General features: G+C 72.1%; 46 protein-coding genes, 1 rRNA gene, 1 pseudogene and 1 riboswitch. Of the genes and pseudogenes, 15 read left to right on the plus strand and 33 right to left on the minus strand.

The features are described from left to right. Window positions 1–1,810 precede the first annotated feature (1,810 nt). Complete coding sequence (locus SCWH03_RS04960; RefSeq protein ID WP_173262317.1) at window positions 1,811–3,001, plus strand: 3-deoxy-7-phosphoheptulonate synthase; 1,191 nt, start codon at window positions 1,811–1,813, stop codon at window positions 2,999–3,001. 310 nt (window positions 3,002–3,311) lie between these two features. Here the strand turns inward: SCWH03_RS04960 and SCWH03_RS04965 are convergent, their stop codons facing one another. The 3 genes from SCWH03_RS04965 to SCWH03_RS04975 all read right to left on the minus strand — a co-directional run bounded on the left by SCWH03_RS04965 (window position 3,312) and on the right by SCWH03_RS04975 (window position 6,837). Further along, complete coding sequence (locus SCWH03_RS04965; RefSeq protein ID WP_173262320.1) at window positions 3,312–4,511, minus strand: cytochrome P450 family protein; 1,200 nt, start codon at window positions 4,509–4,511, stop codon at window positions 3,312–3,314. After that, window positions 4,505–5,425 (minus strand): alpha/beta fold hydrolase, encoded by a 921-nt coding sequence (locus SCWH03_RS04970; protein ID WP_173262325.1) that lies wholly within the window; start codon window positions 5,423–5,425, stop codon window positions 4,505–4,507. The genes SCWH03_RS04965 and SCWH03_RS04970 overlap by 7 nt, the downstream gene beginning before the upstream one ends. A gap of 167 nt (window positions 5,426–5,592) precedes the next feature. After that, on the minus strand, window positions 5,593–6,837 hold the full coding sequence (locus tag SCWH03_RS04975) for an MFS transporter (protein WP_173262328.1): 1,245 nt from the start codon (window positions 6,835–6,837) through the stop codon (window positions 5,593–5,595). Between the two features lie 381 nt (window positions 6,838–7,218). On the opposite strand from SCWH03_RS04975, the gene SCWH03_RS04980 reads away from it, so the two are divergent. The 3 genes from SCWH03_RS04980 to lnt all read left to right on the plus strand — a co-directional run bounded on the left by SCWH03_RS04980 (window position 7,219) and on the right by lnt (window position 11,469). Then, a complete protein-coding gene (locus SCWH03_RS04980) occupies window positions 7,219–9,231 on the plus strand; it encodes an APC family permease (protein ID WP_173262331.1) in 2,013 nt (670 codons plus the stop codon). 75 nt (window positions 9,232–9,306) lie between these two features. Then, window positions 9,307–9,789, plus strand: coding sequence for a nuclear transport factor 2 family protein (locus tag SCWH03_RS04985; RefSeq protein WP_173262334.1), 483 nt, complete (start codon window positions 9,307–9,309; stop codon window positions 9,787–9,789). A 72-nt stretch (window positions 9,790–9,861) separates the two neighbouring features. Next, window positions 9,862–11,469: an apolipoprotein N-acyltransferase gene (gene lnt / locus SCWH03_RS04990; RefSeq protein ID WP_173262337.1), complete on the plus strand. Its 1,608-nt coding sequence runs from the start codon at window positions 9,862–9,864 to the stop codon at window positions 11,467–11,469. 77 nt (window positions 11,470–11,546) lie between these two features. On the opposite strand, the gene SCWH03_RS04995 is transcribed toward lnt, so the two are convergent. From SCWH03_RS04995 to SCWH03_RS28800, 9 genes are all read right to left on the minus strand, one after another. Further along, window positions 11,547–12,020: a hypothetical protein gene (locus SCWH03_RS04995; RefSeq protein ID WP_173262341.1), complete on the minus strand. Its 474-nt coding sequence runs from the start codon at window positions 12,018–12,020 to the stop codon at window positions 11,547–11,549. A gap of 111 nt (window positions 12,021–12,131) precedes the next feature. Further along, the gene (ung, locus tag SCWH03_RS05000; protein ID WP_173262345.1) at window positions 12,132–12,815 is read right to left on the minus strand and encodes a uracil-DNA glycosylase; all 684 of its coding nucleotides are present in this window, start codon (window positions 12,813–12,815) and stop codon (window positions 12,132–12,134) included. A gap of 102 nt (window positions 12,816–12,917) precedes the next feature. Beyond that, entirely contained in the window at window positions 12,918–14,498 is a 1,581-nt protein-coding gene (locus tag SCWH03_RS05005; RefSeq protein ID WP_173262349.1) for an ABC transporter substrate-binding protein, read from the minus strand. A gap of 118 nt (window positions 14,499–14,616) precedes the next feature. Next, window positions 14,617–15,390 carry an SDR family oxidoreductase gene (locus tag SCWH03_RS05010; RefSeq protein WP_173262351.1) on the minus strand — a complete coding sequence of 258 codons (774 nt, stop codon included), beginning with the start codon at window positions 15,388–15,390 and terminating at the stop codon, window positions 14,617–14,619. A gap of 16 nt (window positions 15,391–15,406) precedes the next feature. Beyond that, complete coding sequence (fabG, locus tag SCWH03_RS05015; RefSeq protein WP_173262356.1) at window positions 15,407–16,168, minus strand: 3-oxoacyl-ACP reductase FabG; 762 nt, start codon at window positions 16,166–16,168, stop codon at window positions 15,407–15,409. A 200-nt stretch (window positions 16,169–16,368) separates the two neighbouring features. Continuing rightward, window positions 16,369–16,764, minus strand: a complete 396-nt coding sequence (locus tag SCWH03_RS05020; RefSeq protein WP_173262359.1) for a DUF3037 domain-containing protein — start codon at window positions 16,762–16,764, stop codon at window positions 16,369–16,371. Continuing rightward, on the minus strand, window positions 16,761–17,615 hold the full coding sequence (locus tag SCWH03_RS05025; RefSeq protein ID WP_173262362.1) for a HipA family kinase: 855 nt from the start codon (window positions 17,613–17,615) through the stop codon (window positions 16,761–16,763). Before SCWH03_RS05025 ends, SCWH03_RS05020 begins: the two co-directional genes overlap by 4 nt. A 523-nt stretch (window positions 17,616–18,138) precedes the next feature. Further along, window positions 18,139–18,600: a hemerythrin domain-containing protein gene (locus tag SCWH03_RS28795; RefSeq protein ID WP_173262366.1), complete on the minus strand. Its 462-nt coding sequence runs from the start codon at window positions 18,598–18,600 to the stop codon at window positions 18,139–18,141. After that, window positions 18,590–19,330, minus strand: a complete 741-nt coding sequence (locus tag SCWH03_RS28800) for an alpha/beta hydrolase (protein ID WP_254076567.1) — start codon at window positions 19,328–19,330, stop codon at window positions 18,590–18,592. The genes SCWH03_RS28795 and SCWH03_RS28800 overlap by 11 nt, the downstream gene beginning before the upstream one ends. A 966-nt stretch (window positions 19,331–20,296) precedes the next feature. Between SCWH03_RS28800 and SCWH03_RS05040 the strand changes: the two genes are divergently transcribed. Beyond that, window positions 20,297–20,806 (plus strand): Rieske (2Fe-2S) protein, encoded by a 510-nt coding sequence (locus SCWH03_RS05040; protein WP_173262373.1) that lies wholly within the window; start codon window positions 20,297–20,299, stop codon window positions 20,804–20,806. 22 nt (window positions 20,807–20,828) lie between these two features. Here SCWH03_RS05040 and SCWH03_RS05045 read toward each other — a convergent pair whose 3' ends face one another. After that, window positions 20,829–21,479, minus strand: coding sequence for a cysteine hydrolase family protein (locus SCWH03_RS05045; RefSeq protein ID WP_173262376.1), 651 nt, complete (start codon window positions 21,477–21,479; stop codon window positions 20,829–20,831). Window positions 21,480–21,718: 239 nt separating this feature from the next. Here SCWH03_RS05045 and SCWH03_RS05050 point away from each other — a divergent pair, with 239 nt between their 5' ends. Further along, a complete protein-coding gene (locus SCWH03_RS05050) occupies window positions 21,719–22,186 on the plus strand; it encodes a pyridoxamine 5'-phosphate oxidase family protein (protein ID WP_173262380.1) in 468 nt (155 codons plus the stop codon). Between the two features lie 396 nt (window positions 22,187–22,582). On the opposite strand, the gene SCWH03_RS05055 is transcribed toward SCWH03_RS05050, so the two are convergent. After that, window positions 22,583–23,482 carry a LysR family transcriptional regulator gene (locus tag SCWH03_RS05055; RefSeq protein ID WP_173262383.1) on the minus strand — a complete coding sequence of 300 codons (900 nt, stop codon included), beginning with the start codon at window positions 23,480–23,482 and terminating at the stop codon, window positions 22,583–22,585. 74 nt (window positions 23,483–23,556) lie between these two features. Here SCWH03_RS05055 and SCWH03_RS05060 point away from each other — a divergent pair, with 74 nt between their 5' ends. Beyond that, window positions 23,557–24,588: a DMT family transporter gene (locus SCWH03_RS05060; protein WP_173262386.1), complete on the plus strand. Its 1,032-nt coding sequence runs from the start codon at window positions 23,557–23,559 to the stop codon at window positions 24,586–24,588. Between the two features lie 313 nt (window positions 24,589–24,901). Here the strand turns inward: SCWH03_RS05060 and SCWH03_RS05065 are convergent, their stop codons facing one another. After that, window positions 24,902–26,233, minus strand: coding sequence for an aminotransferase class I/II-fold pyridoxal phosphate-dependent enzyme (locus SCWH03_RS05065; protein ID WP_216854713.1), 1,332 nt, complete (start codon window positions 26,231–26,233; stop codon window positions 24,902–24,904). A 36-nt stretch (window positions 26,234–26,269) separates the two neighbouring features. Between SCWH03_RS05065 and SCWH03_RS05070 the strand changes: the two genes are divergently transcribed. Next, window positions 26,270–26,950, plus strand: a complete 681-nt coding sequence (locus SCWH03_RS05070; protein ID WP_173262392.1) for a pyridoxamine 5'-phosphate oxidase family protein — start codon at window positions 26,270–26,272, stop codon at window positions 26,948–26,950. 204 nt (window positions 26,951–27,154) lie between these two features. Here SCWH03_RS05070 and SCWH03_RS05075 read toward each other — a convergent pair whose 3' ends face one another. From SCWH03_RS05075 to SCWH03_RS05085, 3 genes are all read right to left on the minus strand, one after another. After that, on the minus strand, window positions 27,155–28,144 hold the full coding sequence (locus SCWH03_RS05075; RefSeq protein ID WP_173262395.1) for a DMT family transporter: 990 nt from the start codon (window positions 28,142–28,144) through the stop codon (window positions 27,155–27,157). A 232-nt stretch (window positions 28,145–28,376) separates the two neighbouring features. Next, on the minus strand, window positions 28,377–29,420 hold the full coding sequence (locus tag SCWH03_RS05080; protein WP_173262398.1) for an EamA family transporter: 1,044 nt from the start codon (window positions 29,418–29,420) through the stop codon (window positions 28,377–28,379). 622 nt (window positions 29,421–30,042) lie between these two features. After that, a complete protein-coding gene (locus tag SCWH03_RS05085; protein WP_173262401.1) occupies window positions 30,043–30,648 on the minus strand; it encodes a PadR family transcriptional regulator in 606 nt (201 codons plus the stop codon). A 322-nt stretch (window positions 30,649–30,970) separates the two neighbouring features. On the opposite strand from SCWH03_RS05085, the gene SCWH03_RS05090 reads away from it, so the two are divergent. Both SCWH03_RS05090 and SCWH03_RS29815 read left to right on the plus strand, forming a co-directional pair. Continuing rightward, window positions 30,971–31,573 carry a DinB family protein gene (locus SCWH03_RS05090; RefSeq protein ID WP_173262404.1) on the plus strand — a complete coding sequence of 201 codons (603 nt, stop codon included), beginning with the start codon at window positions 30,971–30,973 and terminating at the stop codon, window positions 31,571–31,573. Window positions 31,574–31,582: 9 nt separating this feature from the next. After that, window positions 31,583–31,691 (plus strand): annotated as a pseudogene (locus tag SCWH03_RS29815) (ATP-binding protein); the annotation flags it as partial. Between the two features lie 170 nt (window positions 31,692–31,861). Here the strand turns inward: SCWH03_RS29815 and SCWH03_RS05095 are convergent. Beyond that, a complete protein-coding gene (locus tag SCWH03_RS05095) occupies window positions 31,862–32,737 on the minus strand; it encodes a LysR family transcriptional regulator (protein ID WP_173262407.1) in 876 nt (291 codons plus the stop codon). Window positions 32,738–32,807: 70 nt separating this feature from the next. Between SCWH03_RS05095 and SCWH03_RS05100 the strand changes: the two genes are divergently transcribed. After that, entirely contained in the window at window positions 32,808–33,173 is a 366-nt protein-coding gene (locus SCWH03_RS05100) for a nuclear transport factor 2 family protein (RefSeq protein ID WP_173262409.1), read from the plus strand. Between the two features lie 180 nt (window positions 33,174–33,353). Next, window positions 33,354–34,172, plus strand: a complete 819-nt coding sequence (locus SCWH03_RS05105; RefSeq protein ID WP_173262412.1) for a PhzF family phenazine biosynthesis protein — start codon at window positions 33,354–33,356, stop codon at window positions 34,170–34,172. Window positions 34,173–34,325: 153 nt separating this feature from the next. Here SCWH03_RS05105 and SCWH03_RS05110 read toward each other — a convergent pair whose 3' ends face one another. Both SCWH03_RS05110 and SCWH03_RS05115 read right to left on the minus strand, forming a co-directional pair. Further along, window positions 34,326–35,129, minus strand: a complete 804-nt coding sequence (locus SCWH03_RS05110; RefSeq protein WP_173262415.1) for a CPBP family intramembrane glutamic endopeptidase — start codon at window positions 35,127–35,129, stop codon at window positions 34,326–34,328. A gap of 85 nt (window positions 35,130–35,214) precedes the next feature. Continuing rightward, the gene (locus SCWH03_RS05115; RefSeq protein ID WP_173262418.1) at window positions 35,215–36,717 is read right to left on the minus strand and encodes a glutamate-cysteine ligase family protein; all 1,503 of its coding nucleotides are present in this window, start codon (window positions 36,715–36,717) and stop codon (window positions 35,215–35,217) included. Between the two features lie 487 nt (window positions 36,718–37,204). Here SCWH03_RS05115 and SCWH03_RS05120 point away from each other — a divergent pair, with 487 nt between their 5' ends. Both SCWH03_RS05120 and SCWH03_RS05125 read left to right on the plus strand, forming a co-directional pair. Next, a complete protein-coding gene (locus tag SCWH03_RS05120; protein ID WP_173262421.1) occupies window positions 37,205–37,795 on the plus strand; it encodes a hypothetical protein in 591 nt (196 codons plus the stop codon). A gap of 295 nt (window positions 37,796–38,090) precedes the next feature. After that, the gene (locus SCWH03_RS05125; protein WP_173262424.1) at window positions 38,091–38,288 is read left to right on the plus strand and encodes a DUF5999 family protein; all 198 of its coding nucleotides are present in this window, start codon (window positions 38,091–38,093) and stop codon (window positions 38,286–38,288) included. A 268-nt stretch (window positions 38,289–38,556) separates the two neighbouring features. Here the strand turns inward: SCWH03_RS05125 and gcvP are convergent, their stop codons facing one another. After that, complete coding sequence (gene gcvP / locus SCWH03_RS05130) at window positions 38,557–41,442, minus strand: aminomethyl-transferring glycine dehydrogenase (RefSeq protein ID WP_173262427.1); 2,886 nt, start codon at window positions 41,440–41,442, stop codon at window positions 38,557–38,559. Between the two features lie 178 nt (window positions 41,443–41,620). Next, window positions 41,621–41,716: riboswitch (glycine riboswitch) on the minus strand. Between the two features lie 131 nt (window positions 41,717–41,847). On the opposite strand from gcvP, the gene SCWH03_RS05135 reads away from it, so the two are divergent. After that, window positions 41,848–42,279: a PRC-barrel domain-containing protein gene (locus SCWH03_RS05135; RefSeq protein ID WP_173262430.1), complete on the plus strand. Its 432-nt coding sequence runs from the start codon at window positions 41,848–41,850 to the stop codon at window positions 42,277–42,279. On the opposite strand, the gene SCWH03_RS05140 is transcribed toward SCWH03_RS05135, so the two are convergent. The 11 genes from SCWH03_RS05140 to rrf all read right to left on the minus strand — a co-directional run. Then, a complete protein-coding gene (locus SCWH03_RS05140) occupies window positions 42,267–43,649 on the minus strand; it encodes a DNA polymerase IV (RefSeq protein WP_173262433.1) in 1,383 nt (460 codons plus the stop codon). The two genes, SCWH03_RS05135 and SCWH03_RS05140, sit on opposite strands and share 13 nt — an antisense overlap. Window positions 43,650–43,713: 64 nt before the next feature. Continuing rightward, window positions 43,714–44,313: a MerR family transcriptional regulator gene (locus SCWH03_RS05145; RefSeq protein WP_173262436.1), complete on the minus strand. Its 600-nt coding sequence runs from the start codon at window positions 44,311–44,313 to the stop codon at window positions 43,714–43,716. A 244-nt stretch (window positions 44,314–44,557) separates the two neighbouring features. Continuing rightward, window positions 44,558–45,031 (minus strand): bifunctional nuclease family protein, encoded by a 474-nt coding sequence (locus SCWH03_RS05150; protein WP_026281837.1) that lies wholly within the window; start codon window positions 45,029–45,031, stop codon window positions 44,558–44,560. Between the two features lie 74 nt (window positions 45,032–45,105). Then, on the minus strand, window positions 45,106–45,867 hold the full coding sequence (gene ftsR / locus SCWH03_RS05155) for a transcriptional regulator FtsR (RefSeq protein WP_173262439.1): 762 nt from the start codon (window positions 45,865–45,867) through the stop codon (window positions 45,106–45,108). A gap of 13 nt (window positions 45,868–45,880) precedes the next feature. After that, window positions 45,881–46,813, minus strand: a complete 933-nt coding sequence (locus tag SCWH03_RS05160; protein ID WP_216854718.1) for an FHA domain-containing protein — start codon at window positions 46,811–46,813, stop codon at window positions 45,881–45,883. An 82-nt stretch (window positions 46,814–46,895) separates the two neighbouring features. After that, window positions 46,896–48,014, minus strand: coding sequence for a DUF881 domain-containing protein (locus tag SCWH03_RS05165; RefSeq protein ID WP_371872610.1), 1,119 nt, complete (start codon window positions 48,012–48,014; stop codon window positions 46,896–46,898). 5 nt (window positions 48,015–48,019) lie between these two features. After that, window positions 48,020–48,352: a small basic family protein gene (locus tag SCWH03_RS05170; RefSeq protein WP_017948521.1), complete on the minus strand. Its 333-nt coding sequence runs from the start codon at window positions 48,350–48,352 to the stop codon at window positions 48,020–48,022. Further along, window positions 48,349–49,272, minus strand: a complete 924-nt coding sequence (locus SCWH03_RS05175; protein WP_173262445.1) for a DUF881 domain-containing protein — start codon at window positions 49,270–49,272, stop codon at window positions 48,349–48,351. The genes SCWH03_RS05170 and SCWH03_RS05175 overlap by 4 nt, the downstream gene beginning before the upstream one ends. A gap of 112 nt (window positions 49,273–49,384) precedes the next feature. Further along, window positions 49,385–51,889: a mannose-1-phosphate guanyltransferase gene (locus tag SCWH03_RS05180; protein ID WP_173262448.1), complete on the minus strand. Its 2,505-nt coding sequence runs from the start codon at window positions 51,887–51,889 to the stop codon at window positions 49,385–49,387. Between the two features lie 116 nt (window positions 51,890–52,005). Then, window positions 52,006–52,614 carry a cardiolipin synthase ClsA gene (clsA, locus tag SCWH03_RS05185; RefSeq protein WP_173262589.1) on the minus strand — a complete coding sequence of 203 codons (609 nt, stop codon included), beginning with the start codon at window positions 52,612–52,614 and terminating at the stop codon, window positions 52,006–52,008. A 165-nt stretch (window positions 52,615–52,779) separates the two neighbouring features. Beyond that, a 5S ribosomal RNA gene (rrf, locus tag SCWH03_RS05190) occupies window positions 52,780–52,887 on the minus strand; the annotation flags it as partial.

Below are 52,887 nucleotides of genomic sequence, written 5' to 3' on the forward strand. Positions count from 1 at the left end.
CCGGCGGGTGCGGGGGAAACCGGTGATCCGCATGACGGCCTCCGGCCGGGCCCGGCGCGAATGGCGAGGGGGCATCGGTGGACGTACTGGACCGTGAGGACACGGTGGACGCCCTCGCCGACAGCGTGGTCCGATCATGATCCGACGCGCCCCGGGGACCGGGGCGGTCCGGGTCGGCGGCCTCACCGAGACGCGGCCCCCTCCCCCACGGGTGTGATCCACACCCTCGGGGAGCCGCTGGTACCGCCCGGGGCGTCCAGGACCCGCCTGACGGCTTCGGCCGGCTGCCCGCGCGCACCCCTCGCGGGCGGTGACGGGCCGTCCTTCCACGCGTCGCACCACGACGCGCTCACACCCGGCACGCGGCAGGACACGGCGTGCGGAACGTTCTGCCCGGCCTTGCGGTCGCTGATCACCCCGGCCGGGCGGGCCGGGTCCGCCACAGCTACTTCACCCGCAAGGCCATCCAGCGTCCGAAGACATCACGTTCGGTCTCCGGCTCGCGATGCGCTCGTCCCTCTCGGCACCTCTCCCGGCGCAGCCGTTCCACCTCGGCACGGCCACCCTCCCGCCGCCGGCCGCCTGATTCAGCGGGCGCGGACCGGCCGGACGATGCCGAACCGTTTCTCCTCCAGCAGGACACCCGACCGTGCGGCGTCCCCCGAGGCGCACCGGGGACACCGGCGACCTCCGGGGCCGGAGTGACCTTCTCGATCACGACGCATACAGCACCCTCACAGAACTCACATTCGTACTTCTGTTGCTTGAACCCCATGAACCTCAACTTCCCCTGGTGTCACGGACTCCACGCTAAGAGGGGACCCTCACCCCGGGTATGCCTCAATGAGCCATTTCCCTCCTCGTTCCGAACCGGTCAGATGAAGGTGAGGACGGCTTGGCCGGCGATCCGGGCGAGCACCGCGGTTCGCGGAGGAGCCGCCGGGACCCGAGAGTGGCGGCGGACCGCCCGACAAGGCCAGGGTCTTCGCTTGGGACCGGTTCACCGGCTTCCCGCCTGCGGAGAGAGCCTCCCACCGCCCCCCGGCGCGGGATCCGGCAGCAGCGTGCCGTCCGGGAGGAGATACGCCCTCGCCGACGCGTCCGCACCGTGCCGGTCAGACGGGGAGCGTGAGCGGCCAGGCACTCGCCCGCCTCGGTGGCACCGCGGTGGGCCGTCGTGGCGCCGGCGCCGAAGCCTGCCGCGAGCGGGGCGTGGAGGTGTGCCCGTCCGCAACCGGGCGAGGGCGGGCAGGGCCTGGCGGCCGGCGCTCAGGCACCGCCGGCAGCCGAACGCGCGGTGGCGGCGCCGCAACTGCCGCGCCGGGAAGCGGAGCGCGGGGCCCGGCCCGCCGACGCCCGACGGGGGGCCGAACAGGTGAGGCCTCCGGTGGGGCCGATTTCCCTGGCCGAAAACCCATCCACCAAGGACCTCACCACGTCCTCAGCACACCTTCCGTAAGCCTCAACCGGGTCGGAGACGGCTCACTCACCCCTCATATCGAGGATTCCCCCCTATTCCCCGTACCGCCCCCCCCTGATTTCGCCGGCCCGCGGGGGTACACCATGTGCGGGCGGCATACAGTCAAGTCGGCCCCTGCCGCTTTCCCTCTGCGGCATTCCTGGAACAGGGCTGATCCACGGCAGTTCCGGATTCCCCTCAAGGCGAGTGCCGGCGACTTGGCCGACACCGCCGCCCCCGCCCTCTTCTCTGCGTCCCCTGCCTTCTCCGCGGCCCCTGTCCCGCGCGTTCTCCGCGTTCCCCGTCCCCGCGCGTTCTCCGCGTTCCCTTCCCGACACTCTGGAGGCTGTGGTGGGTAGCCCCGTCACTCAAACACGCAATCCCGCCGGACAGCAGCCCGAATGGGCCGACGCCTCCCAGGCCGAGCGGGTACGGACGATCCTCGCCGAGCGCCCTCCTCTGGTGCGGGCGGAGGACGTCCGCGGGCTCGGTGACCAGCTGGCGGGAGTGGCGCGAGGAGAGACCCACGTCCTCCAGGCCGGTGACTGCGCGGAGCACCCCGACGAATGCACGGCGGAACACGTCGCGCGCAAGTCCGCCCTGCTTCACCTGCTCGGCGACACCCTTCAGGCGGCAACCGGCACACCGGTGGTCCGCGTGGGGCGCATCGCCGGCCAGTTCGCCAAGCCCCGCTCGCACCTGGTCGAACCGGTCGACGGTGTCGACCTGCCCGTCTATCGCGGACACATGGTCAACGCCCCCACCCGCGATCTCGCCGGCCGCCGCCACGACCCGCTGCGGATGCTGACGGCCTATCGGGCAGCCCGCGACGTCATGGAGCACCTCGGCTGGTTCGGACCGGCCGGCGAGGCACAACACCCCGGTACCGGCACCCCGGCTCCGATCTGGACCAGCCACGAAGCACTCGTCCTGGACTACGAATTCCCCCTGGCCCGTGATCTGGACGACGGGCGACGCCTCCTCGGCTCCGCCCACTGGCCCTGGATCGGCAAGCGCACCCATCAACTCCACGGTGCCCATGTCGACCTGGTCTCCGAGGTGCTCAACCCCGTCGCGGTGAAGGTCGGTCCGACGATCACCCCGGCCGATCTCACCGCGCTGTGCGCCCGCCTCGACCCGCAGCGCCGTCCTGGCCGCCTCACGCTCATCGCCCGCATGGGCGCCGATGCGGCACGCTCGCGCCTCGCGCCGCTCGTCCGCACCGTCCGCCGTGCCGGCCACCCGGTGATCTGGCTGTGCGACCCCATGCACGGCAACACCGTCACCACCCCCGACGGCCACAAGACCCGCCTGCTTCCCACCATGGCGGAGGAGGTCCGGGCCTTCTGCCGGGCCGTCGCCGGCGCCGGCGGCATCGCCGGCGGACTCCACCTGGAGACCACACCCGACGACGTCACCGAATGTGCCCCCGACTTCCGCACCCTCGACTCCCCCGGCATCCGCCGCACCACCCTGTGCGACCCCCGCCTCAACCCCGAACAGGCCGTCGCGCTCGTGGCGGCGTGGGGCCGAGACGATTGAATCCTCTGAATCCTCCCCTCGCCCTGACGGCGATCGCCCTTTCCCCGCCCTGCTCCGCAGGTATCCGGTTCCTCCCCGGCCCGAAGGCCGGGGCATCCTCGGAGGTTCCAGATGAACACGTGCACACGTGCACACGTAGGCCGGGCAGGCCTTCACCGTGCCGGGCCCCGGGGCCGACGGCCGTGCCGCACCGGGGCCCCGGCGTCGGCGGGCCGGCCGCCTCCTGCCCGAAGCGGGGATCGCGCGCCCGCCTGTGCTCCGTCCCCGCCCCCCACCCGGACGACCGTGCCGGTTCAGCCTGCGGGTACGCTCACCAGCGCACCGGCAGACTGCGTACGCCCCTGACCCTGATGCCCGGCAGCCAGTCGAGACCGGCCGGATCGGCGTCCAGCGCCAGGTCGGGGCAGCGGCGCAGCAGGGTCAGGAGCGCGACCCGGCTCTCCATCCTCGCCAGCCCGGCACCCAGGCAGAAGTGGATGCCGTGGCCGAAGGCGACGTGGCCTTGGCGGCTGCCGGCCGTACCGCGGTGGATGTCGAACGTGTCGGGGCGCTCGAACCGGGCAGGGTCGCGCCCCGCCGCCGCGATGCTGACCAGAACCGTCTCCCCGGGCGGGATTCTCGTGGCGCCGTAGCTGACGGTCTCGGTGGTGAACCGCTTGGTCGACGTCTCCACGGGGCCGTCGTAGCGCAGCGCCTCCTCGATCGTCTGGTCGATCCGGCCCTCCGGATCGGCACGCAGCGCCGCCAGTTGTGCGGGGTTCGCCAGGAGCGCGCGCACCCCGTTGGTGATCAGGTTGGCCGTGGTCTCGTGGCCCGCGACGATCAGGATGAACACCATCGAGTGCAGCTCGGCGGCCGACAGGCGGTCGTTGTCCTCCGCGGTCGTCCGCAGCAGCGAGGAGATCAGGTCGCCGGTCGGCGCGGAGCGGCGCTTGTCCTCGATCAGGTTCTTCAGGTAGTCCGTCAGGGCCATCCCGGCCTGGGCGAATCCCCGGCTCTTCCACCAGGCGATGGTGCCGGGTTCTTCCGGCACGAGAACCCGCTCCGTCCAGCCGCGGAAGTCGTCCCGGTCGGCGAGCGGGACCCCGAGCAGTTCGCAGAGAACGGTGATCGGCAGCGGGGACGCCAGCGAGGAGACCAGGTCGGCTCGCCGCCGCCCGGCCGCCATCTCATCGAGGAGGCCGTCGGTGATCTCCTGGAGGCGCGGGCGCATCGCCTCCACCCGGCGCGCGGTGAACTCCCGCGAGACGAGCCGTCTGAGCCGCGTGTGGTCCGGCGGATCGGTGATCAGGACGTGCCGCTCGTCCTCGCTCGGCGGGGCGAGGGACTTGGCCAGACGTGGATCGGACAGGGCCGCCCGGGCCTCGTCGTAGCCGACGATCAGCCAGAACCGGTCCCCATCGGCCAGGACGATCTCGTGCACCGGCCCGGCCTCGCGCAGCCGGGCGTAGTAGGGGTACGGGTCGGTGAAGAAACCGGGGCCGTACGCACCCAGGTCGGCGGTCACCATGCGGAGGGCGCAGTCTCGTCGTGCCCGGGGCGGCCGGCCGGATGTTCCAGGCCGGTCAGGTAGTCGAGGCCGGCCAGCGGCCGGTCGGTGAAGAACCGCAGCACCAGATCCGCCCAGTCGGCGTTGCGTTCCAGGAAGGACACGTGGCAGCTCTCCCGAATGGTCGTGAACACCGCGCCGCTGATTCCGGCGGCCACCCTCCGTACCAGGTCAGGGGGAGCGAGTTCGTCGTGCTCCCCGGTCACGCACAGGGCGGGCATCCCGGAGATCCGGCCCGGTAGCGTCATCGGATGGTCGACCATCCGCTGGGCGACGGCGAGGTACCGCACCATCTCGCTCTCCGACGCCGTGCTCAGATGGTCGAGCAGAGCGCGCTGGACCGCCTCCCGATTGCGTACGGTCCGGGTCGGGTCCCCGTTCACGCACAGCTCCACCATCGTGCGCCCGAATTCGTCCGCCCTGCGCAGCCTCAGCCAGCGCTCGAATGCGACGGCCGCGGGACGTACGGTGTCGCCCCACACCGCGCCGGTGAGCATCAGGCGCGCGATCCGCTCCGGGTGCATCTGGGCGAACCGGTGGGTGGGCGCGGTGCCCAGGCTGACGCCGAGCAGGTTGACGCGGGGAAGGCCGAGTTCGTCGAGCAGATAGGCCAGCGCGCCGGCGTCGAAGCCGTAGCCGACGGTCCGCGGCACGGGGTCGGGCGAGTACGAGCCCGGCGGCTCCATGCAGATGACGGTGGCCGCGTCCTGCCAGTACGCGTCGTAGCGGTGGTAGCTGCGGATGTTCTGGAACGCCGCGCACATGACGACGATCGGTTCGGTGACCGGTGACGGGCACTCGAGAATCCGGCAGGCGAACTCGTAGCCCCGGTACGAGAACTGCCTGACCTGTTCGACCGCAAGACTGTCGGCCATGGTGATTTCTCCGATCCGCCGGTGCCCCGGCACGGTGAGGGGGACTGCCGGTCCGCGGGCCGCTCCACGCCGGCCTGCCCGGCCGCCCGGCCGGCATACGCCGGCGGACCGGCGGACCGGCGGACCGGCGGATACCGGCGGAGTGCGGGGTGGGGGGTGGGACCGGATCATGCGGTGACGTCTTCGGCCGTTTCGTCCGACGGTGCACGCCGTGCGCGGCCGAGTACGGTCAGCACCAGAGCGACGACGGCGAGCGCCGCGCCGACGGCGACGGGCAGCGCGGGCCCGGCGAGGTCGAGCAGCATCCCGGTCAGTGCCGCACTCAGCGCGCCGCCGCCTGCGGTTGCCGTCGCCATCCAGCCGAACGCCTCCGCCCTGCGGTCCTCCGGGGACGCCTCGGCGATCTGCTCGTAGGTGGCCGCCAGAGTCGGCGCGATGGCCGTCCCGCCGAGGAACAGCGCCACGACGACCGGCCAGAGGGGCACCGCCGCCATGACCGGCGGGAGCAGGACGGCGAGCGCGGCCATCCCGGCGGCCATCCCGGCGACCCGCAGCGCCCGGGGCAGTCCCCGGGCAAAGGTGCTCAGCGCGAGTCCGCCGGCCAGCGAGCCCGCCGTCCAGCAGGCGGTCAGCACCCCGGCCAGGGCGGGACGGCCGATGTTCTGCGTCCAGGCCACCACCGACAGGTTGACGGCGAAGATCGCGGCCGTGACCAGCATCGAGATCGCGACCACCCGGACGAACGGGCCCTCGGTCAGGAGGGACCGCCGGACGGGACGCTCGCCGCGCTGCGGCAACGGCTCGCCGCCCACGCCGGCGCGGCCGAGCGAGGCGCCGAAGACGAGAGCCGCGACCAGGGTCAGCACCGCCGTGACACCCACCGCCCAGTACGGCCCCGCGACGGCGATGACCAGGGAGGCGAGCAGCGGCCCGGTGACGGTGACCACCTCCGACGCGGTCGCCTCGGCCGTGTAGAGCACGGCGGTCAGCTCCGAACCGACGATCTTGGGCCACACCGCCCGGCTGATCTGGGACACCGGCACGGCACTGAGCCCGGTCACCAGCGCGACGAGCACGACCACCGGCCACCAGGACGCGGGCGCCCTCGCCGCGAGCGTCACGATCACGGCCAGGCCCGCCGTGTAGCCGATGCCCGTGATGACCAGCAGCCGGACGGCCGAGCCGCGGTCCGCCGCCCGTCCGCGCAGGGGCCCGGCCGCGCCCTGGCCCAGGGTCAGCGCGCCGAAGACCAGGCCGACGACCACATACGAGTGGCTCCAGCGCACCAGCATCAGCGACAGCGCGATCGGCAGAGCCGACACGTTGAGCCGGCCCAGCATCGACCAGACGAACAGCCGGGGCAGACCCTGAACCCTCATCAGGTCCGTGACGCCATGCACCGGTGGGGACACGTGGAGTCCTTCCTTGAGGGCCACCGCGGGCCCCTGACTCAACCAGGGCCGGCGACGGGCCAGAACCCCTACGAGCCCCTAGCCCACCTCGGCCGCAGGCTCCCGGGAACCGTTCCGGCTCTTCGTGTCCAGGTCGCCGAACCGCTCGGCAGCTCACGGGAATCAGTGCGTCGCCGGGTGGGCCGGCCGCATCACCGCCACCGGCTTGCCCGGCGGCCCCAGCCGCGCGTGCCCCCCAGCCGCGCGTGCCCCGCGGGCGCCGCGGGCGCCGCGGCCCAGCGCGCCCGGCGGTCCCCCGGCCGGCCCACCGCGTCCCGCCGCGCCGGGCGCCACGGCGCGGCGGCGCGCGAGGGCACGCGGTCCCGCGCGTAATCTCACGCCGTGTTCCACGTGACGGCGTTCCTGAAGCGGCTGGTCCTGGGCCCGGCACTGCGGAGCGAGGAGCTGGGCCAGACGCTGCTGCCGAAGCGGCTGGCGCTGCCGATCTTCGCTTCCGACCCGCTCTCCTCGGTCGCCTACGCGACGCAGGAGATCCTGCTGGTCCTCACCCTGGGCGGGCTGGCCTATCTGCACTTCGCCCCGTGGATCGCCGCCGCGGTCGTGTTTCTGATGGTCGTCGTCGTGCTGTCGTACCGGCAGGTGGTGCACGCCTACCCGAGCGGCGGCGGCTCCTACGAGGTCGCCTCGGCCAACCTGGGTCCCTCGGCCGGTCTCGTGGTCGCCGCTGCGCTGCTGGTCGACTATGTGATGACGGTGGCCGTGTCGGTGGCCTCCGGAGTGGACAACGTCATCTCGGCGGTGCCCGCGCTCGCCGGGTACCGGGTGCCGATGGCCCTCGTCTTCGTCGGCCTGCTGACCGCCGCCAATCTGCGCGGGGTGCGGGAGTCCGGCCGGGCCTTCGCGGCACCGACGTACCTGTTCGTCGCCGGAGTGCTGCTGATGTGCGGGACCGGGCTGCTGCGCTGGGTCCTGGGCGATCCCCCGGTGGCGGCGACCGCGCGGTACGGGATCGAGCCGGACCCGGCGGAGGCGGACCTCGCCGGCCTCGCCCTGGTGATGCTGGTGCTGCGGGCCTTCTCCAGCGGCTGCACGGCGCTCACCGGTGTCGAGGCGATCTCGAACGGGGTGCCGGCCTTCCGCAAGCCGAAGCCGCGCAACGCGGCGGCCACCCTGGCCGTGATGGGACTCATCGCCGTCGCGATGTTCGCCGGCGTCACCGCGCTGGCGATCGTCGCCGACGTCCGCGTCGCCGACGACGCCTGCCGGCTGACGGGGCTCCCCGACTGCGGGAACCACACGCAGCGCACCGTCATCGCGCAACTGGCCGCCGCCGTGTTCGGCGGGGAGAGCAGTTTCGGCTTCTTCTACGTCCAGGCCGCCACCGCCCTCGTGCTGGTCCTCGCCGCGAACACGGCCTTCAACGGCTTCCCCCTGCTCGCCTCGATCCTCGCGCAGCACCGCTACCTCCCCCGCCAGCTGCACAACAGGGGCGACCGGCTCGCCTTCTCCAACGGCATCCTGGCGCTCGCCGTCGTCGCGGGGGCGCTGCTGTGGGCGTACGAGGCGAACGTCACGAGCCTCATCCACCTCTACATCCTCGGGGTGTTCACCTCGTTCACGCTCTGCCAGAGCGGCATGGTCCGGCACTGGACCCGCGAACTGCGCACCGAGGCCGACCCGGTGCTGCGCCGCCGGCACCGCACCTCGCGGATCGTCAACGGAACCGGCGCGGCCATCACCGCGCTCGTCCTGGTGATCGTGCTGGTCACCAAGTTCACCGAGGGCGCCTGGCTGGCGGTCCTCGCGGCCGCGGTGCTGTGGGCGGCGATGAGGGGCATCCGCAGGCACTACGACGCCACGTCTGCCGAGCTCGCCGTCGCCGACCCGCGCCGGGAGCTCGCGCCGCCCTCCCGGGTCGTCACCGTGGTCCTGGTCTCCCAGCTGCACAAGGCGACGCTCCGGGCACTGGCGTACGCCCGGGCCACCCGCCCCCACCGGCTGGAGGCGGTGACCGTGGCCGTCGACCGGGAGGCCGCCCGGGAACTCAGGCGGGAGTGGGAGGAGGCCGGGATCGATGTGCCGCTGAAGATCCTGGACTCGCCCTACCGGGAGATCACCAAGCCCGCGCTGGCGTATGTGCGCTCGATCCGTCGCGAGAGCCCGAGGGACGTCGTCGCCGTGTTCATCCCCGAGTACGTCGTGGGCCACTGGTGGGAGAACCTGCTGCACAACCAGTCCGCGCTGTGGCTGAAGAGCCGGCTGCTGTTCACACCCGGGGTGATGGTGACGAGCGTCCCCTGGCAGCTGCGGTCGGCCGCCCACGCCGACCGCCCCGCCGCCCGCGCCCCGGGCGCCGTGCGCCGCGGCGAACCGGTGCCGCCCCCCAGGCGCTGACCGGTAACGCCCCCTCCCGGCGCCGGCCGGTACCGTCGTCTTGGCGCCACGGGCCCGCTGCCCGACACTGGACCGATGACGCAGCGTGTGGATCTCGCGACCGTGATGGACCGGCTGGCCGTCGACGAGATGGTCACCCGGTACGCGCTTGCCGTAGGCGACGGCGACTGGCCCGCCTACCGGGCGCTGTTCACCCGCGACGGGCGCGCCGACTACCGCGGTGCCGGCGGAGTCGAGGGGCCCGCCGCGGAGGTGGCCGCCTGGCTCGAGGAGACGATGCTGCCGTTCCCCGTGCGCCAGCACCTCATCGTGAACCGGCGGGTGCGGCTGCGGGGCGCGGCCGGGTACATGGGAGACCGGGCGGACGCGGAGGCCGACGCGGAGGCGGACGTGGAGGCGGACTACGTCACCCCGATGCAGCCGGAGTCGGGCGACGGCTTCCTGGCCGGCGGCCGGTGCGCGTTCGGCCTGGCGCGCGGGGACGGAGGATGGCGGCTGCGCTCGGTCACCGTCCGCGAGAAGTGGCGGCGTGCGGCGCTCCTGCGCGCGGCCGAATGATCGACGCTGCCCGTCCCGGCCCGGGCCGCTCCGCCACACTGGAGGCAGACAACGCTCTCGTGGAGGCGCCGCATGCGGATTCCGGTGGGCCGGCGGGAGCAGCCGGGGCGGCTGCTGTCCTCGCCGTGGTGGCGGGGCGCGGCCGCGGTGGCGGCGGGCGCGCTGCCCGCGCTCGCGTTTCCCGAGCCCGGGCTCTGGTGGTTCGCGTTCGTGGCGCTCGTGCCGTGGCTGCTGCTGGTCCGTGCCGCGCCCTCGGCCCGCCGGGCCGCGCTGGACGGCTGGCTGGGCGGTGTCGGCTTCATGATCGCCGTGCACCACTGGCTGGTGCCGAATCTGCATGTCTTCCTCGTCGTCCTGGCGGCCCTGCTCGGGCTGCTGTGGGCCCCGTGGGGGCTGCTGGTCCACCGGGCGCTGGGCGGCCGCCCCCGCGCCGGGCGGGCGGCGGTGGCGATCGCCGTCGTCCCCTCGGGCTGGCTGGCGATCGAACTGGTCCGCTCCTGGGAGGTTCTCGGCGGCCCGTGGGGACTGCTGGGCGCGAGTCAGTGGCAGGTCCCGCCGGCCCTTCGGCTCGCCTCGCTGGGCGGGGTGTGGCTGGTGACGCTGCTGGTGGTGGCGGTGAACACCGCGGCGGCCGTGCTGATGGCCGTGCCCCCGGCGCGGCTTCCCGCAGTCGCGGCCCTGTGCGCGTGCGCCCTGGCCGTCGGCGCGGTGTGGCTCTGGGTGCCGAGGCCGGACCGGACGGGCGAAGTGGTCCGGGTCGCGGTCGTCCAGCCGGGGGTCGTCAACGGCCTGGGCGGGGCGGAGCGGCGGTTCGCCCTGAGCGAGGAGCTGACCCGGCAGCTGGCGGGGCAGCGGCCCGACCTCGTGGTGTGGGGTGAGAGCAGTGTCGGCGCGGACCTGGCGGCACGGCCCGATCTGGCGGCACGGCTCGGCGCGCTGTCTCAGAAGGTGGGGGCCGATCTGCTGGTGAACGTCGACGCACGGCGCTCCGACCGGCCGGGCATCTTCAAGAGCAGTGTGCTGGTGGGTCCCGGCGGTCCGACCGGAGACCGGTACGACAAGATGCGGCTGGTCCCCTTCGGCGAGTACGTCCCGTTCCGCACCCTGCTCGGCTGGGTCACGTCGGTGGGCGAGGCCGCGGGCGAGGACCGGATGCGCGGCGACCGCCAGGTCGTGATGACCCTGCCGGCCGAGGAGGGCCGGGCGGATCTGCGGGTGGGACCGCTGGTGTGCTTCGAGTCGGCGTTCCCCGACATGAGCCGAAGCCTGGCGAGGAGCGGCGCCGGGCTTCTCGTGGCGCAGTCCGCGACCTCCACGTTCCAGGACAGCTGGGCGCCCGCGCAGCACGCCTCGCTGGCGGCGCTGCGGGCCGCGGAGTCGGGCCGGCCGATGGTGCACGCCACGCTGACGGGGGTGAGCGCGGTGCACGGGCCGGACGGGGAGCCGCTGGGGCCGCGGCTGGGTACGGACGAGAGCACCGCGGCCGTCTACGAGATCCCGCTCGCGCAGGGCACCACGCCGTATGTCCGGTTCGGGGACTGGGCGGTGTACGGCGCGCTGGCGGTGCTGGCCGGGTTCTGCGGGGCGGAGGGCGTGCGCGCCCTCAGGAAGCCGGCCGCGGAGCCTCCCGCGCCCTCCACTCGCCCGTCCCACGGATCGGCGGCACCCCCGGGGCACTGACCGGGGCACTGAACGGGGCTACCTCGATCTGCGGCGCCGCCTCGAAACCCTGGCGGCAGCCCCGGCGGAGCGGCTCCTCAGAGGTCCGACAGGCGGCGGTCCAGCCGGTCGATGGCCGCGCGCACCCCGTTGCCGTAGCCGTCGTCCCCGAGGGCCGCCGAGGCCGCCCTGGCACGGTCGAGATGGGCCCGGGCGGCCTCGGGCCGGTGGAGCTTCAGATAGTCGGCGGCCAGATTGAGATGGAGCGACGGATAGAGCCCCCGGGCGGTCACCGCGGCACCCGGCCGCTCCGGCCGCTCCTGGCCGAGCGCATCGGCGGCCGCGAGCGCCCTGAGGTCCCAGGCGAGCTCGTCGCCGGGGTCGTCCTGGGTGTCCGCCAGATAGTGGGCGAGCGTGCAGCGGTGCAGAGGGTCGCCGTCCTGCCCCAGCTGCTCCCACAGCGCGGAGAAGCGGTTGCGTGCCTCCTCGCGGTCGCCGCCGTGCAGCAGCATGATCGCCTGCCCGATCCTGGTCGTGACCGCGTCGCCCGACGCCCCCTGCTGTTCCACCACTGCGGCCCTCCAGCGCACCTCGACCCGTTGTTCCGACGCTAGCCGCCGCCGGCGGCGATCCGGCACAGGCTCGGGCGGCGGCCCGAACCTGTCAGCCGGGTGCGCCGCCCGTCAGCCGAGGTCGGGGATGCGCCAGTCGACGGCCTCGTGGCCCTGCGCGGCCAGCGCCTCGTTGATCCTGGTGAAGGGGCGCGACCCGAAGAACCGCTTGGCGGACAGCGGGGAGGGGTGCGCGCCCTTGACCACGACATGGCGCGTCTCGTCGATCAGCGGCAGCTTCTTCTGCGCGTAGTTGCCCCAGAGCACGAAGACCGCCGGGTCCGGCCGCGAGGCGACCGCGCGGATCACCGCGTCGGTGAACTTCTCCCAGCCCTTGCCCTTGTGCGAGTTCGCCTCGCCGGCCCGGACCGTCAGCACGGCGTTGAGCAGCAGCACGCCCTGCTCGGCCCACGGCGTCAGACAGCCGTTGTCCGGCACCGGCAGACCGAGCTCCTCCCGCATCTCCTTGTAGATGTTCCGCAGCGAGGGCGGGACCCGGACGCCCGGTCGCACGGAGAAGCACAGTCCGTGGCCCTGCCCCTCCCCGTGGTACGGGTCCTGCCCGAGGACCAGCACCTTCACCCGGTCGTAGGGCGTGGCGTCCAGCGCAGCGAAGACCTCCTCGCGCGGCGGGTACACCGGCCCCCTGGCGCGCTCGTCCTCGACGAAGTCGAGGAGCTCCTTGAAGTAGGGCTGCTGGAGCTCCTCTCCGAGGACGCCGCGCCACGACGCGGGCAGCATGTCGGTGTCGGTCACGTCAACAACCTCCGGTGTGCGATCGGTTACCGTCCACCGAACCTACCCCCGGCCACTGACAGCGCTCCCGCCGGTGGCGGCGGCACGGCGGACGGCCCACCGCTACCAGCTGGTCTGCCGGTGCAGCGACCACAGCTGCATGATCATCTGGGGGTCGAGGGCGCGCTCGGTGCCCGCGATCTCCTCGCCCGACGCGATGTAGATCTTGCCCTGCCACAGCGGGAGCAGCCGCACGTCCTCCACCAGGATCGCCTGGGCCCGCTCGAACTTCTTGGACACCGCTCCCCGGTCGCTCAGCTGGCGGGTCTGCGGCAGCAGCTGCTGGGTGATCTCCGGGCTGTCGTAGGGCGTCCCGAGCACGTTCTCCTTGCCGACGAAGGGCGCGATGAAGTTGTCGGGGTCCGGGAAGTCGGGGAACCAGCCACGCCCGAAGACGGGATAGCTGCCCTTCTGGTAGCCCTCCTGGAAGTCCTTCCAGGGCTTGCCCTGGATCGTGACCTCGAACAGCTCGGACTGCTCCAGCTGCCGCTTGATCTCGGCGAACTCGGCGGCGGTGGCCGAGCCGTAGCGGTCGGTCGTGAACCAGAGGTCGAGTTCGACCGGCGTCTCGACGCCCGCCTCCTCCAGGATGTCCCGCGCCTTCGCCGCGCTGGGGTCGCCGTACCTGTCGAAGAAACTGGTGGCGTGGCCCGCGATGCCCTTGGGAACCATGGAGTACAGCGGCTCGGCCGTGCCCCGGTACACCTTGTCGACGAGTTCGCCGCGGTCGATCAGCTGGGCGATCGCCTGCCGGACCTCGACCTCGCCGGCGGCGGGGTCCTCGGGGTTGAACACCAGGTAGCGGATGTCGACTCCGGGGCTCTCCACGATCTGGAGGCCCTCGTTCGCCTCCTTCTTCTCCTGGAGATCGACGACCTCCTCCGCGGTAAGTCCCAGGTAGGTGGCGTCGATCTCCTTGTTCTTGAGCGCGGCCACCATGGCCTCGGACTGCGTGAAGTAGCGGATGGTGACGGCGTGGTTCTTGCGGTCGGCGAAGCCGTTGTAGCGGGCGTTCTTCCTGAGTTCGGCCCGCTCGCCCTCTTCGTACGACTCCAGGGTGAAGGGACCCGAGCCGGTGAGCCCGCCGTCCTCCCGCAGCTTGTCGGCGGGGTACTCGGCCGGGTCGACCAGGGCCATCGCCGGGGTGGCGAGCACGAACGGGAACGTGGCGTCCGGCTTGGAGAGCTCGAAGACGACCGTGCGCGCCCCCTCCGTGCGTATCTCCTTCAGCGAGCCCAGCAGCCCGTTGGGCCCGCCGTTGACGTCGATGGTGCGGATGCGGTCGATCGAGTGCTTGACCGCGGTCGCGTCCAGCACGTGCCCGTTGGAGAAGGTCAGCCCCTCGCGGAGGGTGCACCGCAGCTCGGTGTTGGTGGAATCGGCGAACGTGCACTGCTCCGCGGCGTCCGGCTGGGGGGAGGTGCTCGCCGTGGGGAAGCTCAGGAGCGTCTGGAAGACGTTCCGGTACAGCTCCCACGAGCTGTCCCAGGCGGCGGCGGGGTCGAGTGTGCTGGGCGCACTCGTCGTGCCGACCACGATGGGCTGCGCACCATCGGCGTCATCGTCCGAAAACAGACCGCATCCCGTCACCAGCGACAGCGACGCAAGGGCTGCAGCCGCCCGCAGCATCGTCCGGTTGAACACGTGCACGCTCCTCGTTCAGCCATGGGTCGGCGAACAATACCGCAGCGCCCCACCGGGACAACGGCACAGCCCGGTGGGGCACTTGAGTCGATTCTGAGCCATTCAGGAGAAAATCGGCTCAGTGGACTCCGGCATTGAGGAAAATGCCGCCGTCGACCACGAGCGTCTGGCCCGTGATCCAGTCCGACTGGCCGGACGTGAGGAAGGCGGCGGCCCCGCCGATGTCCTCGGGGACACCGAGCCGCGCCATCGGGTAGACGGCGGCGGCCTCGGCCTCCCGGCCCTCGTACAGCGCCTCGGCGAACTTGGTCTTGACCACGGCGGGTGCGATGGCGTTGACCCGCACCGCCGGCGCGAACTCATGCGCCAGCTGGAGGGTCAGATTGACCATGGCCGCCTTGCTCATCCCGTACGCCCCGATGAACGGGGATGCCGAGAGCCCGGCGATGGACGCGATGTTCACGATCGCACCGCCGTGCTCCTTCTGCCAGGCCTTCCAGGTCTGCTGGGCGAACCCGAGCGCCGAGATCACGTTCGTCTCGTAGACCTTGCGGGCGACGCCGAGGTCCAGCTCGGCGATGGGCCCGAAGACCGGGTTGGTGCCGGCGTTGTTCACGAGGAAGTCGACCCGCCCGAACGCCTCCATCACCCGCTCGACCGCGACCACCTGGTGCGCCTCGTCGTGGGCCTTGCCCGCGACGGCGATCGCCCGGTCCGCGCCGAGGCTCTCCACGGCCTCCTTCAGCGCGTCCTCGCCTCGGCCGGTGATGCACACCCGGTCACCGCGGGCGACGAGCGCCTCGGCGACGCCGTAGCCGATACCGCGGCTCCCGCCCGTCACCAGGGCCACCTTGCCTGAGAGCGGAGGAAGCTCTCGTTCCTGTGCGGTCATCCCAGTCGCCTCCGGTTCAGTTGAGCGGGCCGCCGGCCACGTACATGACCTGGCCGGAGACGAATCCTGCGTCGTCGCCCGCGAAGAACGCGATCGCGTGGGCGACGTCCTCCGGACGGCCGACCCGCTGGACGGGGATCTGCGTGGCGGCCGCCGCCTGGAACTCCTCGAAGCCCATGCCGACCCGGGCAGCCGTCTGGGCGGTCATCTCCGTGGCGATGAACCCGGGTGCGACGGCGTTGGCGGTGACACCGAACTTGCCGAGTTCCTTGGCGAGCGTCTTGGTGAGGCCCTGCAGACCGGCCTTGACCGCCGAGTAGTTCGCCTGGCCCCGGTTGCCCAGCGCGGAGCTGGAGGAGAGGGACACGATACGGCCGAATCCGGCGTCGACCATGTACTTCTGGCATGCCCTGGCCATCAGGAACGCGCCCTTGAGATGCACGTCCACCACGGTGTCCCAGTCGGACTCGCTCATCTTGAACAGCAGGTTGTCGCGGAGCACACCCGCGTTGTTGACGAGGACCGTCGGCGCGCCGAGCTCGGCGGCGACCCGCGCCACGGCCGCCTCGACCTGCCCGGAGTCCGAGACGTCGCAGCCGACGGCGATCGCCTTGCCGCCCATCGCGGTGATCTTCTCGACGGTGTCCTTGCACGCCGCCTCGTCGAGGTCGAGTACGGCCACGGCACGGCCCTCGGCCGCCAGGCGCACGGCGGTGGCGGCGCCGATGCCGCGCGCCGCTCCCGTCACGATCGCGATGCGCTGCTCGCTGCTGGACATGGTTGGTTCTCCTCGCCCTCGGGATCCCTTGGATGCGGCTCGCCCGGTGAACACGGCTCGCCCGGCACCGCCCGTCGACTCCCCGACATGGGTGAGCGACCGCTTAGTACCTTCAGCAGACGAGACGCTAGAAGCCCTGGCACCCGGTGTCAACGGCACACCGGGCGCCCGCGGTCCCGCGGCGCCGCCGAAAAGCCCGTTCAGCGCACCAGGGTGTCCAGCAGCCGCTCGGCCTCCGCCTCCGGATCGGCCGTCAGCCCGGTGTGGACGGGACCCGGCTGCACCACGGTGGAACGCGGTGCGATCAGCCAGCGGAAACGCCGCCCCGCGTCGTCCCGAGCCGCCTGCCCGGCCTCCTCCCCGCCGCGGCAGACCCCCTCCACAGCGCGCAGCGCCGCCCGCACACCGGTCACATCGGCCCGCGGGTCCAGCGCCCTCAGCTTGGTCTCGTCCAGATGGGTGCGGGCGGCCACGAAGGACCGGGCACGGCAGTAGACCACCACACCCGCGTTGAAGCACTCGCCGCGGTCGACCCGCGGGACGATGCGCAGCAGCGCGTACTCGAAGACGTCACGCCCTTGGCCCCGCCCGTTCACTGGCCGCCGTCCTTCGCGCTCTTCCCGGTGGGCTGCGGCCGGGAGCCGAGACGCCCGGTGAGCCAGCCCGGCGCCTGGGACGGCCGGGGCCGGGAGGGGGCGTCGAGGGTGATGCGCTCATGGATCGTGACCGCCCTCGGCAGCAGCGCCGCCACGTAGGCGCGGCGGACCGCGTCGGCGGAGTCGAACCCGGGCTCGTCCACGAGCCATTCGTCGGGCACGTCCGCGGTCACCTCGCTCAGCAGCTCCCGGGTGACCAGGGGGGCCAGCGCGGCGGCCGCACCCGCGACATCGGGCCGGAACGGCGCCAGGGCGTGGTCCGACGCGTCGTAGGGCCTTTCCGCGGAGGCCTCGGCGCCCGGCCAGTTGTGGTGCCAGATCATGGTGGCACCGTGGTCGATGAGCCACAGGCCGCCGTGCCACACCAGCATGTTGGGGTTCCGCCAGGAGCGGTCCACGTTGTTGATCAGCGCGTCGAACCAGACGACGCGCCCCGCCTCCTCGGGGTCCACCGCGTAGGCGAGCGGGTCGAAGCCGATCGAGCCGGGCAGGAAGTCCATCCCGAGGTTCAGCCCGCCGCTGGCCTTGAGCAGCTCCTGAACCTCCTGGTCGGGCTCGGAGAGGCCGATGACCGGGTCGAGCTGCATCCGGACCAGCTCGGGGACGCGCAGCCCTAGCCGGCGCCCCAGCTGCCCGCAGACCACCTCGGCCACCAGGGTCTTGCGCCCCTGTCCGGCCCCGGTGAACTTCATGACGTACGTACCGAGATCGTCGGCCTCGACGATCCCCGGGAGCGAACCCCCCTCACGCAAAGGCGTGACATAGCGGGTCGCTACGACCTCTTCCAACACTTTCCCAGGCCACCCATCTCTTCAGTCCTGCCGTCCACGGACGACTTCTCCGGGGCGCACAGGCGCAGATCGCCGGTCAACGGTACTGGGGAGAATCCGGGGAGTCCCAGCCGGCGGGCAGGCCAGCCCCGCTCCCCCGGCAGACCGTCGCTGGCGCAGCTCCCTTTGCTGCCGGCCGGAGGCCGGCAGCAAAGGGAGCATAGTGACCGACGGTGATCATCTGCGCGGGGCCCTGCGGGTGTGTCCGCTCAGCGCCTGGATGCCGCGCCGGACGCTGTCCCCGGCCATCGCAGACCGGCCCGGCGGCCTCCTTGCGGCGAGGTGGCCCCCAAGCACGTCTCCGCGGCCGCCGCGGAAGGCGGTGCCGCCCGCCCCGGCGGCTCCCGGCGACTGTTCCCTGCCGATGGCGAGCAAGCCGAGGAGGCCCCTCACGCGCAGCTGACGGCGGAGGTGTTCCGGGACGCGCAGACCCGGAATGGATCCCCGGTCGCGCCGCCGGCGGACGGCGCGACCAGGACGCGGCTCAGCTGATCGGGCCGAAGATCCCGGTGCGGTCGAAATCGGCGTCCATGCCGTCCAGCACCGCTCCCAGTTGCCTCTCCTCGTACCTGAAGTGCGTCTCCATGACCGCCTCGATCCCGTCCAGATGGCGGTGCGCCACCTCCGGGTCGGTCGAGTCGGCCACCGCCTTCTGCAATCCGCCGATGAGGTGCTCGATCATGTTGTGGTCCTGCGTCAGCTTCGCGACCACCGGTGCCAGGTCGGGTCGCGCCCGTACCAGTTCCGGGAACAGCGAACCGTCCTCGGCGCGATGGTGGCCGGACAGGGCAGCGCAGAAGCCGTGGCAGAACAGCAGCAGATCGCCTGCGGCGTCAGCGGGGTCGCCGCCGTCCAGTCCCGCCCGCGCCAGCGCCAGCGCATTGCGCAGCTTGCCGTGCACCCGCTGCAGTTCCCCGCCCCAGGCGGTGACACGGTCAGTCGGCAAGAACGTCCTCCCTTCGCAGCCGGGCCGCGCACGCGGCCGTCCAGGACGCGGTGTGCGGCTCGCGCGCCATGCACGTGTGCGGCTCGCCGCCGTACTCCACGCCGCCGGCCAGGCCGATGCCGTGGCCGCCGCCCGGGGAGACGTGCGACTCCACCGGTACCGCGGCCGCCGCCGGCGCCCGGGTCCGCTCCGGGGCCTCGGGCTGGCCCGGCGGGTCCTGAGCGGTGGCCCACGCGAAGGCCGGACACGGCGACGCGTCCACATGCATGGCCGGGGACGGCTCGTCCTCGAGGGGCAGCAGGTCGCCGTGCAGGTTCTCGACCACCGACGGCGGCAGCAGGTCGAGGCCGGCCGGCGCATAGGCCGGAATCGCGAAGTCCGGTCGGGGCGGGTCGGCGACGCCCTCCTCGACGGACAGGACCCGGCCGGTCATGAGCAGGCCGGCGAGTTGGCCGCCCGCGCCTGATCCGATGACGCCGGCCCTGCCGACATCGAGACCGTGGTCGCCGTTGCGGATGTGGTCCGACCCGGCCCGGGCGTCTTCGAGCGGGGCCGGGAACCGGTCCGGCAGCAGCCGGCAGGACGGGACGAAGGCGTGGATGCCGAGGCCGGACAGCCGGCGCGCGCAGCCTTCGCCCTCGTGCGGCGGAAGTTCCCGGACGCCGCCGCCGGGCAGGACGAGGACGGCGGGTCGGGGGCCGAAGAACCGGTCCCCGGCGGGGTCGAGCATGGCTTTCTGTGAGATGGGGGTGGGAATGGCCAGAGCCACCTTTCGATATGGCGCCTCCATGCCTGGCGATCCATCCGCCACCGGCACGCGACGCTGCACAAGACTATAACCACCAAGGAAAAACGGGCTGTTGGGTCGCGCTGCCACAAGGACGGCGGAGCTCATCGAGTTCGCCCACCTCGACCACGCGGGGGCCCCGCGGGTCGACGCCCTGGGCACCGTGCAGGAGCGCAGTCGCCTTCTCCAGCCCCGTACGGCCGGGGTCCCCGGGCTCCGGAGAAGGAGAAGACCTTCCGGGAAGGACACCCGCCCGCGTCGTCGTGGCGGCACCGCGGCATCCGCCGTACAGGTCCCGAGATCCGCGCCCACTGGATCCCACCGCCTCTCCAGGCGGACGGCCGATCCGACCCCGACCGGCGCCTCGGCCCCGGACACGCCCCCGGCCGGCGGTCCAACCGCTGCGATGGGAAGGGGCGCTGCCGGTGCGGGAACATCCTGTACCGGGTGGACGGCATCGCGGGCGGTCCGCAGCTGTGCTCGTACCGACACGAGACGCGCGTCTCCGGCGAACCCGCCGTCCCCTCCCGCGGCCGCTCGGACTCCGTGTGGCCCCGGGAGGCGGAACTCCGGACCTCGGCAGCGACGCCCGCGGACGGACCACGGGAGGGCCCCGGGCCGGCCGCGATACGGCGGTCGGACCGGTGCCGGTCGGGCGTCGACCGGCACCGGCCGCAGAGCGGATGAGAAGCCCGCAAGACGCCGGAGAAGGGTGGAGACGGGCCGGGGCGTCGCCCGCGGGCGGCCCACGCCGCAGCAGGCGCGTGAGATGGCGGACCGCTGACGCCGGGGATGGCACCCGGGGCTACTTCGCACGCAATCCGGCGTGCCCGATGAACGACGGGCGGCCCGGTCCCGTAGAACATCACGAGCGGCCCGGTAGGAGGGCCGATGGGGAAAGGGAGCGGCATGACCGGAACGCAGGGACCGTCGCGCACCACGGTGGCACGTCGCACCGTCTTCACCGCTGCCGGCGGCGTCGGGCTCGCCGCGGCGCTGACGGCGTGCGGCGGATCGGACGGGGCGGAAAGCGGGACGGTGAATCCGGCGGACGGCGGCGCGACCGCCGGCTCCACCGGAGGTGCGACCGCCGGCTCCACCGGCGGCACGACGGGCGGCACGACGGGCGGAGGCGGCGGCGAGGTCATCGCCAGTGTCGCCGACATCCCCGAGGGCGGCGGCAAGGTGATCGGCGACATCGTCGTGACACAGCCGGCGGCGGGGGAGTTCAAGGCCTTCTCCTCGAAGTGCACCCACCAGGGCTGTGCGGTCAAGAGCGTCGCCGACGGCCTGATCAACTGCCCTTGCCACAACAGCAACTTCGACGCCGGTGACGGCAGTGTGAAGAGCGGACCGGCCACCACACCGCTGCCGCCCGCGGAGATCGTCGTGGAAGGCGACTCGATCAGGCTCGCCTGACGGGCCGCGTCGGGCCGCACGCTCAGGCGCGTGCCGCCCGACGCGGCGCCCTCCAGCACGCGAGCACCTCGTCGGTGGTGGTGACGGTGGAGACCAGAGCCAGCGTGTTCCTGACCATCGCGGGGGTGTACTCGGGAGGTACCCCCGCGATCGCGTCCACGGGAACGACCGCGCAGTAGCCGAGGTTGACCGCGTCGAAGACGGCGTTCGGTATCGCGACGTTGGCCGAGACGCCCGTGACGACGAGCGTGCGGCAGCCCAGACCGCGCAGCAGCGCGTCCACCCCGGTCCCGGCGATCGGGGACAGGCCGTGCAGCCGGCGTACCACGATGTCCTCCTCCGCGACCTCGATGGGTTCGGCGACGCGGACCGCCTTGCTGCCCGAGTGCTGCTGCACCGGCAGCCGCACGGCAGCCCGGAACAGCGGGGCGTTGCTGCCGGCCCCGCGGCCGTCGGGGCGCCGCTCCGCCACCGCGTGTACCACCTGCACCCCTGCCGCGTGGGCGACCTCCACGAGCCGCGCGGTGTTCTCCAGGGCTCCCGAGGACCTCGCCTGCGCCGCCAGTTCCGGGAGAGCACTGTCCCGGCCGACGACGCCCTGCTGGCATTCGACGGTGAGCAGCACCGTACCGGGCGGATCGAGTGGTGCGATCAGCTGTTCGTGACGGGACATTCGCCTCACCCTCCTGCTTCTCGTTCGCCCGGGACGCGGACCGCCCGGCCGGCTGCGGGGCAGCGGAAGGCCGCCCGGGCCCGGATAGTCCGGGCGACCGGGCGACCGGGCGACCGGGCGACCGGGCGACCGGGCGCGCGACGTTAGCGGGCATTGCGCCAGGGCGGAGGAGCCCTCATGATTTCTGACACCACATCAGCCGGCCGCCGGTGCAGGCCGGCTCGCGGAAAGGGGCGCCGATGGCCGCCGCACAGCGCAGGGGCAGGCGCATCATGATGTCGCCGGACGAGGTGGATGCCTTCCTCACCGGGCAGCGCACCTGCCGGGTGGCCACGGTCTCCCCCGACGGCGCGCCCCATGTCAGCGCCCTGTGGTTCGCGTGGGACGGCACCTCGCTGTGGCTGTACTCGATCACCCGCAGCCGGCGGTGGTCCGAGCTGCGCCGGGATCCGCGGATCGCGGTCGTGGTGGATGCCGGGGAGGAGTACGGCGATCTGCGGGGAGTGGAACTCTCCGGCACCGCGTTGTTTGTGGGCGAGGCCCCCCGAACCGGCGCGCCCTGCCCTGAACTGGAAGCACCCGAGCGGTTGTTCGCCGCCAAGAACTTCGGCCTGGACGCGATGCCGCACGACGGCCGGCACGGGTGGCTGCGGCTGACCCCGGAGGCGGTCGTGTCGTGGGACTTCCGCAAGCTCACCGAGCTGTGAGATCCGGCGGGGGCCGTGGTCCGGGATGCGCTGACGGCCGCGGTGGAGCGGGCCGGGCCAGTGGGGCGCAAGATGCCCGGTGAGGCCGGGTCTTCCCGTCAAGGAGCGGCGTCCGGTGCGGTGCATCGCAGCGCGCCGGATCGACCTCGTCGCGGTTCTCCTCGGCTGATCCGGCAACGGCGAGTCGCCGTGCCGGGGGTCGCGACGCGTCACGGAGCGAGCGTCGCCTGACGCGGCACGAGAAGGTGCAGATCGGACCCCAAAGTGCCGGTGGGGCCCCGGTGAGGCCGGTGGGGCCGGAGGTGGCGGCGGCGGCCGCGGGTCGGCCGGGACACGGGCTCCGCCCCCACCACCGGCGCGCGGCCACGGGCAGGACGGCCCCGCACCCGTCGGGCGTCAGACCCGCTCAGCAGCCGACCGCAGCGCCGCAAGCGCCGCGCGGATCGAGGGTCGCCGATCCGCGTCCGCACGCCAGACCGCGTAGATGTGCCGGCGTACTTTCTGGCGTACCGGAACGAGGGTGACTCCGCCGGGGACCGGCCCCCGGCCCAGCCTCGGCGCCACACAGACGCCGAGGCCCGCTGCGATCAGGGCCAGCTGCGTGTGGTGTTCGCCCGCGAGATGGACGATACGGGGTTCGATGCCCTTGGCGCGCAGGGTGGACACCAGCCACTCGTAGCAGAATTCGCCCTCGGGCCAGGACACCCAGTCGTCGCCCGCGAAGTCCTCCAGATCCACCTGCGCGCGCCCGGCGAGGGGATGATCCGCGGGCATGGCCACGTCAGCCGCGTCGTCCAGCAGCGGCTCGCGCGCGAGCCCGTCCGGCACGGGCAGCCGCTTGTTGCTCCAGTCAAGCGCCACCGCCAGGTCGAGATCGCCGCGGAGCACCTCGCGCAGAGCGCGCTCGGGCTCCCGTTCGCTGGTGCGCACCCGCAGGTCGGGGTGGTCGACGCGCAGCGCCCTGAGTGCCGCGGGGAAGAGCCCCCGGGCGGCCGTCGGGAACGCCCCGAGCCGCAGCTCGCCGACGGCCCGGCCCCGCTGGGCCTCGATGTCGGCCTGGGCGAGTTCGACCTGCGACAGGATCCGGGCGGCGTGGTCGGCGAGCAGGCGCCCGGCTTCCGTGAGCCGCACCCCGCGGCCGTTCCTGGCCAGCAGCTGCTGGCCCACCTCCCGTTCCAGCTTGGCCATCTGCTGCGACACGGCCGACGTCGTGACATGCAGCCCTCCGGCCGCGGCCCTGACGGATCCGTGCCGGGCCAGGGCGTCCAGGGTCCGCAGGCGCTCCAGATTCAACATGTAAGCAACTCTAATCAGAGCAGTCTAAGAAATCTCGCTTGTTCTAAGGAGTCATAGACCCCAGGGTGGAGCCCATGACCACCGTCACGCCGCCGCCGTCGCCGTCCACGGCCCCTGCCACAGGGCCCGTCCCTCCCCCCGCGGCCCCGCACTCCTGCGGCCACGGCCGCCCTGCCGCCGGCTGGCGTCTGAGGTTCGCCGCACTCGCCCTGATCTGGGGCTTCAGCTTTCTGCTGATCAAGGTCGGCACGCACGGCTACGCGCCGCTCCAGGTCGCCTTCGGCCGGGTGCTCTTCGGTACGGCGGTGCTGGCCGCCGCCATGGCGGTACGGCGGGAGCGACTGCCACGCGCAGTGCGCACCTGGGCGCATCTGGCGGTCGCGGCGTTCTTCCTCAACGCACTGCCGTTCTCGCTCTTCGCCTATGCGGAGCTGACCATCTCCTCGACGCTGGCCGGGATCTGCAACGCCACGTCCCCGCTGTGGGGCATGGCGCTGTCGCTGGTGGCGCTGTCCGAGGACCGGCCCACCCGCCGCCGTGTCGCCGGTCTCGGCATCGGGTTCCTCGGCGTGCTCACCGTGCTGGGCGCCTGGCAGGGCTTCTCCGGGCTCGACGCAGGGGGGACGGCGATGGCCCTGCTCGCGTCCCTGAGCTATGCGGTCGGCTGGATATACGTCCGCCGTACGCTCGCGGGCTCGCGCTCCTCCCACCTGTCCCTGACGGGGGTGCAGCTGGCGCTGGCGTCCCTTCAGCTGGCCGTGGTGACACCGCTGTTCACGAGCCTGCCGGACTCGTTCCCGATGGTCCCGCTGCTCGCAGTGGTCATGCTGGGCACCCTGGGCACCGGGGTGGCCATGCTGGTGCAGTACGGGCTGGTAGCGGAGGTCGGACCCACGACCGCGACCATGGTCACGTACTTCATCCCGGTCATCTCCACCGCCGCCGGGGTCACGCTGCTCGGCGAGCAGCTGGGCTGGAACACCCCGGTGGGCGCCCTGATCGTACTGGTGGGCGCCGCACTCACCCAGGGCAGGCCCGGGCCGGCACCGGCACCGGCGGCAGGGAAGGGCATCGGGCGGCGCCGGGTGGGCAACGGGCGGCCGTGACCGCACGGACGCGGTCCGGCGGAAGCCACCGCCGGGCCTGACCGCACGGACGCAAACCGGCGGAAGCCACCGCCGGGCCTGACCGCACGGACGCAGACCGGCGGAGGCCGTCCCGGACACGGGCGTACGAGCGCAGACCGGCGGAGGCCGTCCGCCCGGCCTGCCCCCGTCGCAGCAGGTCGGGGCAGCGCGTGGCTCCACAGGTACGCAAGGCGTCCGCATCCGCCCCACCCGGCCCCGCCGCCGGACGCCTGGCCGACAGCGGCCGCGGCCGTCCGGCGAGCACGGCGAAGGGCAAGCGCGGCCGCACCGCTCAGCCATAGCTGCGCGGCGGTACGGGCGCCGCCGCCCGGGCCACCGCGTCGGCGAGCACGTCGATGTCACAGGCCGTCAGGCCCGACACCGTCAGCCGCACCGCCGGCGGCGACGAGAGGCGGAAGCGGGCCCCCGGCGCGACGGCCCAGCCGGCGTGGAGCAGGCGTGCCACCACTCCGGTCTCGTCGGCCACGGGCACCCACACGTTCATCCCGCTGCGGCCGTGCGCCCGGACACCGCGCTCGGCCAGTGCGCCCAGAAGCGCGTCACGCCGGTCCCCGTAGGCGGCCGCCACGGCCACCGGGTCGACGGCCCCGGACGCCCACAGCGCCACGACGGCACGCTGGGTCAGCCGGCTCACCCAGCCGGGACCGAGCGCCTGCCTGCCCTGGAGGCGGTCGAGGGTGACCCGGTCCCCGGTGAGCACGGCGAGCCTGAGGTCCGGGCCGTAGGCCTTGGCGACCGACCGCACGAGCACCCAGTGGTCCGTGACGCCGGCGAGGGGGTGCAGGGGGACGTCGACGATGGCGTAGCCGTGGTCGTCCTCGACGAGCAGGGTCCGGGGGTACCGTCCGAGCACGTCGCGCAACTGATCGGCGCGCGGAGCGGAGACCGCGGCACCCGTGGGGTTCTGGGCCCGGCCGGTCACGATCAGGGCCCTCGCGCCGCGTTCGAGTACCCGTTCCACGTCCTCGGGGCGCGGGCCGTCGTCGTCGACGGGGACCGGAACCGGCCGCAGTCCGAGCGCCGGGATCAGGTCCAGCAGACTCGCCCAGGCGGGGTCCTCCACGGCCACCGCGTCCCCGGGGCGCAGATGGGCGTGGAGCACGCGCTCCACGGCGTCGAGCGACCCGGAGGTGACGGCGACCGGGCCGTCCGGTACGCCGTCCGAGTCCAGTGCGGCCCTGGCCATCCGCGCCAGCTCCGGATCGACGGGGGGCTCCCCGTAGAGCACCGGCCGCGCGTCATGGTGGCGTACCGCTGCCGCGAAGGCGTCGTGGAGCGGGGGCAGCAGGGCCGTGTCGGGGTTGCCCTCGGAGATCTGCCGCACGCCGGGAGGGGCGTCGATCGCGAGCGAGCCGCGTGCCGTGCTGGCCGGCCTTTCCCGCACCCGGCTGCCGTTGCGGCCGGCCGTCTCGATCACTCCGCGCTCGCGCAGGATCCGGTAGGCCGCGGCCACGGTGTTCGGGTTGACCCCCAGGAGGGCCGCCAGCTTCCTCATGGGTGGCAGCAGCCGGCCCGGCGGAAGGTCCCCCGACGCGACGCCGCGCTCGATGCTGGCCGCGATCTCCGACGCGCCACGACCCTGGATGACATACTCTACTAGCACAAAAAACATTATGCACTAGTGCAATGGAGATGTGGAATGACACCGCCGCAGGCGTCGCCCTCCTACCGGGCCACCGACCGGACCGTCCCCACTCGGGCGCGGGAGCGCGCCTCCCACGACCGCGAACTGGTGCACGCGATCCTCGACGAGACCTCCGTCTGCCATCTCGGTTTCCTCCGCGACGGGGCGCCCGTCGTCCTGCCGACGCTCTACGGCCGCGTCGGCGACACGCTGTATGTGCACGGTTCGACCGGGTCCCGTCCGCTGCGCACCGCGGGGCGGGCGGGGCAGACGGGTCCGGGACTGGCGGTCTGCCTCACCGTCACCCATGTCGACGGCCTGGTCCTGGCCCGCTCCGCGTTCCACCACTCGATCAACTACCGTTCGGTGGTGGTCCACGGGACCGCCCGCCCGGTCACCGACCCGGAGGAGCAGCGCGCCGCGCTCGACGCCCTGGTCGACCATGTCCTCCCCGGGCGCTCATCGGACTCGCGCCCCGCCAACGCCAGAGAGCTCGCCGCGACAGCCGTGCTCCGGCTGGATCTGGACGAGGTCTCCGCAAAGGTCCGCACGGGCCCTCCCGCCGACGACCCGCAGGACGGGGCACTGCCCTACTGGACCGGGGTCGTCCCGCTGGTACGCGGCTACGGCGCACCGGTCCCCGCCGACGACCTGGATCCGTCGGTACCGCTGCCCTCCTACCTCTCCGCCCTGTAGCCCCGCAGCCGCGCAGCCCCGCAGCCCCGGAACCGGCGCTGCCACCAGGCGGTGCGCTCCGGCCGGCCCGGTGTGCCCGAGGGCCCGGAGCCGGCCGGCTCCGGGCCCTCGGGCACACCGGCGGTCGCGGCGGCGTATGCGGTCGCGGCCGCCTACGCCGCCGCGAACCGCGCCAGCGGCACCCGCACCCGCACCCGCACCGAATCAGGTCAGCGCCTTCGCAGCACCGCGCCGCCCTGCAGCCGGGCGGGCCTCCTGCCGGGCCAGCCCGGCGACGGCCGCCAGGAGCAGCGCGGTCCCCGCCACCGTCGCCGACGTCAGCCGTTCGTTCAACGCGACCACCGCCAGGACCGCCGCACTCACCGGCTCCAAAAGCATGATCACCGATACCGTCGCAGCGCGGACGCCCGCCGCCCCCGCGAAATACAGCGCGTAGGCCAGCGCCGTCGGCACCGCGGCCACGTACACCAGCAGGCCCAGCACCCGCAGCGGTTCGGCGGTGTGCGGCAGCAGACCCTCCGCGAGGGCCGGCGGCAGCAATCCCACGGCACCGACCACGAAGGTCCACATGGCCGTCGACAGGGGATCGGGACCCGCCCCGCCCCGGCCCAGCCGGCGGGTGATCAGGGTGACGGCCGCGTAGCCCGCCGCCGAGACGAGCGCGAGCACCACGCCCAGCGGCCGTACCGTGCCGCTCCCGTCGGCCATGACCAGCACCAGGAGCCCGGTCAGCGCTCCGGCGACGGCGGAGAGACCGCCGCGGCCGAGGCGTTCCCCCAGGGTGACCCTGGCGCCGAGGGCGATCAGTACGGGACCGGCCCCCAGGGTGATGACCGTGCCCACCGCGAGACCGGTCTGCTCGACGGCAGCGAAATAGGCGCTTTGGAAGACGGTCAGACAGGTGCCGGTGGCGAGAATCCGCCATACCCTGCGGCGGCGCGGCTCGGACCCGGCGGGGACGGCGGCACCGGTGCGGGCGGCCCGGCGCCGGCGTAGCGCGAGTGCGCCGGCGAGCAGCAGCAGGCCGCCCAGGCAGCGCCAGAAGGACAGGGCGAGCGGTCCCAGGTCGCTGGCCTCGAAGACCAGGGAGGCGGCCGCTCCTGCGGTGCCCCAGGCCACACCGGCCACGACGAGGTAGCACAGGCTGCGCCCGACGGGCAGGCCGACGGCGGCAGCCGGTGAAGGATTCGACACGTGAGTGACTCCGTGCTGAGTGTCCGGGAGTCGATCCCGGAGGCCCGTCCCTCGAAGGGTGGGGAGCGCGTCCCACGGCGGGCCGGAAGACAGGTCGGCCGCTGGACTCCACACACGGGCAGCGACGAGCCGTCCGGGGGACACCACACCCCGGACCCGGTCTTCGTCAGCGGAGAGCCGCCCGCGCTACGCGGCGGGCGGCGGCAGAACGGTCGAATGCATGATCGGCACCCTAGACGGTCGCCCGCTCGGTCGCCAAGTCGCCCTCGCCCGCAACGGGCCCGATGCCGGTGCCGCCCGCCGCCGGTCCACCCGCCACCGGTCCGGCTGCGGCCTTCGGCCCGGACGCGGCCCTTGGCGTGGACGCGGCCTTCGGCGTGGACGACTGGGCGATGAACGCGCCGACGAGCACCACGGCGCCGCCGACGATCTGGGGCGCGGAGAGATGCTCGTGGAGCAGCACCCAGGCCAGCACCGTCGCGATCACGGCCTCCAGGCACGCGACGACTCCGGCGACCTGGGGCGAGAGCCTGCGCACCGCCACGACGCCGGTGACATAGGCGAGGACGGTGGCCACCAGCACCACCCAGCCGACCAGCACGACCGCGGGAACGACGGTGCCGGCCACCGCCGCGCCGCCGCCGAGCACCTGCCAGTCCGCCTCCCACGGCCGGGCGACCACCGTGAGCACGAGTGCGCCGATGAGCAGTCCGTACGCGATGACGCCGAACGGGTCGGCCGCGTCGTCCCCGTCAGCGCCCTGGCCGGCCAGGACGAAGTAGCCGACCTGGCAGCAGGCAGCCCCGAGCGCCAGCAGCACACCGATCGGGTCGAAGCCGAGCCCGGACCAGACCTCGACGACGCAGGCGAGTCCGCCGACGGCGAGGACGACACCGACGGCGGCCGCGCGGGTGACCGGCCGGCGCTGGACGAAGCGGACCCAGAGGAGGAGGAGGGCGGGGCCCAGATACTCGATGAGCAGTGCCACGCCGACCGGAATGCGGGAGATCGCGGCGAAGTAGCAGGCCTGGACACCGGCGACCGCGAGCATTCCGAAGCCGGCGAGCAGCGCGGGCTTGCGGATCAGCAGGTCGCGGTGGCGCCAGGCGACCGGAAGCATGACGAGGGCGGCACCGGCCACCCGGATCCACACCACATGCAGAGGGTCGAGCCCTGCCTCGATGAGCGGCTTCGCCGCCACACCGGAACCACCGAAGGCGAACGCCGAGGCCAAGGCCAGTCCCAGCCCGGCGTTCCTTTCCCGAGACGCGTGCATCGGCACATCATGGCAGTCCGCGTCAGGAGCGTCACATCCATGACACCTGTTGAGACAGCTCACCCCGGTCCGGTCGGCCGCGCGGGACCGGGCCACGGCAGACGCGGTCTCCAGAGACCGACGTCACGTTCGCCGGGCCGCGGACTCGGACCGGCGGCCCTGCACGCCGCCGGTCCCCACGCGGGCGGAGTTCAGCCACTCGCCGTCGCACCCTGCCCAAGCGCCCATGGCCACAGACCCGGCCCCACCGCCCCACGGTCCTCACCGAGCCCGGGCCCACCGAGCGGACCGGAGCCCGGCAGCACCACACCCCGACGGGCCCGGGCGATTCCACCGGGCGCGGGTCCCGCCGGCCCGCGCTCCGCGGAGGAGAATCGCCCCCGCACCGCCCCGGGCCCGTCGCGGCCGCACCGCGCACCGGTCGGCGCCGGTCCCTGGCCTTCCGGCCGCACCCCGCCCGCGCCCTGCCCGCCGGAGCCGCTGGCCGGACGCCCGCACCACCATGCGAAAAGCGGCACGGGTGCAGCGGGTTGGCAGCCGCCCGAGGCCGGACCGCGCACCACCGGCCCCCGGCGGCCCTCGCAGGCCCGGAGCGACCCGCGCCAGCCGACGTCACTCACTGTCAGTCCTCGTCGGCCAGGATCAGGTACAGCTTCTTGCGCGCCTCACTGATCACCGTGACCGCCTTCTGCCGCTGGTCCGCATTGCCCGTCTTCCAGACCTGGCCGAAGGCCTCCATGAGCCCGAATCCGGCCTGCCGGACCTCGTTCACAGAGTCCCAGTCGATCCCCCGGCCGGCTTCCTCCCAGGGTGCGTCGGAGACCGACTCGACCTCCGCGCGCCCGGCGTCGGTGAGGGTGAAGAGCTTCTTGCCGCCGTCGCTCTCGCTGGCGATCAGCCCCTCGTCCTCCAGCAGCTGGAGTGTGGGATAGACCGAGCCGGGGCTGGGCTTCCAGGCCCCGCCGCTGCGCTCGCCGATCTCCTGGATCATCTCGTATCCGTGCATCGGGCGGTCCTTCAGCAGGGCGAGGATCGAGGCCCGCACATCACCGCGGCGCGCCCTCCCCCGGCCCCGGCCCCGGCCACCGCCCCACGGGGGCCCGCCGAACGCGGGCCCGAACGGGCCGAAGGCGGCCCGGCGCCCCTCGTACTCACCCCGGACTCGATGGCCCGGTCCGCCGTGGCTCCCCCCGGGTCCCGATCCGAAGCCGTGTCCATGTGTACGCATCGCTACGCTCCTTCCATCGTTGATCCGTCGCGATGCTTCGACGATATATCGGAATACGTCGCATGGCAACCACCGATCGGTCCCCGCTTGACCTGTGCCGGTGAACGTTGATCGATTGCCGACGAAGGGCGATCAACTGATTTCTGCGCCCGCCAGGGCCGAACACCTGTGGGTTTGCGACAGTGGAGGATGACCGCCGGTGGCTGTCCTGTCTCATCGAAGGTCGAGCGCGGCGTGTTCGGCCGTCGTCGGCCTCGGGCGCATCGCCAGCTTCTTGTCACAGGCGCGTGGTTGGGTGGCCTCATCCTTGAAGGAGGACCACGTGACCGATCTCAAAGCGGAGCTGCACGGCAAGCTGCGTGCAGGACGGGCCGGTCTGCTCTCCAAGCTGGAGGGACTCACCGAATACGACATGCGCCGGCCCATGACGCCCTCCGCTACAAACCTGCTGGGCTTGGTCAAGCATCTGGCCGGCCTTGAGTACGGATACCTCGGCGAACCGTTCGACCGGCCGGCACCGGAGCCGCTGGCCTGGGTCGAGGACGGTTCGATCTGGGAAGGCGCAGACATGTGGGCCAGGCCCGATGAGTCCAGCAACTACCTCATCGGGCTCTATCAACGCGCCTGCGCCCATGCCGACCGGACCATCACGGATCTCGCACTCGAAACCCCGGGCCAGGTGACGCACTGGCCCGAAGACCGCCGGGCCACCACCTTGGGGGTGCTGCTCGTTCGCATGGTCTCCGAGACTGCCCAGCATGCTGGGCACGCCGATGTCCTGCGAGAGCTCATCGACGGCAAAGCCGGACCAGATCACGGCGACTTCGGCGACGACGCCACGTGGCAGCAGTATCACGCCCGTATCCAGGCGGCGGCCGACACTCACCGCGCTCAAGAGCCGTTGAAACCGCCCAAACTTCAATGAGACGAAGCACTGGGCTACCTCGACCTCCTCGACCTGGTGCTGTCCGAGGAACTCGCCGTCCGAGGCGACCGCCGCTTCCGCAGCGGACTGCGCACCTCGAAAGCTGCCGCACCACAAGGGACAGGTGTTCGCAGACGAAGCCCTCGCCACCGCGATCCTCGACCGCCCCTGCACCGCTGCGAAGTGATCTGCATCACCCGCGACCTGGGCCCTGTCGCTCGCCTGCGTCCCCGATGACGCAAGTGGCGCACTTCCCCCCGATCTCCCTGTATACCGGGGCCCGCCTCGCTAGCCCGCTCGCAGCGCGGCGAGGAGTCTGGACCGCAGGAGCTGCGCGGCCGGGGAGTGCTGACCTCGGCGGATGACGAGTCCGAGCCGGGCGTGCGTGGGCGCGTCGGTGAGCGGGATGGCCCGCAGTCCGGCACCTTCCGTGGAGGACGCGGTGAGAACGGCAACGCCGGCGCCGCGCTCGGCGAGGCGGAGCAGGGTGGCAGGAGAACTGGCGTCGATGTCCGCACGCGGGCCGAGCCCGATCCTGCGGCAGGAGTCCTCGTAGGCGGCGCGGATGCCGGTGCCTGCGGAGAGGCAGAGAATCCTCTCGCCCCGCAGGTCACCGAGGCGGAGTTCCGGCCGGTCGAGGGGATGTCCGGCAGGGACGGCCGCGGTGAGGGGTTCGTCGGTGACGATGCTCTCCTCCAGGCCGGGGGCGACGCCGCCCGCATAGCCGATCAGGGCGAGGTCGAGAGAGCCGGTGAGGACCCGGGCCTGGAGGTCGTCGGAGGAGCCCTCGTGCAGGCTGACCTCGATGCCGGGGTGGGTGCGGCCGAGGTCGGCGACGGTGTCGAGGAAGGCCGGGATAGAGCAGCCCATGATCATGCCGAGACGGACCCGGCCGCGGACGGCATCGGCGAACTCGGCGGCGGCGTGCTTGATGGCCTCGAGCGTGGCGAGGGCGTTCTTCGCCAGGGGGAGAACGGCCTCACCGGCCGGGGTGAGGCGGATGTGGCGGCCGGAGCGGTCGAGCAGCCGCTGGCCCAGCTCGGACTCCAGCTTGGCCACTTGGGTGCTGATGCCGGACTGGCTGACGTGCAGGCGACGGGCGGCGGCGGTGAACGTGCCCTCGTCCACGATCGCGGCGAAGTAGCGCAACTGATGCATCTCCATATCTGTTGATGATAGATGTCATCTGATCCATCTGTTGGACGGATGAAACCGATGTCTGAAGGATGGAGGCATGACGACAAGGACTGCGCGAGAGCTTGCCGAGACCTACTTCACCGCCTGGGAGGCCGGCGACTTCGATACCGTGCGGGGGGTGCTGGCCGAGAATGTCGACTTCGTCGGAGCTCTGGGAACGGCGTCGGGGGTCGAGGAGGCGCTCGCCGGGTTGAAGGGGCTCGGTCAGGTGCTGGAGAAGATCGACGTGAAGGCGCGGGTGGCGGAAGGCGGCGAAGTGATCACCTGGTTCGACCTGTGCACAAGCCTTGCGCCGCCGACCCCGACAGCGAACTGGATGCGCGTGGAGGGCGGGAAGGTCACCCGGATCCGGGTGACCTTCGATCCCCGGGCGCTCCTGGCGGGACTCGAGACGCAGCACTGAACGAGGAAGACTTGGGCACCCTGTTGATCGAGACTCGACACCTGCCTCAGCCTCCCCGTTTCGCTTCACGCGGCTGAGCTGGTCGATCAGTGGGAAACGGTGTCTTCGGCCGCAGGCGGCCGGGCGAGCAGGTCGAGGGCCCTGGGGCCGCGGTCCCGGCCGGCGCCTAGGGTCGTCGGCATGCGGATTCGAATCGTGGACGCCTTCACCGACCGTCCCTTCAGGGGCAATCCCGCGGCGGTGCTGCTGCTCGGCACCGGCGCCTTTCCCGACGACGGCTGGCTCCAGCACGTGGCGACGGAGATGAACCTGTCGGAGACTGCCTTCGCCCACCCGCTGCCCGCGGGCGGCGAGGCGGACTGGGCGCTGCGCTGGTTCACCCCGGCCGCCGAGGTGGACATGTGCGGACATGCGACCCTCGCCACGGCCCATGTCCTGCACAGCACCGGAGCAGCGAGCGGCACTGTGCGGTTCGCCGCCCGCTGCGGGATCCTGAGGGCGAGCGCGCACCAGAACGGCGCCATCACACTGGACTTCCCGGTGTCGTCCCTGGCCGAGGTGGACGCACCCGGCGGCATCGCCGAGGCGCTCGGGGCCGCTCCGCTCTCGGCCCTGGACACCTCCGAGCACGTCGGCGACCTCCTGGTCGAACTCGCCGACGAGGCGGCCGTGCGAGGGCTGCGGCCCGACATCCGGGCCCTGGCCGCGCACTCGCGGCGCGGGATCATCGCCACGGCGGCGGCGGACCCGGACAGCGGGTACGACTACGTCTCGCGCTGCTTCTTCCCGAACGTCGGCATCGACGAGGATCCGGTCACCGGGAGCGCGCACACCGCCCTCGCACCGTTCTGGTCAGCCCGGCTGGGGCGCCCGGAGCTGACCGGGCTGCAGGCCTCACGCCGGTCCGGGCTGGTGCGGACGGCACTGCGCGGCGACCGTGTCCTGCTCACCGGCGCAGCGGTGACGGTCGTCGACGGCGAACTGCTCGCCCGCCCCTGACCGGAACGCGGCGAGGCCCGGTGCCGCCCGGTCCGGGCGGCACCGGGCCTCGCCGGCCGCGCGGGAGGGGTGCGGATTCCGCAGGCCTTCGGCGCCCGCCGGACCGCCGCTCACCGGACCGGGCCCGCCGAACCGCGCCCCAGGGGGCCGGGCTCATGCGGTGGGGAGCCAGCCCACCCTCCCCGCCAGCAGTCCGTAGCCCACGAAGGCGACGATGTCGAGAAACGCGTGGGCGGCCACCAGGGGGCCCACCCGGCCCCAGCGGCGGTACAGCAGCACGAAGACCACGCCCATCACCATGTTGCCGACGAAACCGCCGACCCCCTGGTAGAGGTGGTACGAGCCGCGGAGCACCGAGCTGGCGGCGAGGGCGCCCAGCGGGCTCCAGCCCAACTGGTCCAGCCTGCGCAGCAGATACCCGACGACGATGACCTCCTCGACCACGGAGTTCTGCACGGCGGAGAGCACGAGGACCGGGTACTTCCACCAGACGTCGGGAAGCGACTCCGGGACCACCGTGAGGTTCGCCCCCATGGCCCTGACCAGCAGGTAGAACGCAAGTCCCGTACTGCCGATACCGGCTGCCAGCAGCGCACCGCGCCGCAGGTCGGGCCACTTCCTGGTGCGGTCGAAGCCGATGGCCCTCAGCCCGCAGGCGCCCTCCCTCAGCAGCAGATGGGCGACGAGGACGACCGGCACCAGCGCCGTCGCGATCCCGAACAGCTGCCAGGCCAGGTCGAGCCACGGCCGGCCCGGCGCGTAGGAGCTGTTGAGATTCGCGGCCTGTTCCCCGAGGCCGCCGGGCTTCGTCAGCGCCCCGGTGAAGCTGATGAGCGACGACGCCGCGCTCGCGCCCAGGGAGAGCGCCAGGACGATCAGGGTCTCGGACCTGAGGATCCCGCGCGGCAGCCCCTCTCCCGGTACCGGTCCCGGTACCCGTCCCGCCTCAGCCCGCACACTGCCTCCCGTTCGCCTCGGCCCCGCCGTCACAGCTTGCCCGACCGCGGGGCCGGGGTCGAAACCGGGGACCGTGAGGGGGCGCTCAGTCCCCCGGCCCCGGCGGCCAGGTGTGCACGGGTTCGTCCGCGTGCATCAGGGCGCTGTAGCGGCGGGTGACCGCGGCGAGGGCGGCCCGCCGGTCGAGCCCGCCGTCCAGGGCCCGGTGGAACGCGTCGACCTGCCATGACGCGCCGTTCACCCGGCGCCGGCAGCGGCCCTCGATGACACCCAGGTAGAAGTCGCGGTCCGCGGGTGCCACGTTCCACGACTCCAGCCCGGCCGCGGCGAGCGGCAGCAGCTCGTCCCGTACGAGCTTGACCACGGGAACACGGGTCAGGACGCCGCCCCGGCCGGGGCGGGGCCATTCCAGCTCGGCCTCGATGCCGTGGCGGCAGGCGTGCCCGAAGTTCGCGGCGGCGGTCTCGAACGGCATCCTGGTCCACAGCGGCCGCGGCTCCTCCGCGAGTGCCCGCACGAGCCCGTAGTAGAAGGCCGCGTTGGCCACGACGTCGGTGACGGTGGGGCCGGCGGGGAGCACCCGGTTCTCCACGCGCAGATGGGGCACCCCGTCCGCGAGGCCGTAGACGGGCCGGTTCCAGCGGTAGACCGTGCCGTTGTGCAGGACGAGTTCCTGGAGCCGGGGCACACCTCCGCCGTCGAGCACCCGCAGCGGTTCCTCCTCGTCGCAGATCGGCAGCAGGGCCGGGAAGTAGCGCAGGTTCTCCTCGAAGAGTTCGTAGGCGGAGCCCACCCATCGCTCGCCGAACCAGGTCCTGGGCCGCACCCCCTGGGCCTGGAGTTCCGGCGGCCGGGTGTCCGTGGCCTGCTGGAACAGCGGGGGCCTGGACTCCCGCCAGAGCTCCTTGCCGAAGAGGAACGGGGAGTTCGCCCCGACGGCGATCTGGACCGCAGCCACGGCCTGGGCCGCGTTCCACACCCGGGCGAACCTCCCCGGGGTGACCTGGAGGTGCAGCTGCACCGACGTGCAGGCGGCCTCCGGGGCGATCGAGGACGAGGTGCAGCTGAGGCGCTCGACGCCTGCGATGTCGAGGGTGAAGTCCTCGCCTCGGGCGGCGACGATCTGGTCGTTCAGGAGGACGTAGCGGTCGGCGTCCGACAGGTTCGCGGAGACCAGGTCACCGGCGTCGAGGGTCGGCAGGATTCCGATCATCACGATCCCGGCGTCGACCTCGGCGGCTTTGCGATGGGCATATCCCAGGCCGGTGCGCAGCTCCTCGGCAAGCTGGTCGAGAACCCTTCCTCCGAGCCTGTGCGGCGCTATGTTGACCTCGAGGTTGAACATTCCCAGCTCGGTCTGGAAATCACGGCTGGCAATCCGGTCGAGAACCTCGGCGTTCATCATCCGGGGCAGCCCGTCGGAACCCGCGAGGTTCAGTTCGATCTCCAGCCCCACCAAATTCCGGGGGCGGTCGAACCTCTTCTCGGCCAGGAGTCTCCCGAGTCCCGCCAGGCACTGCTGGAGCTTTCTCCGGTACCTTTGCCGATCGGACAGGTCGAATCCGCCTGCCACGACCTTCTCCCCCATCGAAGGGTCCCTCCTCCAGTGGGCAGTCCGCGGCCGGGCTGCTCGTGTCACGGACGATGATGCCCAGATGAAGAGATCCGTAACGTCCCGTATCGGGACCGGGGAACCGGTAGTCTGGGGCGGCGCGGGCGCGGCACATTCCATCGGCATGGCGCAGTGCGCATTTACCAGTTCCGTCTAGGTGGTGAACATCTCCGACGAGATTCGGCCGTGCACTCCCCGGGTAACACGCCAGGTGGCGGCATGATTTTCAGGTATTCCCTCCCGGAATCCCGCGGGAAAAAGGCCGGATTCCGCCTTGTCCACAATACAGGGGGCGGCTAGCGGAAACGCCGAGTGAACGTGTGTCGTATAAACTCACGCGGACGAGGCAGAAAGTCGGCACCCGGCCAGAAGAATCCAGCCCCCTCAGCTCGGGCCCACGCCGACGCAGCCGCCCGCACCCTCCCCCGCATCACCCTGTCTCTTGAGTGAGAGGCGACCCACCATGCCCCTGCATGTCCCCCCGGCTCCCGCACCCGCACTGCGCAGCGTCCTCGCGGCCCTCGGCTCCCCCTCCGCGGTGCGCGAGGCCCGCACCCCCTCCCTTCGATCCGCCCAGGGACCGGTGACCGCCGAACTCCCGCTTCCCGTACACGTCCTGGACCAGGTGGTGCCGCACGGCGACCGCAGGCCGCGCACCCGGCTGGCGGGCTGGCGGTTTCTGATCCGCTGCGGCGACCGCGCGGTCGCCGCAGCGGACACCATGCTCACCCCCGACGGCTGGGCCTTCTCGCACTTCTTCGAGGGCCCGTACATCACGTCGACCGGACTGGCCCTGCAACAGGCCGAGGCACTGCCCGGCGACCACCATCCGCGGCTGCTGTCCGTCCCCGAGCTGTACATGCTCACGCTCTGGCTGCGCGGTGGCCGCGAGACGGACCCGGCGACGGGCGAACCGGCGGCCGCCGACCTGCTCGTCCCGCTCGCTCCCGCACCCCCGGGAATCGCCGCCCACCGGCCGCACCGGGTCGCCGATCTGCTGCCGGTCATGACGTCGAGGGTCGCGCCCGTCCCGCTGCTCGGGTTCCCGGCCTGAGCCGAGTCACCGAACGCCGATGCCCCGTGGCGCCGTGTCACGGGGCATGTTCATGACCCTAATGGACTAGCCCGCTCCGGCCAGAGCGAACCATCCGAAGGGATGGTGCGGTCGAACCGAACCGCCCACCGGGGTGATGCGTCATTCACCGGTAGGACGAGCTGCCGCGAAATCCCTGCGGAATCGACACCCGTGGGGCAACACTGGGATCGACGACGAACAGATACGGGGGGCGGCCATGAGCACCGCATCGAGCCGCAGGACACTCACCACATCGCAGCGAAAGAACCCACCCATGTGCCAGCACCAGCCACCGTGCCCGACAGCAGACTCCGCCGACCGGGAGGCCGCCCGCCTCGCGGCACACCATCCGGAGCAGGGCTGGAGCCTGCTGTGCAACGGCGTGGTGCTCTTCGAGGACACGGGCGAACTGCTCCCGGACGGGCAGATCATCGCTCCGCACCGGCCGGTGCGTATCGTGACGGCGGCCTGAGACACGCCGTCTGTCCGGCGCGGACACCGGGGCCGTCCGGCTGAGGCTCCCGACCCGCGCCCGCGCACCTCTGCGCCCAGGCCGCGAGGGCCGGCTCGGCGAGTCCGCCGAGCCGGCCCTCGCGCGTTCCCCTGCCGTGCCGAGGGGCGGCAGTGGTGCGGCCCGGTGCCGCCCACCCGCCGTGCCGACCGTCGCGGCGGCTCGCGACGTTGCCTGAGACGCCCCGCGGGCTTGGCGGGGAACCACGGTGGTGCTCCCCCGCAGTTCCTCAGCCCTCGTACTCGTCCAGCGGCGGGCAGGAGCAGACCAGGTTGCGGTCGCCGAAGGCTCCGTCGATCCGCCGCACCGGCGGCCAGTACTTGTCCGCCGCCTGAACTCCGGCCGGGAAGACGGCCTCCTCGCGGCTGTAGGCGTGCTCCCAGCCGCCGCCGAGCACGGCCGCGGTGTGCGGGGCGTTCCGCAGCGGGTTGTCCTCGGCGGGCCACTCGCCCGAGGAGATCTTCTCGATCTCGGCGCGGATAGCGATCATCGCGTCGCAGAACCGGTCGATCTCGGTCAGGTCCTCGCTCTCGGTGGGCTCGATCATCAGCGTGCCGGCCACCGGGAACGACATCGTCGGCGCATGGAAGCCGTAGTCGATGAGGCGCTTGGCGACATCGTCCACGCTCACACCGGTCGCCTTCGACAGCGGCCGCAGGTCGACGATGCACTCGTGGGCGACGAGGCCGGCCGGGCCGGTGTACAGGACCGGGTAGTGCGGCTCGAGGCGCCTGGCGATGTAGTTAGCCGCGAGTACCGCGACCTGGGTGGCGCGCTTCAGGCCCTCGCCGCCCATCAGCCTGACGTACGCCCACGAGATCGGCAGGATGCCGGCGGAGCCCCACGGGGCTGCCGAGACCGGACCGACACCCGTACCGGGCCCGGCGGTGGGCTGGAGCGGGTGGTTCGGCAGATACGGCGCCAGGTGCTCGCGGACGGCCACCGGGCCGACGCCGGGACCACCGCCGCCGTGCGGGATGCAGAACGTCTTGTGCAGGTTGAGGTGCGACACATCGCCGCCGAACTCACCGGGCTTCGCCAGCCCGACCAGGGCGTTCAGGTTGGCGCCGTCGACGTACACCTGGCCGCCGGCCTCGTGCACCCGGGCGCAGATATCGGCGACGTGCTCCTCGAACACACCGTGCGTCGACGGGTAGGTGATCATGAGGACGGCCAGCTCACCGCGGTGCCGCTCGATCTTGGCACGCAGGTCCTCGACATCGACCTCGCCGTCGTCGGCGGTCTTCACGACGACGACCCTCATGCCGGCCATCACCGCGCTGGCGGCGTTGGTGCCGTGGGCGGAGGACGGGATGAGGCAGACGGTGCGCTGCTCGTCGCCGTTGGCGCGGTGGTAGGCGCGGACCGCGAGGAGACCCGCCAGTTCGCCCTGGGATCCGGCGTTCGGCTGGAGGGAGACCCTGTCGTAGCCGGTGACCTCGGCGAGGCGCTCCTCCAGCTCGTGGATCAGGGTCAGATAGCCCTCGGCCTGCTCCACCGGCGCGAAGGGGTGGATCTGGGCGAACCCCGGCCAGGTGACCGGCTCCATCTCGGTGGTCGCGTTGAGCTTCATCGTGCAGGAGCCGAGCGGGATCATGCCCCGGTCCAGGGCGTAGTCGCGGTCGGCCAGCCGGCGCAGGTAGCGGAGCATCGCCGTCTCCGAGCGGTGCGCGTGGAAGACCGGGTGGGCGAGGTAGTCGTCCTCGCGCAGCAGCGCAGCCGGCAGGGCGTCCGCGACCGCCGCGTCGAGTGCCTCGATGTCGCCCTCGACGCCGAAGGCCGCCCAGACTGCGGACACCTGGGCCCGCAGGGTGGTCTCGTCGCAGGAGACCGACACATGGTCGGCGTCGACGAGGCGCAGGTTGACGCCGCCTTCGCGGGCCGCGGCCACGACCCCGGCCGCCCTGCCCGGGACACGCGCGGTCAGCGTGTCGAAGAACGTGCCGTGCACCAGCCCGATGCCACCGGCGCGCAGCCCCTCGGCGAGGATCGCGGCGTAGCGGTGGGTGCGGCGGGCGATCGTGCGCAGGCCCTCGGGGCCGTGGTAGACGGCGTACATCCCGGCCATGACGGCGAGGAGCACCTGGGCGGTGCAGATGTTGCTGGTGGCCTTCTCGCGGCGGATGTGCTGCTCGCGGGTCTGCAGCGCGAGGCGGTACGCCTTCCCGCCGTCGGCGTCGACGGACACCCCGACGAGCCGGCCGGGCAGGCTGCGGGCGTGCTTCTGCCGGACGGCCATGTAGCCGGCGTGCGGTCCGCCGAAGCCCATGGGGACTCCGAAGCGCTGGGTGGTGCCGACGGCGATGTCCGCGCCGAGCTCGCCGGGCGGGGTGAGCAGGGTCAGCGCGAGCAGGTCGGCGGCGACGGTGACGATCGCGCCGAGCTCGTGCGCCTGGTCGACGACCGGCCTGATGTCGCGGACGGCACCGGAGGCGCCCGGGTACTGGAGCAGGACGCCGAAGACTCCGCGCTCGGCGATCTCCGCGGGGATGCCGGCGGCGAGGTCGGCCACGACCACCTCGACGCCGGCCGGTTCGGCCCGGGTCTCGATCACGGCGATGGTCTGCGGCAGCGCGTCGGCGTCCACCAGGAAGACGCCGTTTCCGACCTTGCCGACGCGCCGGGACAGCGCCATGGCCTCCGCGGCGGCTGTGCCCTCGTCGAGCAGCGAGGCGCCGGACGTGGGCAGCCCGGTCAGGTCGGCGACCATGGTCTGGAAGTTGAGCAGCGCCTCCAGACGGCCCTGCGAGATCTCCGGCTGGTACGGCGTGTACGCGGTGTACCAGGCCGGGTTCTCCATCACGTTCCGCAGGATGACCGGCGGGGTGAAGGTCCCGTGGTAGCCGAGGCCGATCATCGGGGCGAGCACCCGGTTGCGTTCGGCGAGGCCGCGGAGCTCGGCGAGCACCTCGGCCTCGGTGCGCGCCCCGGGCAGCCCGAGGGCCTCGGCGTTCTTGATCACGTCCGGCACGGCGGCGGCGGTCAGCTCGTCCAGCGAGCCGTAGCCGACCTGCGCCAGCATCTTCGCCTGGGCTCCGGTGTCGGGCCCGATGTGGCGCTGCTCGAAGGGGGTGCCTCGCTCCAGTCGGGAGAGCGGAATGCGGTTGGCGGTCATTGCGGAGGCCTCCTGGTCGTGACGACCTGCGAGGGGCACCACGGCGCGGGTGCCCGGACGGCCTCCCCCTCTGTCATCTCAACCTGAGAGCTTCACCGGCGCGCCCGCGGGCGCGCCGGCTTTCACCGTCGGTGAGAGCGGATGCCGTCCGGACGCCCGCCCTGCTTTCCAGAGTGACCTCATCCGCGCGGTACGGGGGCCTGAGAGATTCCGGGGAGGATTTGCTCCTTCGGCGGCTCCGGCTTTCACCGGGGCACTCTCCCGCACGGGGTCAGCGGCCGCTGCCAGCGTACCAGCGCGGCCTCACCCGGGACTTTCGAGTGGACGGCGCCCGGGATGTGCCCTTTCGTAGTGTTCAGCGACCCCACGGTGTTCAGCGAACCCGTGCGACCTGTTGGAGGGACCGTGCAGAGCGACATCGATCCGCGCAGCCTGATCGGCCGCAAGGCGTTCGACCGCAACGGCACCAGGGTCGGCACCGTGGACGAGGTGTACCTCGACGACGCGACGGGCGTCCCCGAATGGGCGGCCGTGCGCACCGGCCTGTTCAGCCGGGACGCCTTCGTCCCGCTCGAGACCAGCGAGCTGGTGGACGACGGCCTGCACATACCCTTCGAACGAACGCTGATCAGGGATGCGCCCGACTTCGGGGTCGGCCGCCACCTCTCGCCCGAGCAGGAACTGCAGCTCTACCACCACTACGGCCTCGACCTGCCGTCAGCACCCGAGCAGCCCACCGCCCCACCGTCCCCCGACGGCGAGGCTCAGGGCCCGGGATCGGGCACCGGGCCCTCCGGGGAGCGGGGCCTCGGGCGGCTCGCGGGTCACGACGACTGATTCTCCGGCGGCCTCAGCAGCGGCAGCGGATCGGAAGGCTGCAGGGCCGGATCGTCCACGGCGAACGTCCGCACCCGGCCCGGCACGGGGGACCACGGTTCCTCGAAGCGGACGGTGACCCTCCCGAGCCCGCTTCCCTGGACCCAGCCGGCCCCGTGGTCGGCATGCCGCACGTCCTGGCCGGCGGCCCAGTGCCGCTCGGCCGGCCGCCGGATCCCCCCGGACCGCGGCTGCTCCCCGGCGGACCGCAGCCGCAGGGACGCGCCGGCCTCCGGGTGCTCCTCGTGCCGGCCCCCCGCCGCGACCTGCGCGAAGAGGTCCTCCTGCGTGTAGTCGGCCAGGCCGCTCACCCCCACGCCGAGCAGCCGCACCCCGCCCGTGGTGTCCACCGCCTCCAGCAGCCGGGCCGCCGCCTCCCGCACCACCGCGGGGTCGTCGGTGGGCCCGCGCAGCGTCTCCGACCTGGTCAGCGTCGAGAAGTCGAATCGCCGCACCTTCAGCACGATCGTCCGCCCCGAGTGCCCGGAGGCGCGCAGCCGGCGCACACAGCGGTCCGCCAGCCGCTCCACCTCGATCCGGATGCGGACCCGGTCGTGCAGGTCCACATCGAAGGTGTCCTCCACCGAGACGGACTTGGCGTCCCGTTCGGCCACCACCGGGCGGTCGTCCCGGCCCATCGCCATCCGGAAGACCGCACCTCCGTGCGCCCTGCCCAGCAGCCTGACGAGTTCGGCCTCGCCCGCCTCGGCCAGTTCCGCCACCGTGGTCATGCCCGCCCGCCGCAGATGCTCGCCCGTCGCCGGTCCCACTCCGGGCAGCGTCCGCACCGGCATCGGCCCCAGCAGCTCCCGCTCGGTGCCGGGCTCGATGAGCACCAGCCCGTCCGGTTTGGCCTGCTCCGAGGCGATCTTCGCCAGCATCTTGGAGCCCGCCAGTCCCACCGAAGCCGTCAGTCCGGTGGCTGTCAGGATGTCCCTGCGCAGCCGCTCACCGGCCTCCCGGGCCGAGCGGGGGTTGTCGGCCGCCCCACCCGCCTCCAGATCCACGAAGGCCTCGTCCAGGCTCAGCGGCTCCACCAGCGGCGAGAGCAGTCCCAGCAGCTCCATCACCTGGTCGCTGACCGTCCGGTAGAGCGGGAAGCGCGGCACCAGGTACGCGGCGTTCGGGCACAGCCGGCGCGCCTGCGCCATGGGCATCGCGGAGTGCACACCGAACCGTCTCGCCTCGTAGGAGGCGGTGGCGACCACCCCGCGGGGCCCCAGACCGCCGACGACGACCGGTTTTCCGCGCAGGCTCGGTTTCGCCGCCTGTTCCGCTGCGGCGAAGAACGCATCCATGTCCAGATGCAGAAGGGTGGGCGCGGGTCTCACGGCATCGATGCTGCCCTACCGCACCGACAATCGCCCGCACGCGCGTACGAGCCGGTGGGGAGGTTCAGCCGGCGCGTTCGCGGCGGCGCCTGGCCAGCTCGTCGCCCGGGTCGTGGCCGATCAGCGTCTCACCGGTGTCGACACGCTCCCCGTGCAGCTGCGAGAGCGCCGTCTCGACGTCCCGCCACACCACACCGACCGCGATCCCGAACACGCCCTGCCCGCCCTGGAGGAGATCCACGACCTCGTCAGGCGACGCGCACTCGTACACGGTCGCACCGTCACTCATCAGGGTCATCCGCTCAAGGTCCGCGAAGCCCCGGGCGCGCAGATGCCGCACCGTCGCCCGGATGTTCTGCAGGGCGACCCCCGTGTCCAGAAAGCGCTTGACGATCTTGAGGACGACGACGTCCCGAAAGCTGTAGAGGCGCTGGGAGCCCGATCCATGCGCGGTCCGCACACTGGGTTCGACCAGTCCGGTCCGCGCCCAGTAGTCGAGCTGCCGGTAGGTGATACCCGCCGCCGCGCACGCGGTGGGCCCCCGGTAACCCACGGTCTCGGGCGTCGCGTCGGGTTGCGCACCGTCGTGAAGCGCATACGCCAGGCCCTCCGCGGGGCCGCGCCCGTGAGAACCCGCCGCCGTACCGTCGCCGCTGCTTCTCACGCCGACCTCCGTCCTTGACCTGCTTTCTCGACGGTAGGCAGTTGCCGGGGGCGCGTCAACGATCGCCACACTCGGCACGCCGAGTGATAATCACCCTGAGAGTGGTTTCGCGTGCCCCTTCTCGGGGAAAAGCTGGCCGAATATCCCGCGAGGCGCCGTCCCGGCCGGGCTCGCGGTCCGGATGCGGCATCACGCGTCCGGACCGACCGCCGCACCGGGCCGCGGCTCACCGGCCGTTCGCGGATCACTGACTGCTGGAGCCGAAGTCCTCAGGCGAGATCTGGTCGAGGAACTCGCGGAACTTCTCGACCTCGTCCTCCTGCTCGTCGGGGATCGCGATGCCGGCGTCGTCCAACACGCCGTCGCTGCCGTAGATCGGCGTACCGGTGCGCAGCGCCAGCGCTATGGCGTCGGACGGCCTGGCGCTGACCTCCACACCGCTGGCGAAGACCAGCTCCGCGTAGAAGACCCCCTCCCGCAGATCCGTGATCCGCACCTCGGTGAGCTCCTGCCCGACGGCCTCCAGCACGTCCTTGAACAGGTCATGGGTCAGCGGCCTGGCCGGCGCCATCCCCTGCTGAGCAAAGGCGATCGCGGTCGCCTCACCCGGTCCGATCCAGATGGGGAGATACCGATCGCCTCCCACTTCACGCAGGAGCACGATCGGCTGGTTGGAGGGCATTTCCACCCGGACACCCACAACGTCGAGCTCGTTCACACAGCAACCCTAGGACGTGCCCGGCAGGTTTGGGTAGTCGGGTTCGGCCGAGATCGGACCGATCCACCCCGCCGTCAGGGCAGACGCACCCCCAGCGCGGATTGCACCAGCGCGGAGTGCAGCCGGACGGAGAGCTCCGCCAGCTCCCTCGCGGTCGCCTCGGCATGCGCTCTGGTCTGCGGATTGCGGTGCCTGCGCAGCGGTGCGACCACTTGTTCGACCAGACCGGCGTCACGGTCGGCGGCAGCCTTCATCGCGCGCAGATGCCTCGGCTCCAGACCGAATCTGCCCAGGTCGGCGATCAGTCTGGCCACCGTCACCGACTCGGCCTCGTAGCAGGAGTCCGCCGAGGGGGTGATCAGGCCGTAGGCCTCCCACTCCCCGAGCCTCTCCTCGGTCACTTCCGCGGCCGCCAGCAGCTCCGCCCGTCCGACGCGCGCCGCCGTGGGCCCCTCGGGGAGATACTCGCCCGCCCCACCGGAGGCTCCCACCGGTCCGCCCCGGTGCGGACTCGAAGGCCCCTGGGACGGGAGCGGGGGCCGCTCCCCGCGCGCCAGGGCGTCGAGGTGCTCCCGGATGATCTTCAGCGGCAGGTAGTGGTCCCGCTGCATACGGAGGACCTGCGCGAGCCGCTCGACGTCCCCGGGGCTGAACTTTCGGTAGCCGGACGGTGTGCGCCGCGGCTCGACGAGCCCCTCGGCCTCCAGGAACCGGATCTTGGAAATGGTGACCTCGGGAAACTCCTCCCGCAACTGGTTCAGCACCGAGCCGATGCTGACCAGCCTGTCACCACCGGCGGTGCCGTGGCCGGCACCGTCCGCCGGAGTTCGCCGCATGGACGCCCCTGAGTCAGATGCCCCGCTGGTTCGCGTAGAAGACCAGCCGGTACTTGCCGATCTGAACTTCGTCACCGTTCGCCAGAACGACCGAGTCGATCGGCTCGCGGTTGACGTATGTGCCGTTGAGGCTGCCGACGTCCGTGACGGTGAAGCTGCCGTCGGCCGCTCTGCGGAACTCCACATGACGGCGCGAGACGGTGAAGTCGTCGAGGAAGATATCGCTCTGCGGGTGGCGGCCCGCCGTCGTCAGTTCACTGTCCAGGAGGAAGCGGCTTCCCGCGTTGGGCCCGCGCCGCACCACGAGCAGGGCCGAGCCCAGCGGGAGGGCTTCGACGGCCGCCTGGGCCTCCGACGAGAGCGAGGGGAGGGGCGTCTGCCCCGTGGCCTCCGCCTCGTAGGCCTCGATTCCCGAGATGGAGATCGTCGAGGTCGTCTCCGAAGCACGCTCCGCCGGACCTCCGGACCGCAGCGGCGCGCCGCAGTGGGAGCAGAAGCGGCTGGTCTCGGCATTGCGGTTGCCGCATCGCGCACACACCGGCATGGACGGGTCCTCCTGCCGCGGCTGCCCCGCGGGGGCATGGGATGCATACGGGTCGGGCGTAAACCCTCCACCCGTACTCGAGGTTGACGATTCCCCGAAACCTATGCGCCCGGGACCGGCAGGGTCAACAGCAGACGCGCCCTGACCGCCGGGAATGTCACCGTCGGCGACCTCATCCCGGAAGAGCGGGCGCTCGCCGCTCTGCTCCGTCTCCTGGCCGTGGCGCGGTGCGCGGTGACGGGCGGCGCCGCCCTCCTCGCGTGCGCTCTTGCCGAACAACTTCCCAAACAACTTCACGGGCGATTCCCCTTGACCGAAACAGACCCGCCCGTGGGGCAGGAACCCTGAACGAAAAAACCTGCCGACCCGGACATCCTCACAACGTCCGTAGCCTCCGGACAGTTTCCACCACGTAGCACTCCCACGATGCGCCGACCCCCCGCAACCCCTTGTCCATCTCCGGCTTCCCCAGCACGGCAACGGCTCACCGGGAGGACGACCGAGCGTAGTCAGGCCCCTCCACGGGTCGCAAGGCATCCACGACGATCTTCTCAGAGCTGGTCACCGTGACGGTGGCCTGCTCCTTCTCCAGGGTCTGCACCACGCCCCCGGGAATGTTCAGCGCAGGCTCGAGGTCCTGCGGCCTGCCGATGACCTTGAACCGGTAAGGGGCACCGATCTTCCTGCCGTCCACCTGGATAGAGCCTCCGCCGTCGGAGAAGTAGGAGTCTGCGACGACCCTCACCCCGTTGACCTGGATGGCCTCGGCCCCCGCGGCACGGAGCTCCTGGATCGCGTCGAGCAGCATGTCCGACTCGACCGCCCCGGCCCCGTCGCCGATGCTCAGCGTGATGCCCGGGCCCTGCGCAGCCACGGTACCGGCGAGGATACCCAGCTGCCGCTCCTTCTCCTGCGTCTGCCTGCGCGCCTCCTCGGCCTGGTCCGAACTGGTCTCCAGCTCGGTCCGCTGCTCCTCGAGCCGCTGCCTCTCGTCCTCCAGACGCTTGGTGCGGTCGTCCAGTTCATCGAGGATTCGCACGAGGTCCTCCTGGCGTGCGCCGCGCAGGGCGCTGCTGTCGCTCGTCGACCGGACCTGGATCGCCAGGCCGAGCCCCAGGACGAAGAGCAGCAGGGCCACCACGAGTTGGGCACGCGAGAAGCGGGGCGGCCAAAGGCCGGCCGCCAGTCGCTGCCGCCCCGTCAGCTGCGGCTCGCCGCGGGGCCGGTCCACCGGGGGCGCCTCCTCGGCGGATGCCTCCCTGCCTCGCCCGTCGCCGGAGTCCGGCTCCTTCGCCGCCGCCCCGGCCCCTTCAGCCCGCTGAGCCGCCCCGGCCCGTGGAGTTCCCTCCGCGCGTTCCCGCCCGTCGGTTCCCGGTGCCTTGGGCCGCGCACCGCCCTTCGCCGGCCCGACGGGCGGCGCCTGGGCCGGGGCGGTCAGCCTGCCCGGCCCGGGCGGCGGGGCCCCCGGGCCGGCGGCGTGCACCGCGGGCAGCGACTCGTGCGGCCGCCGGGGCGGCGTCACGTCCGGTGTCCGGTCGTCAGCCGTCCCCGGCACCCCGTCCTGGGAGCCGGGCGATTCACGCGGGGTCCTGTCGTCGCTCATCGGCCTCACGCCCGGAACACATGGCGGCGGATCGCGGCCGCGTTGGAGAAGATCCGGATGCCGAGGACGACCACCACTCCCGTGGACAGCTGTGCACCGACGCCCAGCTTGTCGCCGAGGAAGACGATCAGAGCGGCCACGACGACGTTCGACAGAAACGAGACGACGAAGACCTTGTCGACGAAGATCCCGTCGAGCATGGCCCGCAGACCGCCGAACACCGCGTCGAGGGCCGCGACGACGGCGATCGGGAGGTAGGGCTCGACCACGGCCGGTACCTCGGGGCGGAGCAGCAGTCCCGCCACGACTCCCAAGACCAGGCCCAGTACGGCGATCACAATGTGCCCTTCCTCTTCCCTGTTTCTGCCGTGCCCTGACCGGTGCCACCGGCGGTCCTCGGCTGTGCGGTTCGTACGATCAGGCTCGGTGCGGCCGGCAGACGCACCTCCGCCTGGGAGGAGACACTGCTCCGAACCCCGAAGTTCTCCTGCAGCGCATGGAGGTACTGGCCGTCCGCGCTGTCCTGGAAGGCGGTGCTCAGCCTCTTGCCGTCCCCGATGGCGAGTACCGTGTACGGCGGCACCAGCGGCTTGTTGTCGACGAGTATGGCGTCACCGGCGGCCCTGATCGCGGACAGGGCAGTCAGCCGCTGCCCGTTGATCGCGACGGCCTCCGCACCGGACTCCCACAGTCCGTTGACGACGCGCTGCATGTCCCGGTCGCGGACCCGGCCGGTGTCGGAGAAGCCTCCGCTCTCCCGCGGACCCCCGCCGCCGGCCTCGCTGCCCTTCGCGTCGTCGACGACGAGCTTGATCCCCGGCCCGGTCACCTCGGTCGCACCGGAGAGCAGGGCCACGAGTGGTTCCCGGTCCCCTCCCTGGTGCTGGAGCGCCCTGCGCTGCCGTTCGCCGACTTCCCCGCGAAGCCGGTCGACGGTTCGCTCCAACTCGTCGGCTGCCGCGGTCTCGGCCTCGATACGGTCGATCAGCTCATCACGTTCCTTCGCCACGACGGGTGCCGATATCCGCGCCTGAGCCGCTCCGAGAGTGACCACCAGAGCCGCCAGCACCAGCCCGGCCGCGAGCCACAGCTTGGCGCGCAAAGTCTGGGGCGGCGGCCCGCCCTTCGTCGCCCTGCGCGCAGCCGCCTGCGCGTAGCCGTCGTCGAGACTGTGGTCCATGACGTCGTTCAGCAGCGACATGGACGCGTCGGGACGCGGCGGCGCGGCGGTCCTGGGATCGGGGGGCTGCTGCGGCATGCCGCACATCGTCGCACGTCGCGACCGCTACCGCCGAATGGCCCCACGGCTGTGCCGGGAAGCGCACCGTCCCACTTCCCGGCACACCGCGGTCAGTTCACCCGCGCCTTCCCTACGTGGCCGTGTCACCTGCGCCTTCCACGACCACGGACCACTCACCGAGGAGTGCCTGGGCGGATGCGTCGTCGGGGCCCTCGGCCCACAGATGGGTGACGGCCTCGGACGGGTCGGGCAGCACCAGCACCCAGCGGCCGTCCGCCTCCACCACGCGGACACCGTCGGTGGTGTCCACGGAGCGGTCGCCGGCGGCCTCGACGACCCGGCGCATCACCAGGCCCTTGACCGCCCATGGCGTCGCGATGTCCTGGCGGAGCACATGGGCCCTCGGAATGCGGGCGTCGATCTGACTGAGCGTGAGCTGGGTGCGCGCCACCAGCCCGAGGAGCCTGACGAACGCCGCCGGTCCGTCGAAGACGCTGCTGAACTCCGGGACGATGAAACCACCGCGGCCGTCGCCGCCGAAGATGGTCGGCTCCTCGCGGCACACCCGGGTGAGATCGTCGGGGGACGTGGTCGTCCACTCCACCTGGGTACCGTGGTAGGCGGCGACCTGCTCGGCGATCCGGGTCGTCGTCACCGGCAGCGCCACCTTGCCGCTGCGTCGTTCCGCGGCCACCAGGTCGAGCATGACGAGGAGCGCCCGGTCGTCCTCCACGATCCGGCCGCGCTCGTCGACGAAGGACAGCCGTTCGCCGACGGGGTCGAAACGCACGCCGAAGGCGGCACGTGCGGACGCCACGATCTCGCCGAGTCGCACCAGCCCCTGGCGGCGCTGCTCGACCGTCTCGGTCGGCCGCGACTCGTCGAGCCCGGGGTTGATCGTCAGCGCGTCCACGCCCAGTCTGCCGAGCAGGCTCGGCAGCACGAGACCGGCGCTGCCGTTCGACGCGTCGATGACGACCTTGAGCCCGGCCTCGGCGATCCCGCTGGTGTCGACGTTGCGCAGCAGCGAGCCCGTGTACGAGTCGTAGATGCTCGCCGGGAAGGAGAGGTCTCCGACCTCTCCGGGGAAGGCACGCCGGTACTCCTGGCGCGCGTACACGCGGTCGAGCTTGCGCTGGCCGCCCTGCGACAGGTCGGCGCCCCGTTCGTCGAGGAACATGATGTCGACCGAGTCGGGCACACCGGGAGAGGTCCGGATCATGATGCCGCCGGCGCTGCCTCGTGCCGTCTGCTGCCGAGCGACCGGGAGGGGCACGTTCTCCAGGTCCCGGACGTCGATGGCACTGGCCTGGAGTGCGGAGATCACCGCTCGCTTCAGGGCACGTGCGCCCCTGGAGTGGTCACGGGCCGTGGTGACCGTCGCTCCCTTCTTGAGGGTGGTGGCGTAGGCCCCCGCGAGTCTGACGGCCAGTTCCGGCGTGATCTCGACATTGAGGATTCCCGAGACGCCGCGGGCCCCGAAGAGATGCGCCTGACCGCGCGACTCCCAGATCACCGAGGTGTTGACGAAGGCCCCGGCCTCGATCGTCTTGAACGGGTAGATCCGCACATTGCCCTGGACGATGGACTCCTCGCCGATCAGGCACTCGTCACCGATGACGGCGCCGTCCTCGATCCGCACGGCGCGCATGATGTCGGTGTTCTTGCCGACCACGCAGCCGCGCAGATTGCTGTGCGGGCCGACGTAGACGTTGTCGTGGACGACGGCCCGGTGCAGGAACGCACCCGACTTCACGACCACGTTGGACCCGACCACGGTGTGCTCGCGGAGCTCAGCGTCCGCTTCGACCTTGGCGTAGTCGCCCACATAGAGGGGGCCTCTCAGCACAGCGTCCGGATGGACCTCCGCGCCCTCGGCGACCCAGACACCGGGCGAGATCTCGAAGCCGTCGATCTCCACGTCGACCTTGCCCTCGAGAACGTCGGCCTGGGCCTTCACATAGCTCTCGTGTGTGCCGACATCCTCCCAGTAGCCCTCGGCGACATAGCCGTAGATCGGCTTGCCTTCCTTCATCAGCTGCGGGAACACGTCACCGGACCAGTCGACGGGGACATCGGCCTCGACGTAGTCGAAGACCTCGGGCTCCATCACATAGATGCCGGTGTTCACGGTGTCCGAGAACACCTGGCCCCAGGTGGGCTTCTCCAGGAACCGCTCGACCTTTCCCTGTTCGTCCACGATCGTGATGCCGAATTCGAGGGGGTTCGGCACCCGGGTCAGGCACACGGTGACGAGCGCGCCCTTCTCCTTGTGGAACCTGACAAGGTCCGACAGGTCGAAGTCGGTGAGCGCGTCTCCGGAAATGACGAGAAACGCATCGTCCTTCAGCGCCTCTTCCGCGTTCTTCACGCTGCCCGCGGTCCCGAGCGGCTTCTCCTCGTGCGCGTAGGTGAGCTCCATCCCCAGCTCTTCCCCGTCGCCGAAGTAGTTCTTGACGAGGGAGGCGAGGAACTGGACGGTCACGACCGTCTCAGTAAGCCCGTGCCGCTTGAGCAGGCGCAGCACATGCTCCATGATCGGCCTGTTGACCACCGGCAGCAGTGGCTTGGGCATGCTCGAGGTCATGGGGCGAAGCCGGGTTCCTTCGCCACCAGCCATCACGACGGCCTTCATGTCGGAAGCGTCCTCCTTGAAGAGACGACGGTCCAGCCGACTTCACCCGTCCGGGCAGGCCCCTCTCCAGTTCTCATGCGGACCGGTGGGACTCTGCACGGCTGTGTGCTTACGGCTCAATCGGCCACGGCGTCAGCTTTGACGAGTCGGCGGACCTGGACCACATAGAGGATCCCTGCCCACCAGTACAGGGTTGTACCCCACCCTGCGAACGCCCATCCGAAAACTTTGGCGAGTGACGCGAGCCACCCGTCTCCGTCGCTGAGCAGCAGGAGCGGGAACGCATACATCAAGTTGAAGGTAGCCGCCTTGCCCAGAAAGTTCACCTGGGGAGGCGGATAGCCGTGCCGGCGCAGGATTCCCACCATCACGAGCAGCATCAGATCCCGGGCCAGAAGTACCACGGTCAACCAAAGGGGCAGGATGCCCCGCCAGGTCAGGCCCACGAGGGTGGAAAGGATGTAGAGACGGTCCGCAGCGGGGTCGAGGATCCGGCCAAGGCTGCTGATCTGGTTCCACCGTCGGGCGAGCTTCCCGTCCAGATAGTCGCTGACGCCGCTCAGCGCGAGCACGAGAAGCGCCCAGCCGTCGGCCCTCGGTCCGCCGAACTCGGGCAGGAGGATCAGCCACAGGAACAGCGGGACTCCGAGCAGGCGAGCCATGCTGAGGATGTTGGGGACGGTGAGTACCCGGTCGGTCTGAACACGGGTCTCCTGGACCTCCACCCGGGGGCCTCCTGCCGAACGTACCAACGATGCCCCCTGACCCTACCTTCAGCGGGAAGGGCCGTGTACGCAGGGGTAACGGTCGATCGTCCGCCATGTCCGGTAATCCGGCCGGAACGCGGAAAAGCCCCGGGCCGTAAGGCCCGGGGCTTCCCCACAACAATCGTTCGGCGGTGTCCTACTCTCCCACAGGGTCCCCCCTGCAGTACCATCGGCGCTGAAAGGCTTAGCTTCCGGGTTCGGAATGTAACCGGGCGTTTCCCTCACGCTATG

The sequence above is a fragment of the Streptomyces pacificus genome, assembly GCF_011766325.1.
Lineage (GTDB): Bacteria > Actinomycetota > Actinomycetes > Streptomycetales > Streptomycetaceae > Streptomyces > Streptomyces pacificus.

Excerpts from the sequence above, each read along its gene's own strand:
- SCWH03_RS05165 (WP_371872610.1), bottom strand. The coding sequence starts at position 48,014 with ATGAGCGACGACAGGACCCCGCGTGAATCGCCCGGCTCCCAGGACGGG.
- SCWH03_RS04965 (WP_173262320.1), bottom strand. The coding sequence starts at position 4,511 with ATGGTGACCGCCGACCTGGGTGCGTACGGCCCCGGTTTCTTCACCGAC.
- ftsR (WP_173262439.1), bottom strand. The coding sequence starts at position 45,867 with ATGCGGCGAACTCCGGCGGACGGTGCCGGCCACGGCACCGCCGGTGGT.
- SCWH03_RS05095 (WP_173262407.1), bottom strand. The coding sequence starts at position 32,737 with ATGGAGATGCATCAGTTGCGCTACTTCGCCGCGATCGTGGACGAGGGC.
- SCWH03_RS05080 (WP_173262398.1), bottom strand. The coding sequence starts at position 29,420 with ATGCACGCGTCTCGGGAAAGGAACGCCGGGCTGGGACTGGCCTTGGCC.
- SCWH03_RS04985 (WP_173262334.1), top strand. The coding sequence starts at position 9,307 with ATGACGCAGCGTGTGGATCTCGCGACCGTGATGGACCGGCTGGCCGTC.
- SCWH03_RS05010 (WP_173262351.1), bottom strand. The coding sequence starts at position 15,390 with ATGACCGCACAGGAACGAGAGCTTCCTCCGCTCTCAGGCAAGGTGGCC.
- SCWH03_RS05040 (WP_173262373.1), top strand. The coding sequence starts at position 20,297 with ATGACCGGAACGCAGGGACCGTCGCGCACCACGGTGGCACGTCGCACC.
- gcvP (WP_173262427.1), bottom strand. The coding sequence starts at position 41,442 with ATGACCGCCAACCGCATTCCGCTCTCCCGACTGGAGCGAGGCACCCCC.
- SCWH03_RS05085 (WP_173262401.1), bottom strand. The coding sequence starts at position 30,648 with ATGCGTACACATGGACACGGCTTCGGATCGGGACCCGGGGGGAGCCAC.
- SCWH03_RS05105 (WP_173262412.1), top strand. The coding sequence starts at position 33,354 with ATGCGGATTCGAATCGTGGACGCCTTCACCGACCGTCCCTTCAGGGGC.
- SCWH03_RS05070 (WP_173262392.1), top strand. The coding sequence starts at position 26,270 with ATGACACCGCCGCAGGCGTCGCCCTCCTACCGGGCCACCGACCGGACC.
- SCWH03_RS05050 (WP_173262380.1), top strand. The coding sequence starts at position 21,719 with ATGGCCGCCGCACAGCGCAGGGGCAGGCGCATCATGATGTCGCCGGAC.
- SCWH03_RS05055 (WP_173262383.1), bottom strand. The coding sequence starts at position 23,482 with ATGTTGAATCTGGAGCGCCTGCGGACCCTGGACGCCCTGGCCCGGCAC.
- SCWH03_RS05180 (WP_173262448.1), bottom strand. The coding sequence starts at position 51,889 with ATGAAGGCCGTCGTGATGGCTGGTGGCGAAGGAACCCGGCTTCGCCCC.
- lnt (WP_173262337.1), top strand. The coding sequence starts at position 9,862 with ATGCGGATTCCGGTGGGCCGGCGGGAGCAGCCGGGGCGGCTGCTGTCC.
- SCWH03_RS28800 (WP_254076567.1), bottom strand. The coding sequence starts at position 19,330 with ATGCTCGACCCCGCCGGGGACCGGTTCTTCGGCCCCCGACCCGCCGTC.
- SCWH03_RS05125 (WP_173262424.1), top strand. The coding sequence starts at position 38,091 with ATGTGCCAGCACCAGCCACCGTGCCCGACAGCAGACTCCGCCGACCGG.
- SCWH03_RS05115 (WP_173262418.1), bottom strand. The coding sequence starts at position 36,717 with ATGGGGGAGAAGGTCGTGGCAGGCGGATTCGACCTGTCCGATCGGCAA.
- SCWH03_RS05120 (WP_173262421.1), top strand. The coding sequence starts at position 37,205 with ATGCCCCTGCATGTCCCCCCGGCTCCCGCACCCGCACTGCGCAGCGTC.
- SCWH03_RS05045 (WP_173262376.1), bottom strand. The coding sequence starts at position 21,479 with ATGTCCCGTCACGAACAGCTGATCGCACCACTCGATCCGCCCGGTACG.
- SCWH03_RS05100 (WP_173262409.1), top strand. The coding sequence starts at position 32,808 with ATGACGACAAGGACTGCGCGAGAGCTTGCCGAGACCTACTTCACCGCC.
- SCWH03_RS04970 (WP_173262325.1), bottom strand. The coding sequence starts at position 5,425 with ATGGCCGACAGTCTTGCGGTCGAACAGGTCAGGCAGTTCTCGTACCGG.
- SCWH03_RS05060 (WP_173262386.1), top strand. The coding sequence starts at position 23,557 with ATGACCACCGTCACGCCGCCGCCGTCGCCGTCCACGGCCCCTGCCACA.
- fabG (WP_173262356.1), bottom strand. The coding sequence starts at position 16,168 with ATGTCCAGCAGCGAGCAGCGCATCGCGATCGTGACGGGAGCGGCGCGC.
- SCWH03_RS05175 (WP_173262445.1), bottom strand. The coding sequence starts at position 49,272 with ATGCCGCAGCAGCCCCCCGATCCCAGGACCGCCGCGCCGCCGCGTCCC.